Source organism: Eubacterium sp. 3_1_31 (genome assembly GCF_964249515.1).
Classification (GTDB): domain Bacteria; phylum Bacillota_I; class Bacilli_A; order Erysipelotrichales; family Erysipelotrichaceae; genus Longicatena; species Longicatena caecimuris.
The window spans coordinates 47,798-105,468 of record NZ_CAXUBY010000005.1; the positions used below are offsets into that span (position 1 = coordinate 47,798).

51 protein-coding genes, 2 tRNA genes and 2 other annotated features (1 of these 55 cut by a window edge) are annotated in these 57,671 nt (G+C 37.1%); of the genes, 48 read left to right on the plus strand and 5 right to left on the minus strand.

Annotation, left to right across the window (positions count from 1 at the left end):
• On the plus strand, positions 1–798 hold a 798-nt coding region (locus tag ACESSZ_RS03500; protein ID WP_499842688.1), incomplete at its 5' end, for an InlB B-repeat-containing protein.
• A gap of 73 nt (positions 799–871) precedes the next feature.
• On the opposite strand, the gene ACESSZ_RS03505 is transcribed toward ACESSZ_RS03500, so the two are convergent.
• Positions 872–1,714 (minus strand): alpha/beta hydrolase, encoded by an 843-nt coding sequence (locus ACESSZ_RS03505; RefSeq protein ID WP_008687887.1) that lies wholly within the window; start codon positions 1,712–1,714, stop codon positions 872–874.
• Positions 1,715–1,808: 94 nt separating this feature from the next.
• On the opposite strand from ACESSZ_RS03505, the gene ACESSZ_RS03510 reads away from it, so the two are divergent.
• From ACESSZ_RS03510 to ACESSZ_RS03575, 14 genes are all read left to right on the plus strand, one after another.
• Positions 1,809–2,537 carry an amidohydrolase family protein gene (locus tag ACESSZ_RS03510; protein WP_008687890.1) on the plus strand — a complete coding sequence of 243 codons (729 nt, stop codon included), beginning with the start codon at positions 1,809–1,811 and terminating at the stop codon, positions 2,535–2,537.
• 60 nt (positions 2,538–2,597) lie between these two features.
• Positions 2,598–3,062, plus strand: coding sequence for a hypothetical protein (locus ACESSZ_RS03515; protein WP_008687893.1), 465 nt, complete (start codon positions 2,598–2,600; stop codon positions 3,060–3,062).
• Between the two features lie 383 nt (positions 3,063–3,445).
• A complete protein-coding gene (locus ACESSZ_RS03520; RefSeq protein WP_008687895.1) occupies positions 3,446–3,787 on the plus strand; it encodes a DUF6442 family protein in 342 nt (113 codons plus the stop codon).
• A 242-nt stretch (positions 3,788–4,029) separates the two neighbouring features.
• Positions 4,030–4,284: a binding site (T-box leader), on the plus strand.
• A gap of 36 nt (positions 4,285–4,320) precedes the next feature.
• Positions 4,321–5,355, plus strand: coding sequence for a methionine ABC transporter ATP-binding protein (locus ACESSZ_RS03525; protein ID WP_008687897.1), 1,035 nt, complete (start codon positions 4,321–4,323; stop codon positions 5,353–5,355).
• Complete coding sequence (locus tag ACESSZ_RS03530) at positions 5,349–6,029, plus strand: methionine ABC transporter permease (RefSeq protein ID WP_008687898.1); 681 nt, start codon at positions 5,349–5,351, stop codon at positions 6,027–6,029. The genes ACESSZ_RS03525 and ACESSZ_RS03530 overlap by 7 nt, the downstream gene beginning before the upstream one ends.
• A gap of 115 nt (positions 6,030–6,144) precedes the next feature.
• Positions 6,145–6,966, plus strand: a complete 822-nt coding sequence (locus ACESSZ_RS03535) for a MetQ/NlpA family ABC transporter substrate-binding protein (protein ID WP_008687899.1) — start codon at positions 6,145–6,147, stop codon at positions 6,964–6,966.
• Positions 6,967–7,122: 156 nt separating this feature from the next.
• A complete protein-coding gene (locus ACESSZ_RS03540) occupies positions 7,123–7,893 on the plus strand; it encodes a hypothetical protein (protein WP_008687900.1) in 771 nt (256 codons plus the stop codon).
• Between the two features lie 256 nt (positions 7,894–8,149).
• Positions 8,150–9,262 (plus strand): metallophosphoesterase family protein, encoded by a 1,113-nt coding sequence (locus ACESSZ_RS03545; protein ID WP_132224881.1) that lies wholly within the window; start codon positions 8,150–8,152, stop codon positions 9,260–9,262.
• A gap of 3 nt (positions 9,263–9,265) precedes the next feature.
• Positions 9,266–12,295 (plus strand): AAA family ATPase, encoded by a 3,030-nt coding sequence (locus ACESSZ_RS03550; protein WP_132224879.1) that lies wholly within the window; start codon positions 9,266–9,268, stop codon positions 12,293–12,295.
• Positions 12,296–12,297: 2 nt separating this feature from the next.
• Positions 12,298–13,041, plus strand: coding sequence for an NAD-dependent protein deacylase (locus tag ACESSZ_RS03555; RefSeq protein WP_008687904.1), 744 nt, complete (start codon positions 12,298–12,300; stop codon positions 13,039–13,041).
• 313 nt (positions 13,042–13,354) lie between these two features.
• Positions 13,355–15,190, plus strand: a complete 1,836-nt coding sequence (gene asnB / locus ACESSZ_RS03560) for an asparagine synthase (glutamine-hydrolyzing) (RefSeq protein ID WP_008687905.1) — start codon at positions 13,355–13,357, stop codon at positions 15,188–15,190.
• Between the two features lie 221 nt (positions 15,191–15,411).
• A tRNA-His gene (locus ACESSZ_RS03565) sits at positions 15,412–15,487 on the plus strand.
• A gap of 191 nt (positions 15,488–15,678) precedes the next feature.
• The gene (locus ACESSZ_RS03570; protein ID WP_008687907.1) at positions 15,679–16,518 is read left to right on the plus strand and encodes a DegV family protein; all 840 of its coding nucleotides are present in this window, start codon (positions 15,679–15,681) and stop codon (positions 16,516–16,518) included.
• Positions 16,519–16,521: 3 nt separating this feature from the next.
• Entirely contained in the window at positions 16,522–17,274 is a 753-nt protein-coding gene (locus tag ACESSZ_RS03575) for a PHP domain-containing protein (RefSeq protein WP_008687909.1), read from the plus strand.
• 53 nt (positions 17,275–17,327) lie between these two features.
• On the opposite strand, the gene ACESSZ_RS03580 is transcribed toward ACESSZ_RS03575, so the two are convergent.
• Positions 17,328–17,933: a hypothetical protein gene (locus ACESSZ_RS03580; protein WP_008687911.1), complete on the minus strand. Its 606-nt coding sequence runs from the start codon at positions 17,931–17,933 to the stop codon at positions 17,328–17,330.
• Between the two features lie 52 nt (positions 17,934–17,985).
• The gene (locus ACESSZ_RS03585; protein WP_008978551.1) at positions 17,986–18,195 is read right to left on the minus strand and encodes a hypothetical protein; all 210 of its coding nucleotides are present in this window, start codon (positions 18,193–18,195) and stop codon (positions 17,986–17,988) included.
• Positions 18,196–18,386: 191 nt separating this feature from the next.
• Here ACESSZ_RS03585 and ACESSZ_RS03590 point away from each other — a divergent pair, with 191 nt between their 5' ends.
• Together ACESSZ_RS03590 and ACESSZ_RS03595 are read left to right on the plus strand one after the other, a co-directional pair.
• Positions 18,387–18,686 carry a phasin family protein gene (locus ACESSZ_RS03590; RefSeq protein WP_008687914.1) on the plus strand — a complete coding sequence of 100 codons (300 nt, stop codon included), beginning with the start codon at positions 18,387–18,389 and terminating at the stop codon, positions 18,684–18,686.
• Positions 18,670–20,274 carry an ABC1 kinase family protein gene (locus ACESSZ_RS03595; protein WP_008687916.1) on the plus strand — a complete coding sequence of 535 codons (1,605 nt, stop codon included), beginning with the start codon at positions 18,670–18,672 and terminating at the stop codon, positions 20,272–20,274. Before ACESSZ_RS03590 ends, ACESSZ_RS03595 begins: the two co-directional genes overlap by 17 nt.
• Before the next feature lie 50 nt (positions 20,275–20,324).
• Here ACESSZ_RS03595 and ACESSZ_RS03600 read toward each other — a convergent pair.
• Positions 20,325–20,412, minus strand: a tRNA-Ser gene (locus tag ACESSZ_RS03600).
• A gap of 243 nt (positions 20,413–20,655) precedes the next feature.
• Between ACESSZ_RS03600 and ACESSZ_RS03605 the strand changes: the two genes are divergently transcribed.
• The 21 genes from ACESSZ_RS03605 (at position 20,656) to ACESSZ_RS03705 (ending at position 45,967) form a co-directional block, all read left to right on the plus strand.
• Entirely contained in the window at positions 20,656–21,063 is a 408-nt protein-coding gene (locus ACESSZ_RS03605; RefSeq protein ID WP_008687918.1) for an SPOR domain-containing protein, read from the plus strand.
• Complete coding sequence (gene radC, locus ACESSZ_RS03610; protein ID WP_008687920.1) at positions 21,053–21,730, plus strand: RadC family protein; 678 nt, start codon at positions 21,053–21,055, stop codon at positions 21,728–21,730. Before ACESSZ_RS03605 ends, radC begins: the two co-directional genes overlap by 11 nt.
• 50 nt (positions 21,731–21,780) lie before the next feature.
• On the plus strand, positions 21,781–22,620 hold the full coding sequence (gene mreC / locus ACESSZ_RS03615; RefSeq protein ID WP_008687921.1) for a rod shape-determining protein MreC: 840 nt from the start codon (positions 21,781–21,783) through the stop codon (positions 22,618–22,620).
• A 1-nt stretch (position 22,621) separates the two neighbouring features.
• Complete coding sequence (locus ACESSZ_RS03620; protein ID WP_008687923.1) at positions 22,622–23,176, plus strand: hypothetical protein; 555 nt, start codon at positions 22,622–22,624, stop codon at positions 23,174–23,176.
• Positions 23,149–23,721, plus strand: coding sequence for a hypothetical protein (locus ACESSZ_RS03625; protein WP_008687924.1), 573 nt, complete (start codon positions 23,149–23,151; stop codon positions 23,719–23,721). Before ACESSZ_RS03620 ends, ACESSZ_RS03625 begins: the two co-directional genes overlap by 28 nt.
• On the plus strand, positions 23,700–24,476 hold the full coding sequence (gene minD / locus ACESSZ_RS03630) for a septum site-determining protein MinD (protein WP_008687926.1): 777 nt from the start codon (positions 23,700–23,702) through the stop codon (positions 24,474–24,476). Before ACESSZ_RS03625 ends, minD begins: the two co-directional genes overlap by 22 nt.
• Before the next feature lie 66 nt (positions 24,477–24,542).
• On the plus strand, positions 24,543–25,670 hold the full coding sequence (locus ACESSZ_RS03635) for an AI-2E family transporter (RefSeq protein ID WP_008687928.1): 1,128 nt from the start codon (positions 24,543–24,545) through the stop codon (positions 25,668–25,670).
• A 95-nt stretch (positions 25,671–25,765) separates the two neighbouring features.
• The gene (locus ACESSZ_RS03640; protein WP_008687931.1) at positions 25,766–26,344 is read left to right on the plus strand and encodes a M23 family metallopeptidase; all 579 of its coding nucleotides are present in this window, start codon (positions 25,766–25,768) and stop codon (positions 26,342–26,344) included.
• The gene (locus ACESSZ_RS03645; RefSeq protein ID WP_008687933.1) at positions 26,313–27,089 is read left to right on the plus strand and encodes a site-2 protease family protein; all 777 of its coding nucleotides are present in this window, start codon (positions 26,313–26,315) and stop codon (positions 27,087–27,089) included. The genes ACESSZ_RS03640 and ACESSZ_RS03645 overlap by 32 nt, the downstream gene beginning before the upstream one ends.
• Positions 27,090–27,132: 43 nt before the next feature.
• Positions 27,133–28,086 (plus strand): metal ABC transporter substrate-binding protein, encoded by a 954-nt coding sequence (locus tag ACESSZ_RS03650; protein ID WP_008687935.1) that lies wholly within the window; start codon positions 27,133–27,135, stop codon positions 28,084–28,086.
• A gap of 342 nt (positions 28,087–28,428) precedes the next feature.
• Positions 28,429–31,014: a DNA polymerase I gene (gene polA, locus ACESSZ_RS03655; RefSeq protein WP_008687937.1), complete on the plus strand. Its 2,586-nt coding sequence runs from the start codon at positions 28,429–28,431 to the stop codon at positions 31,012–31,014.
• 8 nt (positions 31,015–31,022) lie between these two features.
• Positions 31,023–31,853 (plus strand): DNA-formamidopyrimidine glycosylase, encoded by an 831-nt coding sequence (gene mutM, locus ACESSZ_RS03660; RefSeq protein WP_008687938.1) that lies wholly within the window; start codon positions 31,023–31,025, stop codon positions 31,851–31,853.
• Positions 31,850–32,437: a dephospho-CoA kinase gene (coaE, locus tag ACESSZ_RS03665; RefSeq protein ID WP_008687939.1), complete on the plus strand. Its 588-nt coding sequence runs from the start codon at positions 31,850–31,852 to the stop codon at positions 32,435–32,437. Before mutM ends, coaE begins: the two co-directional genes overlap by 4 nt.
• Before the next feature lie 13 nt (positions 32,438–32,450).
• Positions 32,451–33,632, plus strand: coding sequence for a DnaD domain protein (locus ACESSZ_RS03670; RefSeq protein ID WP_008978542.1), 1,182 nt, complete (start codon positions 32,451–32,453; stop codon positions 33,630–33,632).
• The gene (locus tag ACESSZ_RS03675) at positions 33,632–34,549 is read left to right on the plus strand and encodes an ATP-binding protein (protein WP_008687941.1); all 918 of its coding nucleotides are present in this window, start codon (positions 33,632–33,634) and stop codon (positions 34,547–34,549) included. The genes ACESSZ_RS03670 and ACESSZ_RS03675 overlap by 1 nt, the downstream gene beginning before the upstream one ends.
• Before the next feature lie 58 nt (positions 34,550–34,607).
• Positions 34,608–35,570 (plus strand): 6-phosphofructokinase, encoded by a 963-nt coding sequence (pfkA, locus tag ACESSZ_RS03680; RefSeq protein ID WP_008687942.1) that lies wholly within the window; start codon positions 34,608–34,610, stop codon positions 35,568–35,570.
• A 41-nt stretch (positions 35,571–35,611) separates the two neighbouring features.
• Positions 35,612–37,033: a pyruvate kinase gene (gene pyk, locus ACESSZ_RS03685; protein ID WP_008687943.1), complete on the plus strand. Its 1,422-nt coding sequence runs from the start codon at positions 35,612–35,614 to the stop codon at positions 37,031–37,033.
• Positions 37,034–37,247: 214 nt separating this feature from the next.
• Complete coding sequence (locus tag ACESSZ_RS03690) at positions 37,248–38,237, plus strand: hypothetical protein (RefSeq protein WP_008687947.1); 990 nt, start codon at positions 37,248–37,250, stop codon at positions 38,235–38,237.
• A gap of 186 nt (positions 38,238–38,423) precedes the next feature.
• Positions 38,424–43,757, plus strand: coding sequence for a SpaA isopeptide-forming pilin-related protein (locus ACESSZ_RS03695; RefSeq protein ID WP_008687948.1), 5,334 nt, complete (start codon positions 38,424–38,426; stop codon positions 43,755–43,757).
• 61 nt (positions 43,758–43,818) lie between these two features.
• Positions 43,819–44,724: an ROK family protein gene (locus tag ACESSZ_RS03700; protein WP_008687949.1), complete on the plus strand. Its 906-nt coding sequence runs from the start codon at positions 43,819–43,821 to the stop codon at positions 44,722–44,724.
• A 4-nt stretch (positions 44,725–44,728) separates the two neighbouring features.
• Positions 44,729–45,967: an aminopeptidase gene (locus ACESSZ_RS03705; protein WP_008687950.1), complete on the plus strand. Its 1,239-nt coding sequence runs from the start codon at positions 44,729–44,731 to the stop codon at positions 45,965–45,967.
• A 35-nt stretch (positions 45,968–46,002) separates the two neighbouring features.
• Here ACESSZ_RS03705 and ACESSZ_RS03710 read toward each other — a convergent pair whose 3' ends face one another.
• Entirely contained in the window at positions 46,003–46,629 is a 627-nt protein-coding gene (locus ACESSZ_RS03710) for a recombinase family protein (protein WP_008687951.1), read from the minus strand.
• A gap of 646 nt (positions 46,630–47,275) precedes the next feature.
• Between ACESSZ_RS03710 and ACESSZ_RS03715 the strand changes: the two genes are divergently transcribed.
• The 10 genes from ACESSZ_RS03715 to ileS all read left to right on the plus strand — a co-directional run.
• Positions 47,276–47,782, plus strand: coding sequence for a GNAT family N-acetyltransferase (locus tag ACESSZ_RS03715; protein WP_008687952.1), 507 nt, complete (start codon positions 47,276–47,278; stop codon positions 47,780–47,782).
• A 4-nt stretch (positions 47,783–47,786) separates the two neighbouring features.
• A complete protein-coding gene (gene thrS / locus ACESSZ_RS03720) occupies positions 47,787–49,520 on the plus strand; it encodes a threonine--tRNA ligase (RefSeq protein ID WP_008687954.1) in 1,734 nt (577 codons plus the stop codon).
• Positions 49,517–50,455: a hypothetical protein gene (locus ACESSZ_RS03725; RefSeq protein WP_008687955.1), complete on the plus strand. Its 939-nt coding sequence runs from the start codon at positions 49,517–49,519 to the stop codon at positions 50,453–50,455. Before thrS ends, ACESSZ_RS03725 begins: the two co-directional genes overlap by 4 nt.
• 15 nt (positions 50,456–50,470) lie before the next feature.
• On the plus strand, positions 50,471–50,860 hold the full coding sequence (locus tag ACESSZ_RS03730; RefSeq protein WP_008687957.1) for a NifB/NifX family molybdenum-iron cluster-binding protein: 390 nt from the start codon (positions 50,471–50,473) through the stop codon (positions 50,858–50,860).
• Positions 50,861–51,147: 287 nt separating this feature from the next.
• Positions 51,148–51,414: a molecular chaperone GroES gene (locus ACESSZ_RS03735; protein WP_008687959.1), complete on the plus strand. Its 267-nt coding sequence runs from the start codon at positions 51,148–51,150 to the stop codon at positions 51,412–51,414.
• A 27-nt stretch (positions 51,415–51,441) separates the two neighbouring features.
• The gene (gene groL, locus ACESSZ_RS03740; protein WP_008687962.1) at positions 51,442–53,061 is read left to right on the plus strand and encodes a chaperonin GroEL; all 1,620 of its coding nucleotides are present in this window, start codon (positions 51,442–51,444) and stop codon (positions 53,059–53,061) included.
• A gap of 215 nt (positions 53,062–53,276) precedes the next feature.
• Positions 53,277–53,681 carry a cell division protein SepF gene (locus ACESSZ_RS03745; protein ID WP_008687963.1) on the plus strand — a complete coding sequence of 135 codons (405 nt, stop codon included), beginning with the start codon at positions 53,277–53,279 and terminating at the stop codon, positions 53,679–53,681.
• Between the two features lie 2 nt (positions 53,682–53,683).
• Complete coding sequence (locus ACESSZ_RS03750; RefSeq protein ID WP_008687965.1) at positions 53,684–54,439, plus strand: YlmH family RNA-binding protein; 756 nt, start codon at positions 53,684–53,686, stop codon at positions 54,437–54,439.
• 13 nt (positions 54,440–54,452) lie between these two features.
• Positions 54,453–54,917 carry a DivIVA domain-containing protein gene (locus ACESSZ_RS03755; protein ID WP_008687968.1) on the plus strand — a complete coding sequence of 155 codons (465 nt, stop codon included), beginning with the start codon at positions 54,453–54,455 and terminating at the stop codon, positions 54,915–54,917.
• Positions 54,914–55,122 (plus strand) — a binding site (T-box leader). Its footprint overlaps the gene before it by 4 nt.
• A 43-nt stretch (positions 55,123–55,165) precedes the next feature.
• A protein-coding gene (gene ileS / locus ACESSZ_RS03760; RefSeq protein WP_119983309.1) for an isoleucine--tRNA ligase crosses the window boundary here: on the plus strand, positions 55,166–57,671 show its 5' portion. 221 nt of this gene lie beyond the right edge of the window; the window shows 2,506 of its 2,727 coding nt (coding positions 1–2,506); it begins with the start codon at positions 55,166–55,168; its stop codon lies off the right edge, out of view.

Here is a 57,671-nt window from a genome sequence, read left to right on the forward strand (position 1 = left end):
AAATACAAGGTAACATCCATTAAGAAAGGCAGTACCGGAAATAAGACACTGTATGCGAAATGGAGCAAAAACACCTATAAGCTTAGCTATCAGCTGAATGGTGGGAAAAATGGTAAGAATCCTTCCTCTTATACGGCAACTAGCAATACGATTACCTTAAAAAGTCCAACACGAAAAGGCTATACGTTTAAGGGATGGTACAGTGATAGTAAATATAAATACAAGGTAACATCCATTAAGAAAGGCAGTACCGGAAATAAGACACTGTATGCGAAATGGAGCAAAAACACCTATAAACTTAGCTATCAGCTGAATGGTGGGAAAAATGGCAAGAATCCATCCTCTTATACGGTAACCAGCAATACGATTACCTTAAAAAGTCCAACACGGAAAGGCTATACGTTTAAGGGATGGTACAGTGACAGTAAATATAAGTATAAAGTGACATCCATTAAGAAAGGTAGTACGGGCAATAAGAAACTGTATGCAAGATGGAGTAAGCTTAGTGTAGGTAAGGGAAAAACACCAACATTAAAAAATAGTGCAAAAGGGAAACTAAGTGTGAAATATGGTAAGGTAACCTACGCAAAGGGATATCAGATTACGTATTCCACGAGTTCAAAGTTTACGAAAAGTACAACCAAAAGCTTGTATACCAGTGCCACTTCAAAAACGCTGAGCAATATGAAAATAAAGAAAACGTATTATGTTAAGGTACGGGCCTATCAAACAGATTCTTTAGGCAGCAAAGTTTTTGGTTCCTATAGTACCGTTAGAAAAGTATATATTAAATATTAGTTAAGGAAGGACATCCTTCCTTTTCTTTATAATATTATTTACATGATCACTTCTTTAAGGAAAAAGGAATCGATTACGATGTAACCGATTCCTCATGTATCGTCACTTGTTTTAAGTTTTCTTTTTCAGCATCCAAGCGATGTTTCTTTTCAATTAGCTTATCCATGATATCTTCTGCCATCTCTATTTTTTGTTCATTTAATAGATGATCATCAAAAAATAATTTCATAATTTGATAAGCTTCCCAGTTTACTTTTTCATCCATCAAAAGACGATGATGTCCTTCGTGAAGAATAATGAGCTTTTTACGTTCATGTGGGACTTTATCGTATGCATTTATGGAGCTTTTGATTGAGATAACTTCATCTTCATCACCATGTAGAAATAAGATTGGGCAATCAACCTTTGTAATATACTTTTTAAGGTTTTTAATGAGTTCACTAAAAGCACTATAAAAGGAACGGGGAAGTTGTATTTCTTCTTTTTTATCATTGGTCCATAAAGAAATTGCCGATTTGGTGATCGCATCCGTAATCATATCCATATTTATATAGCTAAATGCCGGCGCAAGTAAAACTAATTTTTTTACAGGTACCATAGCGGCTAAATAAGAAGCTATAACACCGCCCATAGAAAAGCCCACTAGGTAAATATCGCGATTTGTTTTTTTATATTGATCTAGCTGATCTTTTGCACGTTGTACCCAGCACATCCAATCATGATCTTCTTCATCAAATAAATCATACATATCAAACTGGACGATATCATATCCATCTTTTTTACCCCATAAGGCAAGATTATCAAATTCATGTTTACGTCTTCTTCCATAGCCATGAATTGTTAGGATTACAGGCTTTGTTTTTGGGGTTGTTGCTGGATTCTCTTTCTCGAAGTGTTTTTTTAGCCAATCAAACATAACATCCCTCCTTTACTTGTTTAATTATATCATAATTTACTTTTCTTTCTGTGTGAAATTGTCATATAATAAGAGAAGTCTATAAGGAGAATTCATGAAGAAAAAAGCAACGTTACTCATTACAAATCTTGAGAAAATTTATACTATGCAAACAATTAAACAAAAAGATGTTATTTATTCACACGCCTATTTGGCAATGCATCATGATGTCATATTGGAAATCGGTGAGGGAAGCTATACACATCTTTTGGATAAAGATACGCGAATCTTAGAAGGACGCAGTCATTTTGCGATTCCAGCATTTATTGAAACTGATGCAGTTTACCCTGCATGTGATGAATGGAATAAAACCAGAAAGTTGCAAGAATATCGCATGCAGTATATGCAGCATGGGGTCTTAACGATGGCGATGGATAGCCATGCACAATCCTTTCTTGAAATGGATATTGTCCCCAAACAAGCATTGACCTATCCTATTCTATATGGGAATGCTATTATCAAAGCATCAACAAAATATACCAAAAAACGGTTTTGTATTAGTACCAGAGATAACCATTTCATCATGCAGGATCCATTATTGCTGGCACAGTTGCTACATATCAAGCAGGGCATGGATGCCTTATTGCTTTTAAAGGCATTGACATGCTATCCTGCTAAAGCGCTACAATTACCCCATGTTGGTGTATTAAAAAAAGGAAAACAGGCGGATATCTTGATTTGTCATGGTAATTCTTTATCACATCTGTTTCAAGGTTTATATGAGAATCATATAACGCAAATCGTGAAGAAAGGTGTCCGCATCTATCCAAATCTGCTCATATAACACAAAGTTCGACAGTTTTTCAGCTCTTCGTCATATAGTATGTTAGAGAGGTGAAAACAAGTGGAAATCATACAACATGAAAAGGAAAAACAGAATGTGCTTCTGACAGGTGATTATTGTCCTAATCAGGCTCTCATTAATGAATTTCAAACAATCTTTTTTACTTGCAAGGTGACAAAAATTGAATTACCGGGTAAGGAATTAAAAGATTTTGTAGTTGAGGAGCAAGCGCAGTTTCTAATGCTGCATGTCCGCATCAAAAATATAACAAATGAAATATTAAATATGTATAAGGATGACTTTATGATAACTTTTGATGAGGAAGGCCCATTCGAAGCAGAAGATTATTTTGGTGTAAAAAATCAGCTTCCTGATGAATATGCGTTAAAACCAATGGAAGAAATATATGGCTCTTTGATCTTTATCATTTCATCTACAGCAAAAAAAATCATCTTTAGCTATACGGAATATTTTGATGATGAAAGTGAGGGGAAAACGTACAAGCTTAAATATAAAATAGGGTAAGATCCGTCTTAGGGGCGGATTTTATATTACAGAGTTCTTTAAAGCTATTTGCATTGCATTTACAGCTATAGCAAATCGCTTTTCTTTATTATCTGTGAAAATAAGGTAAATGTTGCTTTGGCTAAGATTTTTCCATAAGCTTTGCTTTCTCTCTGTGCTAGATGATGCTTCTTTTGCTGTTGGATATAAGAAAACTTTCGACAACTAGATAGCTGCTTTTATTATCTTTTTATGTGTCTTTTGTAAACAATGCATAAGGGTGTAAGGATGGCGTTATGCAAAGTACACTTGCTATAAGCTTTTAAAATGTGCTAAACTTTATTTGACGTTTGATAAAGGATACGATGATACTACATCATAGGAGAATGACAGGGGAATAAGACATGGAGAAAGAAGAGCTATTGCAGAAAGCGCGCAAAGAGAATCAGCATGGTGATGAGCGAATAACCTATTTGGATGAGCGTTCCAGTTCATGGAGCTTTCGTGTTATTATGAGTGTGTTGATTGTATATGATGTTGTGGTTTGGCTTATAGGGCCGCCATATACAGATCGCTATTATTATCTTCATAGCTTTGCCCAAATAGGCATGTTTTTATATAATTTGGCGCAATTTTATTACACTCGAAAGAAAAGCAATTTTTTCTTTGTCATTATTTTTGGAGTCAATGCTGTTTACTTCTTATACTGGTTAGTGACAGGAACTTTCCTCTGTGTTGTACGATGAAATAAGAGTGAATCAACATCATTATTGTGTCGTATATGCTTTTGTTGGTATGAGCAAAGTGTCTCGCTATATGGTTTTTCCAATTGAAATAGGTTCGTTTTATCCGAAAGCTATATTGGTGGCAATCTTATGTGTGACAGTAAACAAAACGTTTGAAGAAGCGTTTATTTGGAATAATTCAGAATTTTGTTTTATTTCACTTGACGAATCTAGGAAAATAAAGTAACATTATTCACGTAAACAAAATGACGTAGAAAAGAAGAGTAGACAGTGTATACTTTCTCAGAGAGTTCTCATTTGGTGCAAGAGGATAAAGCGAAGCTGTTGAAAATGGTCTTGGAGTCGCATGGTCGAAGAACGTTTAGGCTATGACGTGTTCGCTCGTTACAGCGATAGAGTATAACTTTCTGTTTGAAGGCGTACTTGATGAGATCTATCTTGCAAAAGATGGGTGAATTTAGGTGGTAACACGATAAGCACAAGCTTTCGTCCTAATGGATGAGAGCTTTTTTTTATAAGAAGGAGGTAGTTGGATGATTCGTTTAGAGCATGTCAGTAAAACATTTGATACCGTTTCTGGTGATGTGCATGCAGTAAAAGAGGTCAATCTGGAAATCCAGGATGGTGAAATCTTTGGCATCATTGGTTTCAGCGGTGCCGGTAAATCGACCTTGGTACGTTGTATCAATCTGTTGGAACGCCCTAGCAACGGCAAAGTTTGGATTGACGACGAGGAATTGACGAAAATGAGTGAAAAGGCATTACGTGAGGTGCGTAAGAAAATCGGTATGATCTTTCAGCATTTTAACTTGATGCGTTCACGTACCGTATATCAAAATATCGCCTTTCCATTAAAGGGGAGTGGCTTATCAAAAGAGGAAATGGATAAGAAAATCACTTCATTATTAGAATTAGTCGATTTAGGCGATAAAAAAGATGCGTATCCATCACAGTTAAGCGGTGGACAGAAACAACGCGTGGCAATTGCCAGGGCCTTGGCAAATGATCCAAAGGTCTTATTATGCGATGAGGCAACCAGTGCCTTAGATCCGCAAACGACGAAGAGCATTTTGAAATTATTAAAACAGGTAAATGAAAAACTGGGGATTACCATCGTTTTGATTACTCATGAAATGGCTGTTATAAAAGAAATTTGCGACCGTGTTGCGGTAATGGAAAAAGGTAAAGTCATAGAAGAAGGAAATATCTTAGAAGTTTTCTGTAAACCACAGGCGAAGGTAACCAAAGATTTCATTGCGACTACAAGCAATATATCCCGTATTTACGAAATGGTAGATGAGGGTAGTGCATTAACAGAATTAAAACCAGGACAGCATCTAGTGAAATTAAATTATGATGCGGTAAATACTTCGAAGGCGTTAATATCCGAAATCTCCCGTGATTTCCATGTGGATACGAATATCATCTTTGGCAATGTAGAAATCATCAAAGACAGCCCATTAGGAGATTTGGTTGTAATCTTTGGTGGCCAAAAAGAAGATATTCAAAATGCAATTGCTTATATGGAAAAACATGATGTGAAAGTTGAGGTGCTGAAAGAATGTTAGAAGTACTAAATGATTTAATTCCAAACATTATGAATAAACTTCCGGAATTCTGGCAAGCCATTCTTGACTTCTTTATCATGTTGGGAATTACCGGTGCTGTATCCTTTATTTTTGGTACATTATTTGGTGTTATTTTAACTGTTACAAGACGTGGTGATATTTTAGAGAATAAAGTGATTTATTTCATTTTGGGAAAAATTATTGATTTGTTTCGTGCGATTCCCTTTGTTATCTTGATTTTCTTCTTAGGGCCAATGACACGCATTATTGCGGGAACGACGATTGGTTTGCGCGGAGCTTTGTTTCCTTTAATGGTAGGAACGATTCCTTTTTTTGCCCGTCAGGTAGAGAGTGCATTGGCTGAAATCGATCGCGGATTAATTGAAGCCAGTCAGGCAATGGGAAGCTCGCCAATGGAAATTATCTTTCGGGTATATTTGAAAGAAAGTATTCCTGGCATTATACGTGCAACAACGATCACCTTGATTTCACTGATTGGTTTGATCACCATGGTCGGTGCTGTCGGCGGTGGTGGCATCGGTGATTTTGCTATTCGCTATGGTTATAATAGTATGCAAAATGATGTGACTTATGTTTGTGTGATTATCTTATTGTTGATTACGACAACGATTCAGGGTGTAGGAAATATCTTAATCCGGAAAACCACCCATTAGAGGTGAAATATGAAACATATATTAAAACAAGGAAGCCGAATCTGTCGAATGTGTTGTACCTGTCAGGCAGGTTTGGATGAAATATAAAAAAATAGAAAGAAAGAGGGAAAAAACAATGAAAAAATTAGTAGCAGGATTCTTAGCTGTTGTCTTACTTGCAGGCTGCGGCGCAAAAAGTGATGATACAGGTAAGGAAGATAAGACATTGCGTATTGGTGCTAGTACAACACCTCATGCAGAAATTATTAAGCATATTCAGCCGGCTTTGGAAAAAGAAGGCTATACGGTGAAAATTACGGAATTCACAGACTATGTAAAACCAAATCAGGCATTAGTAGATGGTGATCTGGATGCAAACTTCTTCCAGCACAAACCATATATGGATGATTGGGCGAAAAAAGCGGGTGCTCAAGATAAGATCACAAGTGTGTTCTCTGTTCACTTTGAACCAATCGGTATTTATTCGGTAAATCATAAATCATTGGATGAAGTGAAAGATGGTATGAAAATTTCAGTACCTAACGATCCTACCAATGGTGGACGTGCTTTAAAATTATTAGCGGATAATAACATCATCACTTTGAAGGATGGAAAAGGTGTAGATGCAACAAAGAGCGATATCGCCAAATATAATGTTAAAGTCGAAATTATCGAGATGCAGGCAGAAACATGTGCAGCCAGCATTCAAGATGTTGACTATGCCGTTGTTAATGGGAATAATGCTTTAAATGCCAAAATCAGTGAAAATGTTCTTACAACCGAATCAAAAGACAGTGAGGCTGCAAAAACATATGGCAATATCATCGCTGTACAAACAGCACATAAAGATGATGAGAAAATTAAAGCATTGATCAATGCCTTAAATACAGAAGATGTGAAAAACTATATTGACGAAACATATCATGGGATTGTCGTGCCTTTAGTTCCGACAAAATAGGCTGAAAAAGTGTCCATTACGGATGCTTTTTTTTCTTAAGAGCCGTCTGCCATTATTAGGAAAAGCTAAGGGAATTGTTGTAAAGGCATGAGAAAGAGTGGTTTTTTTCACCAAAAAACAGTATAATAAATAAAAACATGAACAGGAGGAGATCGTATGGATAAAGAAAAAGGGTTTATTCGCAGAAACAAATTTTTTGTATTACTGCTGAGTGTCTTATTGCTAATCATCCTATCTTTAACGATCTATATCCTAACCCAGAAATTAGTAGAGAAAAACAATACACCGATTGATGTACCGACACAAGAAGAACCTACGCAAGAAGATGCTATGATTACCGAATTTTTAGGAACCTATAATCGCATGGATGATCAAATTCATTTCCATTGGAGCTATTCTGCAGGAAAAACTGAAATCGAAAGTGTTCATTTGTATCATTCAAAGGATAATCCCATTGATGTATCTTCCTATAGCTCTTGGACTTTACCAAGAGATAGCTATGGCTTAACGACAGGGGATAATGATTTTACCTTGATCATTACACAGGCAAATGGTAAGGAAATCAAAAAGACAATAAATGTATTTGTGAAATATGTCGTTCGTTTTGATCAACAGGTGAAGCAGGAAGAGGGACGTACTAGAGTAACACTAACATATCAATATCAAAAGGAACATCCGGTTAAGGTGCCCAAATTGATCATGTTGGATGATACGATTAATTATAATCGTATGGATTATATTGATACGAAATATAAAGAAGAAAATGGAATGATTATCGCGAAAACAACATATGAATTCCAATGGTATGAATATCCAGTCGAGTATCAGCAATTTTCCATCCGCTGGGCTTTTGAGGATATTAATGACAGTGTTGATTTTACATTAGAAAAGGGAAACGCAACGCAGGCAAATCCTAATGAAAATTAAATGGTTCGTGATAAAATGACCGCGTTTCCTCAGCTTTTTACAATGCGTAGTTCACAAAGATGTGTGAGAGGATCTTTCGCCATCTTTTTTCAATTTTTTATAGAAGGGTCAAACGATGTAAGCTGGTAGCAAATAGAAAGAGGAATACCTATTTGCATATAATATCAAAATGCTATCAAATAGAATATGAGAATAGGGCATCTTGATTTACTAGACGAAAATAATGCGAAGAAATAAAAGGAAACGGGGTATCACAATGAAAATATTACATACGGCGGATTGGCATCTGGGCATTGATTTGCATAAGGTATCTTTACTGGAAGATCAAAAATATGCTTTATGGCAAATAAAGAAAATCGTTATGAAAGAAGATGTGGATGTAATCGTAATTGCTGGAGATGTGTACGATACGACCTTGGCAAGCAAAGAAGCAATTGAACTTTATAATCGTTGTATGAGCATGTTATGCTTAGAATTACTAAAGCAGGTCATAGTAATTGCCGGTAACCATGATTCGGCTGTTCGCCTGGCTACCTGTGCAGAATTGTTGGCACCTATGGGACTGCATATTTATGGCAAGTTGGAAGAGAAGGTCAAAGGATTACGGATCAAAGATACAATGTTTTATCCAATTCCTTATTTACATCCTGCACAGGTAGCTCAAGTGTATGAACAACCATGTGCAACACAAGAAGAGGCTTTTCGTATTATTTGTGAAGATATTCATCTGCATAAGGAGAAAAATTTATGCCATGTTGCAATAGCGCATGCTTTTATTGCGGGCTCCAGTGTATGTGAAAGTGATCGATTTGCTCGTGTGGGAGGCAGTGATCTGGTGCCTGCCACACTATTTGAAGAATTTGATTATGTAGCTTTGGGGCATCTTCATCGTCCTCAAAAGGTTGGGGAACATGTATATTACAGTGGATCATTATTGCCGTATTCTTTTTCAGAAGCTGAACAGCAGAAACAGGTGCTGCTATATGATACATGCAATCAAAAGGTATATGCACGTACCATAGAACCTTTACATCCCCTTTATGTTCTAAAAGGCAGCTTATCATATCTGCAACAGCTAAGACAAGTTGATGACGGATATCCACAGGGCTATGTAAAATTGCAATTGTTAGATGTGTGTGTATCGTATGAAATGCTGACTTATTTTCAGGAACATTATCCAGGACTTTTACAGTTGAGTGGGAAAAATGAGCAGATAAAGAGTAAAATTTCATTGGATGTTGAGCAACTAGATGGATTAAATGATGTCAATATCGTGAAACGCTACTTTCAAGACATGTTTCAGGAAACTCTTTGTGATGAAGATATTCAGCTCTTGCAAGAGGGTCTGTCTATGCTTGAGGAGGTGTAGGGAATGCTGCCAAAACGATTGGAAGTACAGGCATTTGGTCCATATGTAAAGAAACAGCAAATTGATTTTACACAATTTATGAAGGATCGCCTATTTCTTTTGGAAGGAGAAACCGGAAGTGGCAAGACGATGTTGTTAGATGCCATGACATATGCCTTATATGGAAAGAGCAGCGGTGGACAGCGGGAAGATCTGGAAAGTATGCGTTCTCGCTTTGCTTCTGAGCAAATGCCTACGATTGTTGATTTTACGTTTACGATCAAGGAGAAGGAATATCGATTTTTTCGAAGTGTTGAAGTTCGCACCAAACGAAATAAAGAAAAGGCATATAAAGTGAATGTCGATGCTGGTGAAATGATCGATGGTTGCTTTCATCCTTTCTTTGAGAATCCTAAATTGCGTAGTGTCGAAGAAAAGGCACAAGAACTGATTGGTTTATCCTATTTACAATTTGTGCAGGTGATGCTTTTGCCACAAGGAAAATTTGAACAATTTTTAACAAGTCGTAGTGAAGAGAAGCAAGATATCCTGAAAACATTATTTCAGATGGAACGCTGGAGCTCTATAAATGGATGGCTTACAGATAAACTGAATCAGAAACGGAATGCCTTAGATCTTTTAAAACAGCAAATGGCAGCGGATTTACGTTCTTTAAATGAAGAAAGCATGCAAGCAGCACAGCAAACCTATGCTTCGCTCACGGAACAGATTGTACAGGACAATGAACAAAAAAACGCACTTTTACAGCAACAGGAAAACGTTCAAGCAGATCTTCTACAGCAGAAAGAATATCATCGTTGGAAAGAAGACTATAAGCTGAAACAACAACAATATGAAAAAGAGAAGCAACAAGAAGGGCAAATGAAGCAACAAAAAGAGCAGGTACTGCGTTGGAAGCAGATGCAGCAACTGCGACATATGTATCAGGAAATGCAGCGCTTGCAAAAAGCGAAGGAATTACGTAAAGCACAATATATACAGGCAAAGGACAGAAAACAGAAAGCTAGCCAGCAATATGCTTGTTTGGATGAGCAAAATAAAAGCATTCAGGGCTATGAAGAGCAAATACAGACTGCAAGAGAACAATTGCTACAGTGCGAAGAGCAGCTGCGGTTGTTAAAAACCTTTGATAAGCAAAAACAACAAAGTGAACAGCTGGCAACAGCATACCAGGCAATACATAAACAGAATATCGAATGGAAGCAAAAGAATATGGCATTACAAAAGACACAGCAGTTGTTGCAGCAAGAAATACAAGCGTTTGAGCAAGAAGCAAAGCAACATGAACAACTCAAAGCAGATTGGCAGTATTACGTGCTAGCAGAAAAACGTTATCAAAAACAAACAGCGTTACAAGAACAGATGAACAAGCAGAAACAGGCATGGATGAATGCGCAATCTGCGTATCAGCAACAACAGGAAACTTTAAAAAAACGGCAGCAGCAACATGATGCATTGTATCAGCAGTTTTTAGAACACAGTGCTTTACAGTTGGCAGAAAGCTTGCAGGAAGGAAAGCCATGTCCTGTCTGTGGTTCTTTTCATCATCCAAAACCATATGTAGCACAAAAAGCCGCCGTTGATTTGCTTACGCTTCGCTCTTTGAAACAACAGTTGGAAGAAGGAAAGCAAAAGGAAGAACAACTGTATCGTTTAGAAGAAAAGCAACAAGCTGCCTATGCCTTGTTAAAGAAACAGCTTAAGGATATCCAAACGCAGATACAGGAATTATTACAAAAACCGTTCCTTTTGGAAGAATATCACCAGATCAAAAAGCAGTATAAAGAGCTAATTAAAGCAGAAGAAAGGCAGAGCCAAAGGCGGCAAAAGTTACAAGTATTACAATCCAGTGCTTTGCAAAGACAAGAACAATTGGAAGCTTCCCTTCTACAAGAGCAGACAAAGCAACAAAACTATCTAATGGCCAAAGCAGAAGTGGCTGCCTTACAAAAGCGACTACCACAACAAGATTTAAAGCAGTTGCAGACACAATATGAACAACAGCAAAAGAGTCTGAAATACTTACAAGAGCAAAAGAATCTACAGCTTCAGCAAAGGGAAGCAAGCATCATTGAATACAATAAGGCTATTGAACATTATCAGACCAGCGAACAGGAATATAGACAGGCGCAGCAACAGTTACAGCAACAACAAGAACAACTGGAAGAAGAAGTTATCAAACAACAGGTCAAGATAGTGGAACTGGAAACAATGCCATCTGATACGGATATTGAAAACAATGCAAGTGAGGTTGAACGTTATTTCTTGAACCTTACTCATTTAGAAAAAGAAATACGAAAACAAGAAGAATACTTGGCTAAGATCATATGGCTTGATCTAGATAAACTTGTTGCACAAGATGCTAAACTTAAGGAAGAACTGTTGCAAATACAGGAACGCTTAGCGCAAAGACAAAGTGAACAAAAGATCTATGCGCGCACTTTGTCTGCATTACAAAATCAAATGAAAGAATTAGCAATTATTGAACCAGATTATCTTCGCATGCAGCACTTTGTAAAAGCTATGCGCGGAGATCAAGGCATTGGCATAGAACGCTATGTCTTAGGGGTATTATTAGATAACATCACCACCCAAGCCAATAAGCTGTTAGCCCATATCCATGAAGGTCGCTATCAGATTTTTCGCAATGATGATACAACTGGAAGAAGTCGCAAATATGGCTTAGAGCTATCTATTTTTGACACCTATTCCATGGAACCACGAAATGTGGTATCCTTAAGTGGAGGAGAAAAATTCTTAGTATCCTTAGCCATGTCCTTAGCACTATCCATGGTCGTACAAGCAAGGAATGGCGGAATCCGTTTTGATTGTATGTTTATTGATGAAGGTTTCGGTACTCTGGATGAGCATAGCATAGCGGACGCATTGGCTATCTTGCAGACAATGACACAAGGCAAAGGCATGATTGGTATCATTTCCCATGTGGAAATTTTAAAGGAAAATATTCAGGCAGGTATCGCTGTTGTTAAAACCAGAGAAGGCAGTTATATCCAAATACGAAAGGGAGCATAAATATGTATGATAAATTAAAAAGGGTTATAGAAGAAAATAAACATATCGTCTTTTTTGGTGGAGCTGGTGTATCCACAGAAAGTAATATCCCCGATTTCCGTTCACAAAGTGGTATATATAGCAAAAAAACATATCCTTATCCTGCGGAAACAATGATATCTCATGATTTCTTTTATGAGCATACAGAAGCTTTTTATGATTTTTACTTTCATGAGATGGTCTATCCGAATGCGCAGCCAAATCCAGCACATCTCGCTTTAGCAAAATTAGAAGCATTGGGGAAATTAGATGCTGTGATTACCCAAAATATTGATGGACTTCATCAAAAAGCAGGCAGTAAAAAAGTGTTAGAACTTCATGGCAGCATACATCGTAATCGCTGTCAGAGTTGTCATAGTTTTTTTACATTGGAGGATATGCTGAAGCAAAAAGATGGCATTCCTAAATGCCCGAACTGTCATCATACCATCAAACCAGAAGTAGTGTTGTATGGTGAATCACTAGATATGCAAGTAATGGAGGAAGCTGTGACAGCGATTGCCAATGCAGATGTGATGATTATCGGTGGTACCTCTTTAGTTGTCTATCCGGCTGCGGGGTTATTGCGTTATTTTCGAGGTAAGACCTTGGTGCTGTTAAATAAAGCGGTAACAGCAATGGATGATCAAGCAGATATCGTAATTCATGATCCAATTGGCGAGGTGTTGCAGGAAGTAGTGCTCCATAATACGAAGCTTGTTGATTGATGCAAATGGATCGAAGAGAAAAGAAAAACCTCTTTATGGTAGAATCAAATAGGAAGCATTTCACAATAGGACATGACATTGCGCTTGTCCTTTTTTCTTAAACGCATCGATTTCCTTGTACAAATTGTAAAAGTATACAACAGTATCCGCAATTTTCAGAATTATTAATAGCTTTCTTGCAATCAGCTATTGAGAAACGTTTGTACATCCTTTATAATAAATAAGATTCCTGTCTTATTCAAAAGAATTATCTATATGAGACAAACAGGATACTGGAAGATAACGCATGAAATAGCGTAAAGAGGTGTTAACAATGTGTGGATTTACGGGTTATTACGGTTTTGGTAATTACGATCGAAAACAGATATTAGATGCGATGGGTGAATGTATTGCTCATCGTGGCCCTGATAGTGATGGAACATTTTTAGATGATCATGTAGCATTGGGATTTCGTCGTTTAAGTATTATCGATTTAGAAGGAGGCTCTCAGCCTATTCACAGTGAGGATGGCAGACATGTCATCGTATTCAATGGAGAAATTTACAATTATCAGGATATTCGCAAAGAACTGATTGAAAAACATGGCTGTACATTCGCGACACATAGCGATACAGAGGTTATCTTACAGGCATATAAAACCTATGGTGAAGATGCCGTAAAGATGTTAAGAGGTATGTTCGCCTTTGTGATTTATGATAAGGAAACACATACGATGTTTGGCGCACGCGATCAATTTGGCATTAAACCATTTTACTATGCTAAGATGAACGACACCTTATTATTTGGTTCAGAAATTAAATCTTTCTTACCTCATCCAGCTTTTCACAAAGCGGTGAATAAAGATGCTTTAAAAATGTATTTGATTTTTCAATACAATCCATTAGAAGAAACAATGTTCAAAGATGTCTATAAATTAGAACCAGGTACATGTTTTACCTATGATGGCAGTGACTTTAAGGTGAAACGCTATTTTACCTTTGCCTTTGAGGAAACGTCAAGATCATTAGAAGAAACGGTAGAGTGCATTCATCAAAGTGTCAAGGATTCTGTTGCTTATCATAAGATAGCTGATGTTGAGGTAGGTTCTTTCTTATCCGGCGGTGTAGATTCTAGCTATATTGCATCTGTTTTACGTCCGGATAAAACATATTCTGTTGGTTTTGAAGTACAAGGGTTTGATGAAACGACCCATGCTAGAGATTTATGTGAGACACTACATCTGAAAAACAAGAAAAAAACATTAACTTCAAAAGATTTCTTCGATGCTTTACCAAAGGTGCAATATTATTCAGATGAACCTCATGCCAATTTATCGGCTGTACCTTTATTCTATTTATCTGAAATGGCTGTGGAGGATCTGAAAGTTGTACAAAGTGGTGAAGGTGCCGATGAGTTGTTTGGCGGATATGATGCTTATAAAGAAAACAAAAATGATGAACTTTATAAAAAAATCGTACCTGCTGCATTACGCAAAAAGTTAGGGCATTGGGCAAAAGGCAGAGCTGAAAAACGAGGTATGGGCTTTTTACAACGCAATGCTACTTCTTTGGAGGATTCTTATATCGGGCAGGCATTTATTATGGATAATGAAGATGCGGATGAGGTCATGGCAGATGGTTATAAAACAGCTTTATGCTATCAGGATGTTACACGACCTTACTTTGAACGTGTAAAAGAACAAGATGACCTACATAAGAAAATGTATTTAGATATGCACTTATGGTTGCCTCATGACATCTTATTAAAAGCCGATAAGATGACGATGGCACATTCCTTGGAACTGCGTGTTCCTTTCTTAGATAAAGAAGTTTGGAACTTAGCAAAATCGCTGGAAAGTGAATATTGTATAAAAGGCGAAGAAAGCAAACGTGCGTTCCGTATGGCGGCTATGAAAAATATACCAAGTGATTGGGGCAAACGTAAAAAGATGGGCTTTCCTGTTCCATTGCGTGTATGGCTGCGAGAAGAAGCGTATTATGCAAAAGTGAAAACGATGTTTGAAAAACCATATGCGGCAGAGTTCTTCAACCAGAAGTTAATCTTACAATGGCTTGAAGATCATAAAAATAATTTAGGAAATTATCAGCGTAAGATTTATACAGTCTATTCTTTCTTATTATGGTATGAGCAGTATTTTGTTTTACATTAAGGCGCAGTGAAGACCGGTTTAACCGGTCTTTTGTGATGCAACTCAAGGTTGATAACTTGGATGAAAAAGTAAGGTGTAAGCGAAGATCCCAACCGTTTTAAAGAAAACACCAGGAATGGACTTTACGATTCCATTCCTGTCTTTATAAAAAAATTAAAAAAACTATTTACAAATAAAAAGGGATAAGATATAATATAACTCGCCTGATGAAAGAAATCATGGCGGATGTGGTGAAGTGGTTAACACAGCGGGTTGTGGTCCCGTCATGCGTGGGTTCGATCCCCATCGTCCGCCCCATATAAGAACAGGTAACCGGCATCGCCGGTTTTTTTATGCGCGGACGATGGGGATAAACGGTACGTGTCGTAAAAATAAGAAAGAAGAAATGACGTAGCTCAAAGAGGCTGCCCTTGAAAACATTGTAATTCTTAATTCTGTATTGTGATTTTAAAGTAAAATTGCTATAATTGCACGTAAGGAGTGATTCCATGAAAAAGATAGCATTAATGTGTGATTCCAGCGCAGATATCACCAAAGAACAAGCAAAAGAGCTGGATATTCATGTCATCCGCATGCCGATCAGCATGAACGGAAAAGAATTTATTGAAGAAGAGACAATATTTGACAAAGATATCATTCAGGCATTAAAGAATGGTGATCAGGTAAAAACAGCACAGCCCATCATCGGAGATCTTACGCGGATGTGGGATGACTTATTGCAAACATACGATGAAGTATTTTATTTACCTTTATCAAAAGCACTAAGCGGAACTTGCCATGTTGCTATCGGACTGGCTGATGCATATGAAGGAAGAGTCATAGTAGTAGATAGTGAATATGTTTGTTATCCTGTTGTCAAAATGTTGCAAACGGCCCGTAAGATGTTTGAAAAGGGATATACAAGCTTACAAGTAAAAGAAAAACTGGAGAAGGAAGGCAGCCTATTTGCCGTTTTGATCCCAGAAAATTTGACGACATTAAAGAATGGCGGCCGAATTTCGCCAGCTGCTGCAGCGTTAGCAGGTTTATTAAAAATTCAACCATTGCTAAAGGTTGAACATGGGGCAATTGATTTAGTAGATAAAGTACGTACCTTGAAAAAAGCATACAAAGAGGGAATTGCTTATGTTATAAAGGACATTGATCCGGCAGAATATGATTGGATGATCATTGATGCTGATAATCGTGAGGTAAGCAATGAATTAAAGCTTCAATTGGAAGAGGTAATTCATCAACCGGTAGAACAGCAAGTGTTTAAAGCGGTTATTATGTCTCATGCCGGACCTGGCACGATTGGTTTTGGACGCATTAAAAAGATACGGTATTAGCATATGATAGATGCACATGTATCTTTACAGGGATCCTACAGCAAAGCGTTGTTGATGGAATATAGCAAGGTAGCACAAAAGAAACACATTGATGAGCTTTATGTGTTAGAGCCAACCTATAAGTTTCAAGAATGTGAATTGTTGTATCAGGAAATACGGGCAACTTATCCATGTCAGAATCAATGGTATAATAATATAACCAAATGCTCTATTTGTGAATATCAAAATTTTATTGATGAAATGAAGCAAGAGGAGTTCCCAATAGCAATAAAATTCGGTCTATGTGTCAGTTATCTGCCGCAACACGAACGTTTTCTTGAGCAGTTGAAGCAAGCGTATCCATATGATGTTTTTGTCGGCAATATTGAATTTATTGATAATGTTGCTTTTTCATGGAATGAATCTTATGAGATGATGTGGAATAAGTATAATGCTAATTTCTTATATCGTCGCTATTATGAAACTATGAACGCCTTGTTAACAAGTCAATTATTTGATGGGGTTGCAGGGTTTGATGCGATTAAGATTTGTCAGATAAAACCAAGTTTTTCTATGGATCATACATTTCATAAATTAGCGAAAATATTAAAAGAGAAAGCTATTTATGTTGAACATGATACAATCATGGCTTATCGGTATCAACATGGGGATGATGGCTTGCAAGCGGACTTTTTACAAGTGTGCAAGGCGCTGGGAGTTAGAGTTTTACGGGCAAGTAATGCCAGCGTTCCTGAAGAGGTAGGAATGGGATTTTAAGATAATATGAAGGCTGTGATAACGGATGTTCTCCGCTGTCACAGCCTTTTGTTTTATTGAATCAATTGAATCAGTTCTTCACCGTTAGCTAATAATGCTTTTTCCAACTCTTGATTTTCCTTTTTCACGATCCATACACCATCATTTTGTTGTAAGGAAATAGTAACAGTTTGCTCTTTTTCTTCTTTACTATCACGAATATAAGTATATAACGTGGTAAGTATTTCTTGTTGGGCTTTTTGATCAGAAAAGTTCTTATCTTTACTGAGCTTTTCCACTTTCTTCTCTGCTTCTTTCATCCCTTTTTTTACAGCATTACGAATATCTTTTGTTTTTAAGATTATAGCGACTTGTGCATTTTTATCCTTTATGGTTTCCTTTTTTATCGTGAATTGAAATCCATACATCGTATCATGTGCAGCTTTTTGCAATTCGTGATCAATGCCATCTATATAATCCTCATCTTGCATCTGTAAAGATTTCATGCTTGCCAGATTCCATTGAGAAGATGTTTTTAAAGCTGTTTCATCCTGCTTTTGGATTGCTGTCAGAAATTGTTTGGTTACATCAGTTGGTGTCGGTTGTTTTTCTTTTTCACTGCAGCCTGCGCATACCATAAGCATAGCTACGATGATTGCCATCCATCGAAATCGTTTCAAATTATCGCCTCCAATGCAGCTTATTTTAACATTGAATGAAAGAAAAGACAAATTATGTTAATTTGCTTGTCACATTTTTGAGATCTTCTTCCAATTTTTCATACTCACCCGCATAATTATGCCCAATCAAAAATAATTTATAATATGCTTTATATTGCTCGAAATAACGTTTTAGATAAGATGGCTGTTTCACGATGCGTACCTCGTTATAAGCAATATGTGCATGATCAAGAAATTTTATGAAAGAAACATATTTCCTCATGTTCATCACCAGTTTCATTTTAACGAAAAGATAGGGAAAAGTCTACTATTTCTAAGGCTTTGTTGAAAAGATGGAACATATCATACGGAAAGCAGATCATTCAGAAGGAAAAAAGTATTTCCTTTGTGCCGAAGCATAGAAAACGTGGTAAAATAAAAGTAATAAAAAATATCCAAAGGAGATGTATTACTATGTTGAATTTTAGTGATGATGTAAAGAAAGTATTTCTTGCCGGAATCGGTGCAGCTGCTACAACAGCAGAAAAAGCAAAAGAATTAGTAGATCAGCTAGTTAAAAAAGGTGAATTGACTGTAGAGCAGGGAAAAGTGTTAAATGAAGAACTAAAACATGCGGTCAAAGAAAAGCTAAGTACTCCTGTAGATGCAGAAGGTATTAAGAAAGATCTGGAAAAGGTGAGCAAGGAAGAACTTGCGGCAATTAAAGAAAAGATTGAAGAATTGCAAGCAAAGAGTGATGAAGAAGACAAATAATAAGAGTCTAAGCAGTAAACGCCGACTTGCTCAAATCATTAGTATCCTAAAAAAGCATCAGATTACGAAAGGTGTCGATCCAATAAAATTTCGTGAAATTTTAGAAGATCTAGGCCCTACCTTTGTCAAAATCGGACAGATCATGTCAGCAAGGCAGGATATGTTTTCAGAGCGATATTGCGTAGAACTTATCAAACTACGAGATAATGTTGCTCCCATGGATATGGAAACGGTACGTAATGTCATCGAAGAAGAATATGGGATGGATCTAGAAGATGTTTTTATAGACTTTGATGTACAGCCTTTAGGTAGTGCTTCAATCGCTCAGGTTCATAAAGCCAAACTGAAGGATGGACGAGACATTGTTGCTAAGATACAGCGCCCCAACATCTATGCGACCATGGAACGTGATATTTCATTAGTGCGAAGAGCTAGTAAACTTTTACATCTCAATGAAATATTAGGCAGTGTAGTAGACATTAATATCGTTTTAGATGAATTTTGGCATACTGCCAAAGAGGAGATGGATTTTCTTAACGAAGCTAAATTTGCCAAACGTTTTACTGCCCTTAATGAGGACATTCAATATATTGGTGCTCCTAAGATAGAAGAGGAATACAGCACGAGCCGTGTTTTAGTCATGGAATATATTAATGGCTTACAAATCGATGAATTTGAGGTTTTGGAAAAAGAAGGCTATGACCGTAAAGAAATCGCGATTAAGTTAGCAGAAAACTATATCAAACAGATTGTAGATGATGGATTTTTTCATGCTGATCCACATCCGGGCAATTTGCGTATTCGGGATGGTAAGATTGTCTGGATTGATTTTGGCATGATGGGCATGCTTAGCAAGCAAGATAAAGATTTAATGAAAAACGCCGTCATGGCGATTGGCAATAATGATACCCAGAAACTAGTGGATGTCGTTTTGGCTTTAGGTATCCATGATGCTAAAATTGATCATGCCTTGTTTTATGATGATATGGAAAGCTTTATGCGCCGTTATCTACAAATGGAATTGGCAGAAATCAATCTTGGTGTAGCGATACAGGAAATCTTTACGATTGCACATAAGCATAAAATATCGATGCCAAAAGGTATTAGCATGCTCGCAAGAGGGCTAGTCACGATAGAAAGCACTATGGTAATCGTAGATCCAAGTATTAACATTATTTCTATAGCGGCAAATCATGTGGCAGGAAAGATGGTAAAAAAGTGGGACCTAAAAAAAGAACTGACCAAAAATGGCAAACAATTGTATGATGCAACTACTTATGGCATGCGATTGCCGATTCAGTTATATGAAGTCATGCAAATGGTTATGAAAGGACGTTTAAAAATTAATCTAGATGTCATGGGCAGTGATGTACCAATGACTGCTATTAATCATATGGTGAATAAGCTGACTGTTGGTATTGTCAGTGCTGGGTTGTTAATGGCTAGTTCATTACTGTGTACTACACAGATGACCCCAAAAGTATTTGGCATTCCGGCATTAGGTTTCATCGGATATATTACAGCTATTGGTTTAGGCTGTTGGCTGTTATTTGCGGTGATGAAAGAGCATCGTAAACGAAAACGCTGAAGTAAAAAAAGCCCCTATTACCTTACGGTAGTAGGGGCTGATAATTTCCATGGCGGAGCGCATGAGATTCGAACTCACGGTAGCTTTCACTACGCCACCTTTCCAAGATGGTGCCTTAAACCACTCGGCCAACGCTCCAAGGTTACTTTTATTATTTTACTTATTTTCAAATAAATGTCAATAAGAATTTACTACTTTCTACGATATGTCTTGTAAGGAATAACCTTTATAAAAAATTGTTGGTGAAATATGTGCGCAATTTTTACGTTTTTTGCATGATTGCGTCGTATATGTATACGGAAGGGATTCTTTGTCTGTTTCTGTCGTATCGGCATTTTCTCATGCACAAAACACATATACAAGGGTAGGAGGGTAAGGCATATGGAGAATAAACGATTAATTGTGTTTTTTGCAGTATTGTTTTCAATAGTATTTTCCATCGTATACTATGCACTGTTTACAACACTGTCCGATGCAGAAGCACAAAAACGGACATTATATATGGTGCAGGTGGGGTTATACAAACAGCAAGACAGTATTGACGATATGCAACAAAAGCTGAAAAAGGAAGGCATATCATCTTATGTTTGGAAACAAGGAAAGACAACGGCGGTTGTTTGTGGTGTTGATGTTGATGAGAAACAAACAAAGAAGGTAGAGTCTGTGTTGAAAAAGAAGAAGTACAACTATATTCAAAAAAGTGTAACCATTACGGATGCGAAGTTGGCTACCCTAATTGATAAAAAAGAATATGGTGAAGTACTGGAAAGGATCAAAGATGAAAGTTAAAGAATTAAAAGAAGAAGAGCGGCCACGTGAAAAGGCGATTCAGTATGGAGTAAACGCTTTGAGTAACCGAGAATTAATAGCATTATTGCTCAGAAGCGGTACGCAATCGCTAAGTGCTTTAGAATTGGCAGATAAGGTGTTAGCATTAAAAGCAACACTTGGAGAACTGGGAAATGCCAGTATACAAGAGCTTATGTGTATCAAAGGCATTAAAAAAGCAAAAGCCATTGAATTGAATGCCGCTTTTGAATTGTGCCGACGCATTGCTTTTGATAAAGTGATGCATAAGGAACAAATTGAAGAACCACAGGATATTTTGGAATGGTTGAATCAGGAAATCGGCTATGCTAAACAAGAACATTTTTTAGTGTTGTTTCTTGATCAGAGAAATCATGTCTTATGTTATCGTACTATGTTTATGGGCACATTAACTTCTGCAAGTGTCCATCCACGAGAAATCTTTAAAGAGGCGATGCAACAAGGCTGTGCAAAGATTATTTGCGTTCACAATCATCCATCTGGCGATGCAACACCAAGTGATGCTGATATCACATTAACAAAGGCTATTCAAGAGGCTGGGAAAATGGTAGCGATTCCATTGATTGATCATATTATCGTTGCACGGAATACGTACATAAGTTTTCGACAAAAACGACTTATGGATTGAACTATTTCATTTTACCCTTTATAATGGAGAGGTACGAAATAGGTGATAAGATGTCAAAATTTAATCGACTTCAGAAAATAGTAATCGGAATCATCCTGGCCTTTGTGGCATTGGGTGTTCTTTTGAAAAGCATGAGTGGTACGCTAACAAGCAATTTAGGCTATGATGGCATCAGTATGCTGAAATATGCGCTGATCGATCATCCGGTAATGACCGCAAAAGATTGGCTGCAAGATTTGGCAAATTTGTGGAGCGTGAAGGAAGAAAATGATTTACTACGCTATGAACTTAGCCAAAATCCTTCTTACAAGGCAAAATATGATGACGAACGCCGTAAGAACACAGAACTAGAAGCGGCTTTGAAACTGCAAAAGAGCGAAGATAAATATACCATGACATGGGCACATGTGATTTCCCGTGATCAGGCAAGTTGGAATAATCTTATTACCATCGATATTGGAAAAAGAGATGGTGTTAAGGAAGGCATGGCAGTCGAATCGGTAAATGGTATGATCGGCAAGGTTGCCAGTGTGTCAAATCATACCAGTGTCGTGAAGTTGTTAACGAGTGAAGACAAGACGACGACAGCTTCCATTAAGATCAATATTGATAAGAAGACAAGTGTTGATGGCGTATTGCAAAGTTATGATATCAAGCGTGGCATGTATGTCATATATTTATATGATGATACGGATAAAGTGAAGGAAGGCATGCAGGTCATTACAAGTGGCATGGGTGGAGGATATCCTAGCGGCTTGTTGATTGGTAATGTCGATTCTATTCAAGCTTTAAGTAATCAAAGTGGACAGACTATTTATGTACGTCCGGTTGATGATTTTCAAGAATTCACGTTGGTGCGTGTAATTACAGGCGCAAAGGGGGAGAAGTGATATGACACATCTTCTCTTTGTTGTTTTCTGTTTTCTAATCGATGAAGTTTTGATGATTTTATTTCCCAACTCTTATTTGGTAGATACATTGATGTTTATTCCAAACTTGGGTTTTTGTGCAATGATTCTCACTGTTCGCAAGTTTAATCTGATAGACACCTGTTTGTTTGCCTTTGGCTGTGGAATGATCTATGATTTCTGTTTTGCGAATACATTTCTGATTTATGCAATTGTTTATACTCTGGTTGCCTGCCTGCTACATCTTTGGAGCAAGCATATGACCGATACCTTAATAGAATCGTTAATTCTAGCAATTGTGACAATTTTCGTCAAAGACCTTTTGATATACTTCTACATGAGCTTTCAGCGAATGACAGAAATGTCTTTGACACTTTGGGCAGAACGCTATGAATTATTGACCCTACTTGCGAATGCTATCTTAGCGATGGTCATTGTTTATTTGATCAAAATCAAAGACGATTATCTGGAAATGAAAGCCCGTCGGATACGAAAAGGGGAAAAGGTCGAATGGTTCAGATTAAAATCAAAGGAATAAATAAGGATTATCATGTGTTTGTCGAATTTGACGATTTTGATGCATGCTTACAAGAATTACATCATAGACTGCTGCAATGTAGTATTTTCCATACATCTGCGCTTGCAGTCTTTTTTCATTTGCCAAAGATCAATGATGCGCAATTTCTTGCTATTTTGCAAGTTTGTGAACAATGTCATATCATCATGAAAGGCTGCAATGTAGAAACAGAAAAACCGCGAATCAAGATTTTGCAGAAAACGTTAGGGAATGGAGAGCATTATCACTTTCATGAGCCAATCCTTTTATTAGGCACCATTGAACAGCAGGCTTATGTTGTGAGCGAAGCTTCTTTGTATGTGTTAGGAAATATGTATGGGAGTGTGGACCTTTTGCATGCCCATTGTCAATTATACGTTTCAGCTATGCAAGGGAATGTGCGCATCTGTGACAGTCGCTTTCAAAATCTGACATCTTTTTCACCAGCAGAGGTTTATTATGAGCATTGCACAGTGAAACTGAAACAACTAAAGGAGGAGAGAATGTGGGAGAGGCAATTGCAATAACTTCCGGAAAAGGCGGTGTAGGGAAAAGTAGTACCGTCATAAACATCGCAACATTATTAGCTCAAAGAGGCTTTACGGTTTGTATGATTGATATGGATCTGGGATTGAAAAATCTAGATATCATGCTTGGTTTAGAACATCGGGTCATTTTTGATTTAAAGGATGTGTTAGATGGGCGCTGTACGTTGGCAAAAGCCATCATCAAGGATAAACGGGAAGAGAATTTATATTTGTTGCCTGCCTGTAAGACTATCCATATTGATCAATTTCCAAAACATGAGTTGCCTCATATCGTTGAGGCGTTGAAGCAGAAATTTGATTTTGTGCTCTTAGATGCTCCGGCTGGAATTGAAAGTGGCTTTTTACAGGCCATTGCCTGTGTCAAAAAGACAATTGTTGTCACAACATTAGATGTCACAGCATTGCAGGATGCTGATCGTGTCATTGGTATTCTAATGAAAGAAGGAATGGAAGAAATTTCTTTTATCGTGAATCGCATGCAGCCAAGACTTATTGAAAAAGGCATCTGTATAACATTAGAAGAAGCAAAGTCATGGCTAGCAGTGGATTTTTTAGGATATGTGTTTGAAGATGAGGAAATGATACGTGCAAACAATCATGGAACACCTTTAACAAGACGAAAGGATAGCCAATTATACAGTTGTTTTCACTGTATCGTAAAGCGTTTGTTAGGCGAAACCAGCGCTTTGCCAAAATATCGTTCCAAAACAATATTGGCAAAACTGTTTGGATAATGGCGAACTTCCTAGTTTTTTTACGATGTTCATGATAAAATAACAAATAGAAAGCTAGGTGTTCAAATGCTGAAAAAAATATTAAGGAAAATAGATGAGCGGTTCTCTTTATATGCGATGGCGAAGATCATCGGAGTCTTGATCATTTTGTTTCTGCTCATGCAGACACAGCGCATTTGGGGAAATTGGATGAGTATTGCTTATAGTGTTTTACAGCCATTCTTATATGGCTTTGCTTTGGCGTACATCATGAATCCGCTTGTTTTATATATGAAGGCAAAAGGGTTAAATAAAAATTTCAGTATCTTACTGCTATGGATCATCATTTTGGTGATTTTGGTGATATTGATTGTCTTATTGCTGCCTATGCTATATGCGAAAATCAATGAATTCATTTCTTCCTTGATTCAAGGTGTGCAATGGATCAGCTTTAAGATTAAAGAAATTGGTAATCTAAAAGATTTCTCACTTGTGAATAGTCTAACCGACAATATCATTAAATTGCTGGAAGCTTATGATGATTGGATGCCGGGACTTGTATCAAGCCTGCCATCTTGGATGAGTACGATTTTGGATTATGTGACAAATATTTTATTTACGATCATCATTGCCATTTATATGCTGTTTGATTTTGACCGTATGAAAGGTTATGTGAAAAAAGCTTTTCATTTGTTTATTCCAAACAGTGATATTTATTTACATGAGATTGATGAAAATGTTACGGTTTATTTAAAAAGCATGGCCTTATTGATTTTGATTCGTTTTGTTGAATATTGTGCCTTTTATTACTGTGTCGGTCATCATGACTGGCTGATTATTGGAATCATTTCAGCACTTGGCGCGGTAATCCCTTATATTGGCGGTACTGTGGCAAATGCTATCGGTATTTTGACCGGGCTGACACTTCCATCAAGCAATTTGGCAGCCTTGATCATTGGTATTATCGTATTAAGCAACGTGGATAACTATGTCATTTCGCCAATTGTTCATGAGAAACGAAGTGCATTAGGACCGTTAATTACGTTATTTGCGGTATTTGCCGGAGGAGTTATTGGCAATGTCGTCGGCATCATGGTATCTGTACCACTTGTGATTGCTATTAAAACAACGAGTGAATTGTATCAACAACGTCATGAACATAGCACCTTTAATCAGGCGATGAAAACAGAAATAGACGATACACCATCTACATAACACCAAGAAGAGGATGCATTTCCTCTTTTTTTTATCCTGTTACCCTGTTCTAGTTGGTTATGTTTTTGCATATGCTGTATTGTAGGAGGGATGATATGAGCGATCTGAATGATGTAAGAAAACGTATACGTAAACGAAGAGGAACACAAGCAACAGAAAAGGAACACTCATTCTCCCTATTTCGCCTGTTTTATCATACGGTGATGCTGGCAATGGGGATTTGTGTGGTCGTGTTGGCGTTAATGTTAAATGCCAAGCTGAAGCTGATCGAGATGCCGGCATATATTCAAAATTTCAAATTGGATTCACTGACACAATGGATACCTTTTGATAATTGGTTTTCTTTAAAAGAAGAAGCTGTCAGTGCTGCACCTGCCTATACGCCAATCAAGGATAATCAATATCAAAATGGCACAAATAGTGCATATGCGGTTTTTAATGGTGTAGTACTGCATGTACAACGGAGTGATTCTGGAGAATGCAGTGTATCTTTAAAACAGGATAATGGTGTTGTGACAACCTATGGACATTTAAAAGAAGTCAATGTAAAGGCTGATGAACGTATTCTGAAAGGGAAGATGCTAGGCACGTATGAAAATCATATAACGATTGATTTTCTAAAAGATAATAAGGAGATTTCCTATGAAAAAGGTCTTGCGGAAAATTCCGTTTAGTATATCCATTTTATGGTTGCCATATCTGTTCCTATTACGGATCGTACCTATGCAAAAAATCGTTCTGTATATTTTTATGATGTTGACCATTCATGAGCTGGCGCATATTTTGATTGCCCGGCTTTTTCATTATCCAATTCGAAAAATTATCATATATCCTTTTGGTTTGGCCGCTCAAATATCTTATATTGGCTATGGCAGCTTAATCAAGGAAACACTTATATTAGCAGCCGGTCCATTCACTCATATGTTACAGCCATTGCTTCTTTCCTTTCTGTATCAACAAGGTGTTTTATCACTGGCATTTTATACGTATCTGTTACAGATCAATGCCGCATTGCTTGTATTTAATTTATTGCCGATTTATCCTTTGGACGGAGCACGTCTGTTACAAAATTTTTTGCATTGCTTTTTTCCGTTTCAAACTGCGAATCGCATTTGTTATTTCGGCAGCTTTTTGCTGTTGCTTTTCTTTATGTGTTCTTCTTTTTGTAAGGGTATTTCGATGTGGTTATTGTGCATCTGTTTACTATGTGAACAATATGTCGCTTGGAAAAATTTGCCTTGTGATACACTGCGTTTCTATCATTATCGTTTGCTGCACCCAATCCCTTATCCGCCTCTTTTCCATGAGCATCATGACTTATATCGGGGACGCTATAATATCTTAAAATGTTCGCGCGGATGGATGAAAGAGGAAGAGTGGCTGAAGTCGTATTTCTTTGAAAACAGGAGTAGGCGATAGTTGCGAATTATGTTATAATTTGAGGCAAGGAGGCATAGACCTTATGAAAAAGAAATTACTATTTGTTTCCTTGCTGAGCATTCTTTTAGTAAGCGGTTGTGAAGAAAAAACGCCAAGTGTTGCAACCACTGTATATCCAGTACAGTATTTAGTAGAACGCATTGGCGCTGATAATGTAAAAAGTCAGGATATAAGCGAAAATACAATGATCCAACGAGCACAGATCAAAGCGAATTATAAGGATATTCTAGCATCTGCAGATGCATTGTTTTACATTGGCTCCTTAGAGCCTTATATGCAGATGTATGCGGATGATATTCGTAAAGAGACGGATATGGTAGATTTGGCTACTAAAAGTGCTATCTATAAATTTCAACGATATACAACGACCTATGTAAATGATGTCAGTGCTATCGTAGAGTCGCCTTATTATGAAGGAGAAAGTTTTGACAGTGTAGAAACTTATGATAATGACCCTATGTTGTGGATGGATCCGGTTGCCATGACCAGCATGGCGAGTGATATACGCGATTATCTGGTTGATAAATATCCGGTATATCAGAAGATCTTTGATGAAAATTATGATCAATTGGAAATGGATCTTGCTCGTTTAGATGCCGATTTTCAAAGTATTCACGATCAGCATAAAAATATTGCTTTTGTATCCATGACGCCAAGTTTTGGAAATTGGCAGAAGTCTTATGGTATAGAAGTATATCCGGTCATTTTATCAAAATATGGTGCCTTGCCAACCAAGGATCAGTTAGAAATCATAAAAAAGCGTATTCGAAATGATCATGTGCGTTATATGGCAATGGAATCTAATTTGCCAGAAGATATGGTAAGGCTCAGAGAAAAATTAATCCAGGAGCTTGGTTTAATTCCCGTTGAGTTAAATAATGTATCCAGTTTAAAAGAAAGTGATCAAAAGGCTGGAAAAGACTATATGTCGATCATGTATAAAAATTTGGAAACCTTAGAATCCATTGCATCGTAAAAGGTCAACACGACCTTTTTCTTGCGTTTGCTGTAATACTATGCAAATTAAGCATGTTCCATTCGCTCTCATGGATAAGGATATAAAGAAGAAGATGTAAAGGCATTGCAACATGTTTTGTTTAGAAATGCATCATGAAATCATAAAAGAAAGATTCATTAAGAAGCAAAGATGTAGTGGATTGTCATATAAAAAAGAGCAATCAGCAGTGTTATAGCAGGATAAAGTTTTCTTACTTTCCAAGTAGAAAGCGTGCTAGAAGTGCTATGACGTGGTAAAATAATCAAGAAAAGATAAAAATGCATGCTATCGAAAGCAATGTAAATAAATATGGAGGAGCTTATGAAAAAACTATTATTAATTGATGGAAATTCCATGCTGTTTCGTGCCTATTATGCAACCGTATATGGACGCATGATGAAAACCAGCAATGGAATACCGACAAATGCAGTATATGGCTTTATCACAATGATTAATAAAGCCTTTGATATGATACATCCGGATATGGTGTTAGTGGCTTGGGATAGTGGAAAACCAACCTTTCGCCATGAAACTTATACGGAGTATAAAGGGACACGTAAAGAATTAGATCAAGAATTGATCGTGCAGTTTCCAATTGCTCGTGAATATTTGGATGCGTATGGTTTACAGCGTTATGAATGCGATGGTATTGAGGCAGATGATATCATAGGCTGCATGGCACGACAGCATCCTGAATTAGAGATTCATATTTTATCAAGTGATCGAGATTTATTACAATTGATTGATCCTACGACCGATGTCTATCTAATGAAAAAAGGTATCAGTGAAATTGAGGTCATGAATGAAGAAAAATTGATGGAGACAATGGGGATTAAGCCTTCACAGATTATCGATTTGAAAGCATTGATGGGAGATAGTGCAGACAATATCCCAGGGGTAAAAGGTATTGGCGAAAAGACAGCATTAAAACTGTTAAAGGAATATGATACCGTTGATAATGTTTATGCTCACATTGAGGAAATCAAAGGAAAACTGAAAGAAAAATTGGAAACAGATAGGGAAAAAGCCTTTTTATCAAAATATCTGGCAACAATTAAAACCGATGAAACCTTGCCTATTGATATTACAGCGTTGATGCTGCAGCCTCCCAAAGAAGAACTGCATGATTTTTATATAAAATATGAAATGAATAGTTTTGCAAAAAATACACGTAAAAAAGAAGAGGTAACGCGTGATGGAACCTATGCAGTAGTGCAAAAGATATCAGAAGCATTTTATGATGGACATAGTGTTGTTTATGCAGATATCGATAATGAAAATTATTATGATGCTACATTATATGGTTTTGCATTAAGCAAAGAAAATAAAAATGAATACATCACTTTAGAAGATGCAAGAAAAGATCCGGCGTTTTTACAGTATCTAGCTACAAAAAATGACAAGGCGGTTTATGATGCGAAAAACTTCTATCATGCTTGTCATAAAAATAACCTAATCGCAGCAGATGTGAACTTTGATATTATGCTGGCAGCCTTTTTAGTTGATCAAACCATTTCTGATTATGAGAAGTTGGCAGAAAAATATCACTTTGATCAAAGTATTCATAAAGAGGATATCTATGGCAAAAAAGGGAAGCCAAAACTCATCGATTTTGCGCAACAAAGCAAATATGCTATGTTGCAGGCAGAAAATTTATATAGTATTGTAGCTTTATTAGATGAAACCTTGCAAGAAATGGAAATGAAGGATTTGTTTGATACAATTGAGATGCCATTAACGCGCGTATTGTATGCCATGGAAAAAGAAGGCGTATATTGTGATAAGGCAGTTTTACAAAAAATTGCCGATGAAACAGAAGCTAAGATCAACGCGTTAAGTTTGCAGATTTATGAAATAGCAGGGATGGAGTTCAATATCAATTCACCTAAGCAGTTGGCATCTGTATTGTATGATGAATTAGGTTTAAAGGCAGGCAAGAAACGTAGTACAGCAGCCGATGTCTTAGAAAAACTTGTGCATGTACATCCAATCATTCCTCTGTTGTTGGAGCATCGCAAATATCAGAAGATTTATAGTACATATGCAATCGGTTTGGCAAAACATATTTTGGCAGATGGGAAAATACATACGCTTTTCAATCAGATTCAGACACAGACGGGACGATTATCGTCTTCAGAACCTAATTTACAAAATATATCCGTACGTAATGAAGAAGGAAAAGGTATCCGCAAAGCCTTTGTGGCAAGTGAGGGACATGTTCTGTTATCTGCTGATTATTCACAGATTGAATTGCGGATGTTGGCACATATGGCAGATGAGGAACAGATGATCGATGCGTTTAACCATGATATCGATATTCATACCAAAACAGCCATGCAAATATTTGATGTTTCACATGATGAAGTAGATGCCAATATGCGTCGCAGTGCGAAAACCGTGAATTTTGGTATTGTCTATGGACAAAGTGATTTCGGTCTAAGTGAGCAATTGGGCATTTCACGGAAAGAAGCTCATACCTTTATTGAAAAATACTTTGCTTCCTATCCGAAGATCAAAACCTTTATGGATGCGACTATTGCTTACTGTGAAGAACATGGCTATGTGAAAACATTATATAATCGACGTCGTTACATAAAAGAGATAGCAGATAAAAATTATATGATGCGTGAATTTGGAAAACGGGCGGCTATGAATGCACCAATACAAGGAAGCGCTGCAGATCTGATTAAAATGGCGATGATACACATCTATCAAAAAATGCAGGAAGAAAAGGTGAAATCGCGTATGATTTTACAGATTCATGATGAGCTTATCTTTGATGTATGTGAAGATGAAATTGATAAGATGACACAAATTGTAGAAGAAGGCATGCAAAATGTTATGAAATTAAAAGTACCGCTCATTGCACAAGCAAATATCGGCAAGAGTTGGTATGATGCAAAGTAGGTGAAGATATGCCAGAATTACCTGAGGTAGAAACTGTAGTCAGGACCTTAGAACATCAACTGGGCAATGTGACGATCAAGGATTGTCATGTATTATGGGATAACATTATTGCTTATCCTACACCCCAAACGTTCTGTGCACAGATCAAAGGCAAAACGATTCAGCATTATGAACGTTATGGTAAGTATTTATTATTTGATTTAGGTTCCATGATGTGGATTGCCCATATGCGCATGGAAGGGAAGTTTTATATTCAAAAAAGTGATGAGCCTTATGATAAGCATGTGCATGTGCTGTTTGATTTACAGGATGGCAGACAATTGCGCTATCATGATACTCGCAAATTCGGCAAAATGTATTTATATGAGAAACGTAAGGATATCCATCAGTATCCATGCTTTCAAAATATTGGCTTAGATGCCTTTGATGAACGTTTAACACCCACTTATTTATATCATGCATTACATAAACGAAAGATCGTATTAAAAGCTGCTCTACTGGATCAAAGCGTAATTGCAGGAATTGGTAATATTTATGCTGATGAAATTTGCTTTGCACTAGGTATGCATCCAGAAACTAAGATTTATCATTTACGAAAAAAAGATTTTGAACGGCTGTTGCAGGAAACGAGAAGAATCTTACAGGGGGCTATTCGTTATGGAGGTACGACAATACGTTCTTACACCTCAAGTCTTGGCGTGGATGGAAGGTTTCAATTGAAATTAAAAGTACATGCGAAAAAAGGAGAGAAATGCCCGGTATGTCAAGGAGAAATCAAAAAAATAACAGTAGCGACCAGAGGTACCTGTTATTGTCCGACATGCCAGCGAAAACGATGAAAAAAATAGGTTTGACCGGAGTGATGGGAGCTGGTAAATCCAGTGTGATCGCAATATTAAAAGAAAAAGGTATTACCGTTTTAGATTGTGATGCTATCAATGCGAAGCTCCTTGAAAAAGGAGAAGAAGGTTATCTTAAGCTAATAGCGACTTTTGGTAATCAATTGCTAGATGAGCATGAAGAGCTTGATAAACAGCTCATGAGTGATTTAATTTTTAAAGATCCTTTACATAAACAACAGGCTGAAGCCATCTTGCATCCCTTGATCAAAGCCAAAATTGAGCAGGAACTCTTATTACATGCGGATGAGAAAATCGTTGTTGTTGAAGTACCATTGCTATTTGAAGTAGGTTGGGAAGCCTTTTTTGATGCTGTATGGGTCGTGGCTTGTGAAAACTCGCTTTTATTAGAACGTTTGATGAAGTATCGTCATATATCACAAGCAGAGGCGAAGCGACGCTTAGCACATCAAATGTCGCAAGAAGCTAAGATAGCGAAAGCGGATGTTGTTTTGTATAATAATTCGAATAAAGAAAATCTGGAAAGGCAGATTTGTGATATACTGAAAGTAATTAGGAGGTGATGCTGTGGGGGCTATGACGAAATGCCGCATTGAAGTCATCGGCGAAATGACACAGGAACGCCATGCTGCGTTTGTCATGCTGTATTATCCTTTGATTGGTCAAGATGCAGCGATACTTTATAGCACCATGGTTGCCATTGGCACAAGAAACCAAAAAATACGCAATCATCTCTTGATAGAAAAAATCAGTGGTCTCAGCAAAGAGGTCATTGAGAAAAATCGCCATATTTTGGAACAATATCTGTTAGTAAAAACGTATTATCGTGCTGTTGATGATCAATATGTTTATCAGGTATTCATGCCAAAAGAAGGTAATACATTCTTACGACATGAGGTGTTTGGCCGTTTATATCTTAAACAAATGGGAAAACAGGTATATGAATTCAATAAACTGTGCTTTGCTCATGATTTGGAAGATAAGGAAGAATATCAGGAAATCACCATGCCTTTTGAAAATATCATTAAAGATCAGTGGAAAGACAGTGAAGAAGAGAATTTTCAGAAATTAAAGCCAGATGAGGATGATATGCAGCGGATGAGCGATATTCCATTAAGTTTCAATTATGATCGCTTTTTAACAGGATATTCAAAAACACTGTTTCCGCTTACCTGTCGCAATCAAAAAAATCTTCGCTTAATTGGAGAATTGGCCACTATTCATGGTATTTCAGAAATGGATATGCGAAAATATGTATCGCAAAGTATGAATTTAAAAGATAATACATTAAATGCCGAACTATTGAAACGTAAGGTGCGCAATGCCAAACGCAGTGTTATGGTTGATCTTGATGTGAAAAATCCATATGCTTTACCACCGGTGCGCTTTTTACAAAGTAAGCAGCATGGGATTGAAGTTAGCCGCAGTGATGCCTATTTGATAGAAACGCTAATCACTGATTTTAAGATGAAACCAGAAGTTGTAAATGTATTGATTGAATATGTATTGGAAAAAACAAATCAGCGTTTCAGTAAGTCATATGTTGAAAAAATCGCTAGTGTTTGGGTACGTTTAAACATTGATACGAGTGAAAAAGCATTAGCACATATTAAGGAAGAAGAACAAAAACCAATTAAAACAAAGAAGAAGGAACTGCCGGAATGGTTTCAACAAGAGGATGAAGGCAGTGAAAAGGCTAACAAGACGGTAGATGATAAAGAATTAGAAGAGATGATGGAGCGACTGCGAGGTGAATAATGATGGAACCTGTGGAGTTTTCCTTCACATTAAGTGAAGAACAAAAAAAAGCAAAACAAAAGCGTGTGGCTGCTCTTATAAAGCAACCACAGATTAAACAATGGCTGAAACAGTATGATCAAACTGCTGCTTTTGTCGAAGCACATAGTGGAAGATTTCAAGATTATTGCGATGTAATGAAGAAATGTGAGCATTGCCAGGGCATAAGCTTTTGTCGTCAACCGATGACAGGAACACGTATGGAGTTACGCTATGATGGTATCTTACAAAATGTACTGGTGCCTTGTCATTATCAAATCGAACAACAAAAGTTATATGCGCATGAAAAACAATATCGCCAATGTGATATGCCACAATCCTATTTATGTGTGGATCTGGCAAAACTGGATCTAAAAGAAGAAAGCGGTGAATATAAAGGCGTTGTCATGCAGGTATTGCAGACCATCATGGATGAAGATAGCTCAAAAGGGTTATACTTATGGGGGAAACCGGGAGCAGGGAAAAGCTATTTAGCCGCCGGTATGTGTAATTATTTTGCGAAAAAAAAGCGTAGTGTATCTTTTGTCAATGTACCAAAGCTCATATCTGATTTAAAAATGATGTTTCAAGAACCGCTAGCTATGGAAGCAAAACTGGCTAGTATACGGCATGTAGATGTTTTAGTTTTGGATGATATTGGTGGAGAAAGTGTTACCTCATGGAGTCGTGATGATATCCTATTGCCTATCTTAGATGGGCGTATGGAAGGTAAGAAATTAACAATTTTTACAAGTAATTATCGGATGCAGGAATTAAAGGAAAAATGGGCACTGGGTAATGGAAAACAGATGGAGCCAATGGCTGCAGAACGGCTTTTAGAGCGAATTTCTACATTATCAACTGAAATTTTTGTAAAAGGTAATTCAAGAAGGAAATAAATGCTAGTAAAAATTGTAAGAAAATGGTATCATAATAACCGTGAATGGAGGAATTTTTATGGTAAAACGCATAGGTGTTTTAACTTCTGGTGGAGATGCACCGGGAATGAACGCAGCAATTCGCGCCGTCACAAGAGTTGCACTGAACAGTGGAATCGAAGTCTTTGGTATCTATGATGGATACAAGGGTATGGTAGAGGGATATATTGAACCTTTAACAAAAGCCAGTGTCGGTGAGATCATCGATCGCGGCGGAACGATTCTAGGCTCTGCTAGATTGCCGGAATTTAAAGATCCGGATGTACGCGAAAAAGCAGTGCAGCAGCTGAAAAAACGTGGAATAGAAGCAATCGTTGTTATCGGTGGTGATGGTTCCTATCGTGGTGCTTTAGCACTGACTGAAATGGGTATTAATTGTATCGGTTTACCTGGCACAATTGATAATGACATCACTTGTACGGACTTTACGATTGGTTTTGATACAGCCTTAACGACAATAGTTGAAGCAGTCGATAAATTGCGAGACACATCAAGCTCTCATCATCGATGCTCCATTGTTGAAGTCATGGGAAACCGCTGTGGTGATTTGGCCATTTGGTCAGGCATTGCGTGCGGTGCTGAAATCGTTATTACATCTTCAACCGGCTTTGAGGAAGGCGAAGTGCTGGAGAGATTGCGTGATTTAGATTTGATCAAAAAGAAACGTCATGCAATTGTTGTGATTTCAGAAAAAATTACCGATGTTCACCAATTTGCCAAGAAGGTAAGTTTAAATACCGGGTTTTCCGGCAGAGCCACCGTGTTAGGCCACGTACAGCGTGGAGGATCACCAACACCGACGGATCGTGTGTTAGCGAGCCGTATGGGTGAAAAAGCAGTTGATTTGCTGATGCAGGGTATTGGAGGACAATGTGTCAGCATTAAAGACAATCAGATTATTGCAGTTCCTATTGAAGAGGCATTGAATACGCCAAGAGAATCACGTAAGAAGTTGCAGAATCTGTTTGAGCGTCTGGTATAGCATATAAAAGGTAAATAGGTTATTAGGAAAGGAAACAGTTTATGATTGAAAACAGAAAAACTAAAATTATTTGTACGATCGGGCCAGCATCCGAAAGCAAAGAAATGATGACGAAGCTGGTTGAAAACGGTATGAATATCATCCGTTTGAACTTCTCTCACGGGGATTATGAAGAACATGGTAACCGTATCAAAAACATTCGCGAAGTTGTTAAAGAAACAGGAAAGAATGTTGCAATCTTATTAGATACAAAAGGACCAGAGGTTCGTTTAGGTGACTTTGAAAATGGATCTGAAACGTATGAAACAGGAGAAATTATTACCATCGTACGTGAAAAAATGTTGGGAACACATGAAAAATTCCACATTCAATGTCCAGAAGTATTTAACGATGTAGAAGTGAATGGAACGATTTTAATTGATGATGGTAAATGCCGTCTGACAATTCTTGAAAAAAGAGAAGGCGAATTAAAATGCCGTATCGAGAATCCACATACATTGAAAAGCAGAAAAGGCTGTAACTTGCCAGGAGTGCGTTTAAGCATGCCGTTTATTTCTGCAAAAGATGATGCTGATATCCGTTTCGGATGTAAAATGGGTGTTGACTATATCGCTGCATCTTTTACTAGACGTAAAGAAGATGTGTTGGCAATCCGTAAAATTCTTCGTGAAGAAGGAAAACCAGATATTCAGATTATTCCAAAAATCGAGAATCAAGAAGGTTTCGATAATTTAAGAGAAATCTTAGATGTTGCGGATGGTGTTATGGTTGCCAGAGGTGACTTAGGTGTTGATGTTTCATTGGAATTAGTACCAATTTATCAGAAACAGATTATTAAAACGGCAAATGAAATGGGAAAACCAGTTGTTACAGCAACACATATGTTAGAAAGTATGCAAGGAAATCCACGCCCTACACGTGCAGAAGCAAGTGATGTTGCCAATGCTGTGTTAGATGGAACAGATGCAATTATGCTGAGTGGTGAATCAGCTGCCGGCGCTTATCCAATTGAAGCTGTACAGACGATGGATCGCATTGCTAAGGTGATGGAACCAACGTTACCATATCGTGAACGTTTAAAAGCAAGTATTAAAACTTCACAGCGTACAAAAAATGATGCAATCGCTATTTCTGTAGCAGATACAGCTATGGCATTGGATGTTGCTGCGGTAATTGCTTTTACACAGAGTGGTACAACGGCACGCCGTATTTCTAAATTCCGTCCGGAGGCACCAGTAATTGCTGTTACTTTCGATGAAAAGACACAACGTTCATTAGCTATGAACTGGGGTGTTACAACTGTTCTTTCTGAAATTGCAAATAATCAGAACAATGAATGTGAACTGGCACGTGCAATTGCTAAAGAACATGGAATCAAAGTTGGCGAAACAATTATTATAGTTGCGGGATATCCTGTTGGAAATGGTGCAACAAATACCATGAAGATTATTGAAGTAAAATAAATTGACTTCTAGACATGCATAATTCGTGTGTGTCTTTTTTTTGCGAGTTTTTTGCCAGTGAATTGCAAGTTTTCTGCACATCTTTCCATGTTACAATGATAATGTCAAAAAGTGTTCAGGCTGAGTCATGAAGATTTTATAAGAATTTTATTATGGAAATTATATTATAGAAAAGTAAGGAAATATGATATAGTGATGGTATAGGAGGGAGAATATGAAAAAGTTGAGATATCTTTTCATTTTATGTGTGTTCTGTATTGGCTGTACACCAGAGCTTGATGTAACGATAAATGACAACATCGTTATTGAGTATGGTCATGCGATTCATAAGAATGTTTTGATTGATGCTAAGAAATCGAACAAGAATGTGAGCGTTTCTAAGATTGAGGATCTAGATATTAATAAAATAGGACGACAAGAAGTGAAAGTTACATTTACAGATGGAAGCAGAACTCTTGAAAAACAAATGGTGATAGATGTTGAGGATACCGCATATCCAATCATAAAGTTTAAGAAAAAAGTTGTTACTCTAAATGCAGGCGAGAAATACGATGTTAGAAATAATATAAAAACTGTAAAAGATCCTGTAGATGGTGATTTAGCATATAGTGATAAGAAAACTGAAAAGAATGGTTATTATATAGATAGCGGCAAACTGAACACAAAAAAAGCAGGAACCTATGAAGTGATGGTATTTGCAAAAGATGTAAATGGTAATGAAGCAAAAGAAAGCTTCAAAGTTGTGGTAAAGAAAAAGAAGGTTGTGAGACCTGTAAGTGAACCTACAAATAATGGAGTTAGCAATTCTAATACATCGAATGTTTCGGGACAGTCTAATAACAACAACACCAATATTACAAACAATACGAATAAATCTAATGAATCAAATAGCACAAATAAGGCACCTGCTAAGAATGATACGTCTTCTTCAGGAAATAAAACGGATAAACCTTCCGGTAATAAGAAAGATGATGGGAAATTATGTCCGTTAGGAAAAGATCCTTACAAACCTTGTAATGCGATTTTGAATTATAAAGGAGGTTATGGTGTTTATCCAACGATAGAAGCTGCAATGGATGATGGCGAAAGACTGGCATTAGATAGGAAAAGTCCATACTGGATGAAGGGTTTTACTGCCGGTCCTTTATTTAATAATATAAATCATGTCCAAGCTTATACAATCTTTTGGGATATGGAACATTAAACTTAGAAAAATAAATTAAAATATTATGTATATGTAAAGAGAGCAATCGCTCTCTTTTTCTATTGCTGCAAGGAGGAAAATAAATAACATGTACTATTTTAGGATGAAACCACCATAGCCCGGCATTGCTGGGCTTTTTGAATGAAAGAGGGTTACAGAGATAAGCAATAAAGGAGGAAATGTGAAATGGGCTTATTAGACAAATTAAAAAAATTGCCAAAACTAGCCTTGGCAGGAACGGTGTGTTTGACAACGATGTTAAATAATAGTGCCCCTATACATGCTGCAGGAAATACATCATTAAAGTATATGGATGGTTGGAGTATGGCTGGTGAAGCGTATGGACAAGGTGCTATGCTATATCGTGATGGTGAACATGTGTACTGTATTGAACCAGGGGTAGGATATCCAGAAGGAGTATCTTATGGGATACACGATATAGATAAAACTTTATCTCAAACATTAATTAAAAAGCTATCCCATATCTCTTATTATGGTTATGGCTATAGTGGTAGAACCGATAAGAAGTGGGCAGCCGCTACACAGAATTTGATTTGGGAAAAGGTCTTAGGTTATCGCCGTGACTATATTCAGGTTAGTGGTGAGAGTATGACTTCTCTTGAAAATCAGATCATGGATGATGTTAATGATTATTACACAAAACCATCATTTGATAGTAATTCTTATACTTTAGATATTGGTGAATCAATTACCTTGACTGATACAAAAGGAATTTTATCTAAATATAACGTAAAATCAAGTGATGGATTGAGCGTGACTAAGAGTGGCAACAAATTAACCATTACTGCAACTGCATCTGCGAAAGATAATTCAGAAATTATCTTATCAAATGTACCATCATCAAAACAAGGAGATTCCATTATGTATTGGGATGGTGTTGCAGGTCATCAAAAGACGGCAGTATTTTTGGTGAATGACCCTACTTTTGCATATATTGATGTAAAGGTGAATAAATATGGCTCTCTTAAACTTGCTAAAATAGATGAAGATGGGAATAAAGTAGCAGGTACCAGTTTTAAGGTATCTAAAAATGAAGATATGAGTTCTTCTGTAGGTACTTATACAACCGGAGAAGATGGAACAGTTACTGCTAATGAATTACTTCCAGGCAAATACTACATTCAAGAAACAAAAGTTCCTAATCATCTGATTTTAGATAATACAATCCATTCAGTTACTATTGAAGCTAATAAAACAGCTACTTATACAGCTACAAACAAATGGAAACAAGGCAAATTAAAATTACGGAAATTTGATAGTAAGAATGGAAAACAAATCGAAGGTGCTACTTACGGTATCTATAATGAACAAAACCAAGAATTACAGCGTTTAGTTACCAGAGCTACAGGATATGCAGAATCTGGCTATCTACGCTTTGGTAATTATTATGTGAAAGAGATTGCTTCTCCTGAAGGATATGTCTTAAATTCAACAAAATATCCTGTGACGGTTTCAGAAAATGAAGAAGTTATCACCATTAATGCAGAAGATAAACCAATTGAAGGCTATATCGAAATTAAGAAGAAAGATAGCTTGAATGGTGCATCTATCGGTGGAGCAATCTATGGCATTTATGATGCTGACGGAAAAGAAGTGCAACAATTAACGACAAAAGCTGGTACTTATGTAAGATCTAAAGCATTAACTTATGGAAGTTATACCATAAAAGAAATCGTAGCTCCAGAAGGATATGTATTGAGTACACGTACTTATAATGCCACAATCAAAACTGAAGATCAAAATAGCCAAGTCACAGTTGAAGATAAGCCGATTGAAGGATATATTCAGGTAGTGAAGAAAGATAGTAAGTCAGGTAAGACAATCGTAAAAGCACATACCGTGTTTGAAGTATATAGGGCATCTGATGACTCTTTCATTGATACCATCACTACAAATAGCGCTGGTAAGGCTAAAACGGATCTATTGCGTTATGGTGATTATTATTTGAAAGAAAAAACAGCACCTTATGGTTATGCGTACTCAGAAACCAAAATTAAGTATCAGATACGTGAAGAAGGAAAAACTTATACAGCGGAATTTGCTAATGTACGAACACCTGGAAAGATAATGATAAGTAAGGAAGATAGTAAGACAGGGAAGCAGCCATTGGGTGATGCTACTCTTGCGAATGCGATTTATGGTATCTATGCAAAAGACAATATCTTGGATCCAGCAGATGGTGAGATTCTTTATAAGCCAGATGATAAAGTGGCTACTATGACGACGGATGCAGATGGTAATGCATCAAAAGATGGTTTATATCTAGGTGCTTATTACATTAAAGAAATTACTCCAAGTAAAGGCTATACTTTAGATACTACAACATACAATGTTATTCTTGACTATGTAAATCAAAGTGAAGCAATCATTACCAAGAAACAGACTGTTTTAGAAAGAGTGAAAGCACAAGCATTTGAACTTATTAAAATATCAGATCATGGGTCTGGGGAGACTGATCTATTAGAATGTGCGGAATTTACAATCAAATTAAAAGCAGATGTAAATAAAGCTGGTTCATGGGATAAAGCACCAATTGCGAAAAATGCAGAAGGTAAAACCGTAGCTATCATGAAAACTGATCAGAAAGGCTATGCATTAAGTGATGAATTACCTTATGGAGAATATATCGTAAGAGAAACAAAGGTACCTGATGAGCATTACAGGATTGACGACTTTACGGTTATCATAAAAGAAGATAAGCGAGAACCACAAACGTGGCGTATTTTCAATGATAAGAAATTCCATGCTGTGATATCTATCATCAAACAAGATGCGCAGACACAAAAAACCATTGCTGTTTCTGGCGCAACCTTTAAGATAAAAAACTTAGATACTAATTCATATTTTGGTTATTGGGAATGGAATCCTTTCCCTCATTATGTTGATAGTTGGACAAGTGATGAAAGTGGTACGGTAATGACTGGAGATGTTTTAGAACCAGGGAATTATCAATTAGAAGAAACTAATGCTCCAAAACCTTATTTGGTAAACACGACACCCGTAAAATTTAAAGTCAGTTCCAATGTGGCGTATGAAACATTGCCAGATGGTACAACTCCTGTTATTTGCATCATCATGAAAGATATCTCGGTTAAAGGGAAAATAAGCGTAGAAAAACAAGGAGAAGTTTTGACTGATGTAAAAAAAGATGGTAAAGGAAATGTACAATTTGTATATGAAACAAGAAAGTTGCCAAATGCTCAATTTGCAATATTTGCTAAAGAAGATATTTTTGCTCCAGATAACAGCGGGACACTTTTGTATAAGAAAAACCAATTAGTGGAAAGCATTAAAACCGATAAAAACGGTATGGCGCATTCTAACTTGTTACCACTTGGAAACTACATGGTGAAAGAACAGCAGGCGCCAGAAGGATTCATACAAACCAATGAAGTACATGATGTTTCTCTACAATATGAAACCCAAGAGGTGCCTATTGTGTTTGCTTTGGCGGGTATGTTTGAGAATAAACGGCAGAAAGTTCATCTTGATGTACAAAAACTTGATAAAGATACGAAACAACCTTTAGCAAATGCAGAATTTAAACTGTATGCCATGCAAGATATCGTATCGGTAGATGGCAAAATGTTAATTCGCAAGGATGAATGTATTGAAACTGCGACGTCATCAAAAGATGGAAAAGTACCAATAATAAGTGATTTGCCGCTTTCAATGTATAAATTGAAAGAAACAAAAGCACCAATAGGGTATGTTTCTACAAATTTTGAAGAACAGATTGATGCGCATTACCAAGGACAGGATATTCCTTCGATAACATATAAAGCATTTATAGAAAATGAAATCACGGAAGTAGAAGTTGCCAAAAAAGATATTACCAATGACGAAGAAATCGAAGGTGCACAAATGATGATTTACCCAAAAGATGAACCTGGGGCAGTTTTTGCAACATGGATTTCTGGACAAGATGGTAAGGATGATAAAGGCAAGATCAAGCCACATATCGTAAAAGGATTACAACCAAATACCACCTATATTCTCCATGAAATTTCTAGTCCACATGGGTATGCTTTAGCACAAGATGTTGAATTCGAAATAAAAGATAGTGGAGATTTGCAATTCGTAGAAATGAAAGATGAACTTGTCTTAGGACAATTGGTCTGGGAAAAAACGGGTGAAATCTTTATGTCAACTGTAACTGGCCAGTGTGAATTTGGTAAGACGGAAAGTCCGGTATGGGAAACATCAAACCTATTGCATGCAGAAATTACGATATATGCTGCAGAAGACATTAAAATTGGAAATACTTTGTATTACCATAAAGATGAAAAAGTTGAAAGCTTAGAATCAGATTGGGACGAAGTTGCTAGTAAGCATTTGGTGTGTGGAGCATATTATTACATGGAAACGAAAACACCACATGGTTATGTAAAAGATGTTAGAAAGCATTATTTCATGATTGAAGACGCACAAACAACAAAGCTTCAGATTCATACATCTTCCCTATATAACGAACGTCCGCATTTTACCTTAAATATGACGAAACTTTTGGAACAACAGGAAGTTTTTAAGAATGAAGATGCTTATCTAGATGTTCTTTATGGTATATATGCTAGAGAAGATATTTATGATTACATGGGAAAGGTTGCGATACCTAATGGGACGTTATTACATACAAGTGGCATTGATAAAACAGGAAAATTAGAAAACATGATCGATTTACCTAACGGTGTTTATTATGTAAAGGAACTTAAGACCAATGCCCAATATGTACTGGATGAAAAAGAATATGATTTTGAAATCGGCTGGCATGGTGAAGATGTGGTGAATTATGTTGTACATCTGCAAGCAGAAAGCACATTAGAAAATAAACTTGCCAGAGGCAGTCTTTTGATCCATAAAGTAGATAGTGAAAATAAAAACCAAAGGATGAAAAATGTGACGTTTAGGTTATCGGATAAAAAAGATATGTCACATATCTTGAAAGAACAGGAAACAGATGAAAACGGTTATGCACATTTTGCTAATTTAGAATTAGGTATGTATTATGTACAGGAAAAAGAGCAAGTCGCCGGTTATACTTTAAACGATCATATTTATCAGGCAAAGGTTGCGAAACATGGGGATGTTTTAGAAATCCGTATTGAAAATGTACCAGTAAAGATGCGCTTTGATAAGATTGATGAGAAAGATAAAAAGCACTTAAAAGGCGCTATTTTACAAATACTAGATAAGCAAAATGGGCAAGTGATAGCGGAATGGACAAGTGATGGAACCCCTTATACTGTCATGTATCTGGAAGAAGGCAAAAACTATGTATTTCATGAGGTATATGCGCCAAAGAATTATCAAAAAGCAGACGATATCACATTTACGGCTAAACATAATAAAACAATCGTGATGAAAGATGAAAAGATAAAAGTAAAGCATAATGTTGTTACCATGGATGCTAGTTTGCGCAGGGATTTCTTGATGCTTTGCTCTATTACATCTTTATGCGTGCTCTGTATGTTGAGAAAGCGTAAGAGAAATTTAGATTAATTAGAGAAAAACCCTTTCATTTATGCTAAAATAGAACTAGCAAATGTGAAGGAGGAGTTTTATGAAAACTTATATTGGTGTCGATTTAGGAGGCACAAATGTACGAGTTGCCAAAGTCGATGAAGAAGGTAATGTTTTACAAATCGTAAAAGATTCTACAGAAATTGGTAAAGGCACAGAACATGTAATCGCGAAAATTATTTCTTTGATTGAAAGCATTGATGGTTATGATGATTGTGTCGGTATCGGTATGGGAGTGCCTGGCCCTGTAGATACAGTGAACGGTAAAATGGTATTGGCTACAAATTTGCCTGGCTTTGAAGGCTATCCAATTGCTAAACGTATTGAAGATCATTTCCATAAGCCAACCTTTGTTGATAATGATGTTAATGTTGCCGGTATGGGTGAAGCGGTTTTAGGTGCTGGTAAGGGCAAAGGAATTGTATATTATGTTACTATTTCGACAGGTATAGGTGGAGCCTTGGTTGTCGATCAGCATGTAGTTGCTGGCAAGAATGGGCATGCTGGTGAAATTGCAAATATCATCATAGATCGCAATCGTGAAAAAGTGAATTATTTGAATGTTGGTGCTGTAGAAAACGAAGCGAGCGGTACAGCGATGACAAGAAAAGGAAAAGCTGTATTCGGAATAGATGCGATTGCACATGCTGGGGATGTTTTTGATCTGGCAAGAAAAGGCAATGCAGAGGCATTAAAGTTGTGTGATGACATGGCATATGATTTAGCTATCATGTTCTCCGTGATTGCACATGTTGTGGATCCAGAAGTATTTGTTGTTGGTGGTGGCGTAATGAAAGGGAAAGATGTTTTCTTTGAAAAAATGGAAAACTATTTCCGTAATATGATCCACAAAGGGATGCAGATTGTAGAATTTAAAGAAGCCGAGTTAGAAGAGCCAGGTATCATAGGTGCTGCGATGTTGCCAAAAGCCTATGTAAAGGATTAAATATATGAACAAAGCAATCATTAAAAAATATGCAAATCTTGCAATTCGCAAAGGAGTTAATTTACAAAAAGGACAAACATTGCTTATTCAAGCAGATGTGGATGCAGTAGAAATGACACGAGCTTGTGTTGAAGAAGCATATGCAGCTGGAGCCAAAGAAGTTGTTGTATTTTATCAGGATGATATGAATCGTCGTCAGACTTATTTGCATGCTGATGAAGAAACTTTGTGCAATGTTCGAGAATGGCAAGTACATTCAAAACTGGATTATTTAAAAGAGGGTGCTTGCATCCTTCATATCATAAGTGAACTTCCTGGAGTCTTTAAGGATGTGGACGCTGCCAAAGTTGCGAAAGCACGTTTAGCTGGTGCAAAAGCTAATAAAGAAGCGCAGGCTTATACGATGATGAATAAAACGCAATGGAGTATTATCGCAGTGCCAAATAAAGCGTGGGCTATGGAAGTATTCCCGGAATTTGAAGATGCTGAAAATGAGGCAGTTGAAGAGTTATGGGAGCGTATTCTCCATGCCGTACACGTACGAGAAGATAATGATCCAATTGCAGAATGGGATGAGATGCAAAACAATTTCGTACGACGTATACAAGCACTTAATGAACATAAGTTTAAAGCGTTACATTTCACCAATTGTTTAGGAACGGACTTGACAGTTGAACTTGTGGATCATCATATTTGGGCAGGGGGAAGTGAAAAGACAGTTGCTGGTGTGATTTTTAATCCGAATATGCCTACAGAAGAAATTTTTACAATGCCCAAAAAGACAGGAGTACAGGGTAAGGTCGTAGCTAGCAAACCATTAAACTATAATGGTAATATGATTAACGGCTTCTGGATGGAATTTAAAGATGGCAAAGTAGTTGATTTTGATGCTGAAGAAGGGAAAGATACACTATCTGAGCTGATTCATTTTGATGAAGGCAGCTGTTATTTAGGTGAAGTGGCTCTCGTTCCAGATGCGTCGCCAATCTCACAAAGCGGTATATTATTCTTTAATACCTTATTTGATGAGAATGCATCGTGCCATCTCGCTCTTGGCGATGCCTATCCTATGAATGTTGAGGGAGGCATTGATATGAATGAAGAAGAATTGAATAAAGCAGGTGCGAATCATTCTATGACACATGTAGACTTCATGTTTGGTAATGATGATATGAGCATTGATGGTATAAAAGATGATGGATCTTGTGTACCAGTATTTCGCAAAGGAAACTTTGTGTTCTAAATATTTATCAAAAAAACGACAGATATGCACGCTAGCTATCTGTCGTTTTCTTTCATCCTTCTGTTTTCCTCATATTCTCTGGCTTTTTTATAAAAGGTTGAGTATTTTAAACCGGATTCTTTAATAGCATCCTTACTCATCAATTCGCCTTTTTTCCAGCGTACCATGATTTTTTCAAAATCTTTCGGTAAATCAATCTCCGGACGACCAAAACGTACCCCTCTCATTTTGGCGGCACGAATACCCTCAGCTTGACGCTGGTGAATGTTATTACGTTCATTTTCCGCAACAAAAGATAATAACTGTAATACGATATCACCAATTAAGGTGCCAATCAAATCTTTGTTTTGATCAGTGTCTAGTAACGGCATATCGAGAATTTTGATATCGACACTTTTGGTTTTGGTTATGTACTTCCATTCATTTAGGATTTCATTGTAATTTCTTCCCAGTCGGTCAATACTTTTGATTACGAGCAAATCACCAGGTTTCAGTTTTTTATAAACAAGTCTGTGATAAGCTGGACGATTAAAGTCCTTTCCACTTAACTTATCCATATAGATATATTTTTTATCAATCCCATAATCCAGCATCTCCAGGTATTGCCTTGCCTCATTTTGATCTTGGCTTGATACCCGGACATATCCATATGTTCTTCTCATAATGCACTCCTTTCTCTATTGTGAATTATACTAAATTTTGGTATTTATTGAGAATTCCAAAATTTACCATTCACATAGATGGTATTTTACCATAGTTCTATAAGTGCCACCAGTCAATCCCATAATTGGTAGGTTAGAGAAACAGTTTTCATCAAATTATGCTAACCGTTATATGTTTAGGATGTTATATCCAAAAAGGGGATATAAAATAGGAAAAACAGTTTCTGTAATTCTTACAATCTATCCATAAAATAACTAAAGGCAGTATCCTCTAACTGCGATAATTAGCAAATGGTAGAATACATATGGCTATCGCTTCAACATCTTTTTCACTAGGGAAAATGTAAGGAAAGCTTGTGTTAACATTGACAATCAGAAACTTATGGTGTATAAAAATAAGGTAGACAAACGAAGAAGAGGACATGAAGATATGTGCTTTGAAAGCAGAGAGAAAAGCGGATGGTGAAAGCTTTTACGAAGAGCCTTGTCTTTACTACCTTGGAGTTGCCCCTGAAAGGGTGTGCCGCATACCTTGCGTTATCAGGTTTGAGAGCTTCGCTTATGCGAAGAATAAAGGTGGTACCGCGTATAAGACTGACGTCCTTTGAGATGCAGTCTTTTTTCTTTTAACTGGAGGTGATGATGCATGATACTTTGTTTGGCAAACAGCACTTATGCGACAGCATTAAAACGTTATGTGGATAAGTTCCCGAAAGACAGCGTGATTTGCGGTTTGGCTTTCTTAGATACTTGCGAAGATACAAAAGCCTATTTACAAATGATGATGGACTGGCATGAAGAACGTAATCTTCCAAATGGTATCGTTGGCAGTTCTTTATATCTAGCTATGGAAGATGAAGAAATTGTTGGAGTTATCATGTTACGTCATGAACTAAATGCTTATTTAGAACGTATTGGCGGACATATCGGCTATAGTGTAGCACCAGATAAAAGAAGAAAAGGAATCGCTAAATGGATGCTTGAAGAAGTACTTGCAATAGCGAAAGCAAACTTCCACATGAATGCTTGTCTAGTGAGTTGTGAGGAAACAAACGTGGCAAGCCGTCAAACAATCTTAGCCTGTAAGGGTCATTTCATGAGAAAAGAAGTAAACGATGGAATCACATACGAGATGTATAAAATAGGAGGTTAAACGTATGATTGATATTAGAGAAAATGAACAATTAAGCATGTTGAATCATTCCTGTGCTCATATGATGGCACAGGCTGTAAAGCGTCTGTATCCACAGGCAAAATTTTGGGTAGGACCAGTTATATCAGATGGTTTTTATTATGATATTGATCTTGGTGATGATGTAATCAAAGATGAAGACCTGCCAAAAATCGAAAAGGAAATGAAGAAGATCGCCAAAGATGGAAAGCGTATTGTCCGTAAAGAAATTAGTAAAGAAGAAGCCTTAGAAATGTTTGCGGACGATCCTTATAAGATTGATCTGATTCAAGATTTGGAAGATGGAACAATTACCTGTTATCAACAAGGAGAGTTTATCGATTTATGTCGCGGGCCGCATGTAGAAACGGTTAAGCTGTTGAAAAACTTCAAACTTTTAAAACACTCCGGAGCTTATTGGAAAGGTGATGCAGAAAATAAAATGCTGCAACGTATTTATGGTGTCTGCTATCCAACAAAAGAAGAATTAGAAGAACATTTGCATATGCTGGAAGAGGCCAAAAAACGTGACCATAAAAAATTAGGACGTGAAATGGGTCTATTCATGATGAGTGAATATGCACCAGGTATGCCATTCTTTTTGCCAAATGGAATGATTATTCGTAATCTGTTAGAAAACTTCTGGTATGAAGAACATACAAAAGAAAATTATAAATTTATCAAAACACCAATCATGATGAGCAAGGAATTATGGGAAGTAAGTGGACATTGGGCAAACTATAAAGAAAATATGTATACGACAATGGTGGATGATCGCGAATTTGCAATCAAGCCAATGAATTGTCCAGGGTCCTTATTAGTGTTTAAAAATGGTCTACATTCCTATAAAGATTTGCCACTGCGCATGGGAGAATTAGGGCAGGTACATCGCCATGAAGCCAGTGGAGCTTTAAATGGGCTATTCCGTGTTCGTACTTTTACGCAAGATGATGCTCACATTTTCATGCGCCCAGATCAAATTGAAAGTGAAGTAAAGGAATTGATCAACTTCATTGATCGCGTATACTCTATCTTTGGCTTATCCTATCGTATTGAATTATCGACACGTCCGGAAAAGAAATACATTGGAGATCTGGCAATTTGGGAAAAGAGTGAAAAAGCTCTTGCTGATGCATGTGTCAGTGCCGGTAAGGATTATAAAGTCAATCCAGGAGATGGTGCTTTCTATGGGCCAAAACTTGACTTCCATATCAAAGACTCCTTAGGAAGAGAATGGCAATGTGGAACGATTCAATTGGATATGAATCTACCTGAACGCTTTGATTTAACATATGTAGAAAAGGATGGCACGAAAGTGCGACCTGTTATGCTGCATCGTGTTATATTTGGATCAATTGAACGTTTTATTGGTATTTTGATCGAGCATTATGCAGGACATTTCCCTACATGGTTGGCACCAACTCAAGTCATGGTCGTTCCGGTACATTATGAACGTCATGCGCAAGCTGCAAATGCTATAAATGAAAAATTGTTAGCGATGGGATTTAGGAGCAAATCAGATGCACGAAATGAGAAATTGGGGTATCGTATAAGAGAAGCACAGCTTGCTAAAATTCCTTATCAGCTTGTTATTGGTGATGGAGAAGTAGAAGCTAATACAGTTACGGTACGTCGTGCACAAAGTAAGGAATCTGTGACAATGCCGGTAGAAGAATTTATCGCTAAGCTGAGTGCTGAAGTGAAGGAGAAACGTTTATGAAATTATTGAAGGGATTACTGGCAGGTGTCATGGCTTTGTCTTTAAGTGCCTGTGCAAGTAATGATGACACAAAAAAAGAGGAAGCAAAAACAGAACCGATTAAGGTACTGGCGCCTTTAGGGGCAACTAGTTTATCATTGTTAGGATTATACGGTGATAAAAATGTGAGTGTTGACACCGTTGACGGTACAAGTGTCATCAGTGCAGAAATTGCTAAGGAAGATGGAGAATATGATGCTATCATCGCACCTATTAATTTAGGAGCTGCATTATTATCAAAAGGAAAAAGTCAATATAGGTTAGACAGTGTCGTAACCTGGGGTAATTTATATGTTGTTGGAACTGATGAAAAAGCTTTAACAGAAACAGGAATGTTTGCGGCTTTTGGAGAAAAAGCGGTGCCACAGAAAGTTTTTATGGCTAGCTTGGATGTGAAAAGCATAAAACCTGAAATCACTTATTTTGCTTCTGTGAATGAAGTACAACAACAATTATTAAGTAAGAAAGCAAATGTCGGGTTGATGGCTGAACCTGCTGCTACAGCAACCATTGCTAAAGCAAAAGAAAAAGGAATAACTTTAAAGGTTTTAAAAGATTTACAAAAAGAGTACCAAAATAAAAATAATACAAAGAGTGCGGGATATCCACAAGCAGCGTTATTTGTAAAAAAAGGTTCAGAGGATAAAGTAAAGAAATATATTGAAACAGCTACAACGTTTGCTAATGAAACAAGTAAAAAGGATGAAACGGCGATTAGCAAAGCAGTAGAAACGGCAACTCCAGAGAAATTAGGTATTCCAAATGCACAGATTGCGGTTAAGACATGGCCTCGTCTGAATATTAACTATGTTAAAGCGGCAACTGTAAAAGAAGATATTGCTACATTCTTAAAGCAATTTAATATTTCTATCAATGATGATGCATATACGAAATAATTTGAGGTGATGAAGATGAAATATGCAATAACTTATGAAAATCATATGGTATTCCAACACTTTGGGAAATGCCCTGCTTTTCTACTTGTTGATATAGAAGATGGCATAATTGTAAGAAAAGAACTTCTTAGCGCTAATGGGAGCGGTCATGGTGCGCTAGTTACACTGATTCAAGAAGCTGGTGTTGATGTATTAGTATGTGGTGGTATCGGTCAAGGCGCACGTGATGCGTTAGCTAAAGCTCATATAGCTTTAATTGGTGGTGCCAGTGGAAATGTTGATGAAATTGTAGAACAGTTAAAGAAGGGAACACTACAGGATGATCCCAATGGTAAATGTAACCATCATCATGAGGAAGGTAATCACGATTGTGGTAATCATGATTGTGGATCTCATACGCACTAAGCTCGCTTATATGCGAGCTTTTTTCAATTACTAGTTATCATAGCTTTGTTTTAACTTGTCGTAAAATGAAATTGATAAAGGAAGCACTCTTATCACAGCATATAAATAAAGCTTTTTACGTATAATGTGACTGTCGTTTGCAAAGCTGCTTAATGTTTATAAATCACCAGCTAAAAAAATATGAACTTTTTTTAGCATTCCTATTGCCAAAGTGCTAAAAGTGAGTATAATATAGGGTGTTAGCAGTTATGAACTGCGAGTGCTAAAACTTAAAGGAGGAATCTTAGATGTTAAAGCCATTACACAAAAACGTGATTTTAAAGAAGGAAAAAGCCGAAAAGGAAACAAAAACGGCAAGTGGAATTATCCTGACAGATAACAGTAAAAACAAACCAAGTTATGCTACTGTAGTAGCGATTGGACCAGAAAGTGAAGCAGAAATTAAAGTTGATGATAAGGTTGTATACAAAGAATATTCTGGTACAGATGTGAAATTAGATGAAGAAGAATTCATCATCGTAGAAGATGAAGATATTTTAGCAGTCATTGCGTAAGATAAAAACAAACAGGAGGTAATGAACATGGCAAAAGAAGTACGTTTTTCAAAAGATGCAAGAAATGCAATGTTAGCAGGTGTGAATACACTGGCTGATGCAGTACGTGTAACTTTAGGTCCTAAAGGACGTAATGTCGTTTTAGAAAAAGAATTTGGATCACCATTAATCACAAATGACGGTGTTTCTATTGCAAAAGAAATTGAATTAGAAGATAAGTTTGAAAATATGGGTGCGAAATTAGTTTATGAAGTAGCCAATAAAACAAACGATACTGCTGGTGATGGTACAACAACAGCAACCATCTTAGCACAAAGCATGATTAGCAACGGTTTGCGTCAGGTAGAAAAAGGTGCAAATCCTGTATTAATGCGTGAAGGTATTGAATATGCTAGCAAGGAAGTGGCAAATCATATTCTAGATAAGAGTCGTAAAATAGAAACAAACAGTGATATTGCCAGTGTTGCGGCTATTTCCAGCGGCAGTAAAGAAGTTGGTGAAATCATTGCTAAAGCAATGGATAAAGTTGGCCGTAATGGTGTTATCTCTGTTGATGAATCTAATGGATTTGATACAGAATTAGAAATCAGTGAAGGTATGCAGTACGATAAAGGATACGTTTCTCCATATATGGTAAGTGATCATGAGAAAATGGAAGCAGTCTTAGAAAATGCTTTTGTTATGGTAACTGACCAGAAAATCAATAATGTGCAAGAAGTGCTTCCAGTATTAGAACAGGTAGTGCAGTCCAATAAACCATTGTTGATCATTGCAGATGATGTTGAAAATGAAGTAACTTCTACTTTGGTTGTCAATAAACTGCGTGGTACATTTAATGTAGTTGCTACGAAAGCTCCTGGTTTTGGTGATAATCAGAAAGAAATTTTGAAAGATATTGCAGTGTTAACAGGTGCTACATTCTATTCAAAAGATTTGAACATGGAATTAAAAGACATGAAATTGGAAGAATTAGGTAGCGTGAAGAAAGCAGTTATTACAAAAGATAATACAACAATGATTGGCGGAAATGGCAATAAAGATGAAATTACAGCTCGTATTGCTGAAGTACGCGCACAGATGGAAAACTGTAAGAGCGATTATGATAAAAAACGCTATGCAGAACGTTTAGGTAAGTTAAGCGATGGCGTTGCTATCATTAAGGTTGGTGCAACTACAGAAAGTGAACTGAAAGAAAAGAAACTGCGTATTGAAGATGCATTGAACGCAACGCGTGCTGCTGTTGCAGAAGGTATCGTAATTGGCGGTGGTGCTGCTTTGGTTGAAGCTTATGTGGCTTTAAAAGATCAGTTGAAATCAGATATCGTCGATGTACAGAAAGGTATTAAGGTAGTCATGGATGCGTTATTAGCACCTATTGCACAGATTGCCGAAAATGCTGGTTATAACGCTGAAGAAATCGTCGAACACCAGAAAGGTGCTGAGGCGAATATGGGCTTTGATGCAAAATACGGCAAGTGGGTGAATATGTTTGAAGAAGGTATTATTGACCCAACAAAAGTAACAAGAAGTGCATTGTTGAATGCTGCAAGTATTTCTGCATTATTCTTAACAACAGAGGCAGGCGTTGCTGCTATCAAAGAAAAAGAAGCGCCTATGCCACCAATGCCACAAGGCGGAATGTATTAATATTAAAGAGCAGCTGCTATCCTGCAGCTGCTTTTCTTAAATACCCTAAGTTTATAGTAAGCTTTTTTAGGTGCTTTAAGTTCTGTCTGTAGAAATTTGTCAATGAATGACGAAAATGAGATTCCAATTATGAAGAATCACTTAAATTACACAAAAAACTTTTTCTTAATGCACATTTGTGCTAAAATATAAGTAATGTATAGGAGGTATGCTACATGAGCATCGGTCAGAAATTCAAAGAGTTTATTGCACCAATGGATGAAGATGATGTTTTGGAAGTGGAACAGGAAGAAGAAAGTCCTTCTCTTTCCGAATATGAACAGCCAAAATCCAAAGCTATAAATCGTTTGCCTGGCGACACAAAAATGGTATTGTTTGAACCTCGTTCATTTGATGAGGCAGAAGAAGTCGCTAAACGTTTAAAAGAGAATAAAGCAGCGGTCGTTAACTTACATAAACTGCAAAGAGATTATGCACAAAGAACCATCGATTTCTTAACAGGTGTTATTTTCGCACTGGATGGAACCATTCAAAAGATTGGACATAATGTTATTCTGTGTGCTCCAAGAAATGTTGCTGTTCACGGAGAAATTAATCTGGATGCCAGTGAAGAGGACTAGCATTGCCAATTCATTTTGAACATTATAGGGGTAATGAAAAATTCGTAAAGCGTATTTATGATCTGATAGATCTGATGGAACGCCGCCGTCGAATTGTCGTTACTCCATTTTTTGCGCCTGATGAATGTAACATCTGCGATGCTATTTTAGGGCATCAGATACCGTATGGAAAATCCGGAGGTTATCAAGGTGCAGAACGTTGTCGCTATGCACTTTTACCTTATGAAGATGAACTGGCTGATTTAAAAATAACGATTCTCAAGGCGACTTATTCACCGCAATTTGGTAAGCTTGCACATCCAGATGTTTTAGGGGCAATTCTCAATCTTGGTATTGAACGGGAAAAAATCGGTGACTTAATTGTAAAAGATAATGAACTTATCATTTTTGTAGATGAAGAAATCGAAAATTATATCGTGTGTAATTTGACACGCATTAAACGAAGCAATGTGCATTTTAAACGTTATGAAGGTGAAGTCACTTATGAGCCAAAAATACGGTATGAGCATAAAATCGTATCGAGCCTACGTTTAGATGTACTTGTATCAAGCTTTGCAAATATTTCAAGGAAGAAAGCGCAGGAGCTGATACGTGCAGGACTTGTAAAAGTTAATCATGTAATACTTGAAGAAACTTCCTATTTATGCAATAATAATAGTGCTATTTCCATTCGTGGACATGGACGTTTTTACTTCAAGGAAATTGTGAAAACGACCAAAAAGGATCATTTGGTGATTCTGGCGGGCAAGTATCAGTAGATAGGGTGATGGTATGGACAAACGTATATTTGATACGATGAAAAACGGCTACAACCGTTATCAGGTCGATGATTACATGCAGACGCAAAAGCTCCAAATGGATGCCTTGCAGAAAAAACTGGAAAGTGTAAATCGTGAGCTTGAAATGTTGCGTCAGGAAAAAAAGGTGCTTGAGAATGAGTATCGGAAATTGAATGACAATCTGCATATCAAGGAAAGTGCTGCCAGTGAAATGGCACGTATGGCAATGAAAGAGGCGAATATGATCGTCGACACGGCGAATCAGAATGCAGATACGATTATCAAAGAAGCATTGATGATGGCACGAGGTATTCTGATGGAAATTGCCCGTTTGGGTGATGAGGCTAATGATATGAAAAGCAGTATGAAAGAAGAGCTGCACAAGATTGAGGAAGCGTTGGACGATTTTGAAACACCGGCGATTCCAAAGATGGATTTATTAAAAAAAGAATTATAAAAGCGAAGAAAAAGACATGTTTCTTATCGGTGGATGCAAAGAGAACAGGCGGTTGGTGGAAGTCCTGTGTGAAGCGAAAAGAAAAATCACTTTGGAGCTTATCATCTGAAAACAGTAAGATGATACGGTTACAGCCGTTATCTGTTTGAGTGCTATTTTGATAAGAAATAGAACTAAGGTGGTACCACGTTCACGCGTCCTTAGACAAGGAAGCGTGTTTTTTTTGTTTATGTTAGGAGGAAAATGATATGGAATACAAAGAAACATTATTGATGCCAAAAACAAAGTTTGAAATGCGTGGAAAACTTCCAAGCAAAGAACCAGGATTTCAAAAACGCTGGAAGGAACAAAACATTTATGAAAAGATGTTAAAGAAACGGGAAGGCTGTGAACCATTTGTTTTACACGATGGTCCTCCATATGCCAACGGAGACATCCATCTGGGTCATGCCTTAAATAAAATTTTAAAGGATGTTATCATCCGTTCAAAATTTATGGATGGCTATAAAGTGCCTTATATTCCAGGATGGGATACGCATGGTCTTCCTATTGAAACGGCTATCCAGAAATTAGGACACAATCGTAAAGAAATGGAATTGGCGGATTTCCGTAAACTTTGCTATAACTATGCAATGGAACAAGTAGAAAAACAAAAAGCCGGCTTTTTATCTTTGGGGGTTGTTGGTGATTATGATCATCCTTATATCACTTTAACAAAAGAATTTGAAGCCCATCAAATTGAAATTTTTGGTAAGATGGCAATGAATGGCTTGATTTATAAAGGGTTAAAACCGGTTTACTGGAGCCCATCCAGTGAAACGGCATTGGCAGAAGCTGAAATAGAATATAAAGATGTTAAATCTCCTACGATCTTTGTGAAATTTCCAGTAAAAGATGGTAAAGGAATTTTAGACACTGATACTAGTTTTGTCATCTGGACAACAACGCCTTGGACTATTCCAGCAAACCTTGCAATTTGCTTGAATAAAGATTATACTTATGCGCTTGTGAATAGTGAAAAAGGTAAGCTGATCGTATTAGAAGAATTAGTAGATGCACTATGGGAAAAGTTCGGTTTACAAGAAAAGCAATTGTTGAAGACATTTAAGGGTAGTGAATTAGAAATGATCACTTGCCAACATCCTTTATATGATCGTGAATCATTAATTATTTTAGGTGATCATGTTACTGCTGATGCAGGTACCGGTTGTGTACACACAGCTCCAGGCTTTGGTGCAGATGACTTCTTTGTTGGCCAGAAATATGGGTTACCAGCCTATTGCAATGTTGATGAGCATGGCTGCATGATGAGTGATGCCGGGGAATGGTTAGCTGGACAATACGTAGATGATGCTAATAAGACAGTAACACAAAAGCTTGATGAAATCGGGGCTTTATTGAAGTTAGAATTCATTACTCATTCATATCCACACGATTGGAGAACCAAAAAACCAATCATTTTCCGTGCTACTACGCAGTGGTTCGCTTCTATTGATAAAATTCGTGATCAGTTGCTTGAAGAAATTGACAATGTAGATTGGATTCCTAAGTGGGGTCAGCAACGTATGCATAATATGATTGCAGATCGTGGTGACTGGTGTATATCACGTCAACGTGCATGGGGTGTTCCAATTCCAATTTTCTATGCGGAAGATGATACACCTATTATGGATCAGACAGTATTTGACCATGTGGCGGGTTTATTCAAGGAATTTGGCTCTAATATCTGGTTTGAAAAAGAGGCAAAAGATTTATTGCCAGAAGGTTATACCCATCCTGGTTCTCCAAATGGTGTTTTCCGTAAAGAAACGGATACCATGGATGTTTGGTTTGATTCCGGAAGCTCGCATACCGGCGCCATGGTGGAACGCGGTTTAGGTTATCCCGCTGATCTATATTTTGAAGGCAGCGATCAGTATCGTGGTTGGTTCAACTCTTCTTTGATCATTGGTACGGCAGTTCATGGACATTCTCCATATAAACAAGTATTAAGCCATGGATTCGTCATGGATGGTAAAGGTGTGAAAATGAGCAAATCACAATGGAATGCCGTAGCACCTGGAGAAATTACAAAGAAATATGGAGCTGATATTTTACGTTTATGGGCGGCAAGTGTAGATTATCAGGGAGATTGTAGTATGTCTGATGAGATATTAAAACAAATCAGTGAAAATTATCGTAAGGTACGTAATACTTTCCGTTTCTTGTTGGCTAATATTGATGGCGAAAACGACTTTACTAAGGCTGATCTGGTAGATGTTAATACATTGCCTGCTTTGGATAAGTATATGTTAATCATGTTGGCAGATGTCTGTGAAAAGGTTAAAAAAGCATATGGAGAATATCGTTTTGCTGATGTGACAAGTATGCTGACCAATTTGATGACAAATGAATTCTCTGCTTACTATCTGGATTATACAAAAGATATCTTGTATATTGAAAAGAAAGATTCCAACAGAAGACGTCAGGTACAGACAGTTCTATATTATGCGGTAGATACGTTAGTGCGCTTATGGGCACCAATTTTGACACATACGGCAGAAGAAGTTAATGATTTCTTCCATACGGAAGAGGAAAGCATTCATTTGGGTGCGTTCCCGGTAGTACCGATTTTTGAAAATGCTGATGAAATTAAAGAAAAAGTAGCACGTTTAATGCTGATTCGTGCAGATGTCTTTAAAGCATTGGAAGAAGCACGTGCAGAAAAGATCATTGGTAAATCTTTGGAAGCACATGTAATAATCAATGTAAATG

What these genes read in the sequence shown, in the direction of transcription:
- ACESSZ_RS03505 (WP_008687887.1), bottom strand. Translation starts at nt 1,714, where the DNA reads ATGTTTGATTGGCTAAAAAAACACTTCGAGAAAGAGAATCCAGCAACA.
- ACESSZ_RS03510 (WP_008687890.1), top strand. Translation starts at nt 1,809, where the DNA reads ATGAAGAAAAAAGCAACGTTACTCATTACAAATCTTGAGAAAATTTAT.
- ACESSZ_RS03520 (WP_008687895.1), top strand. Translation starts at nt 3,446, where the DNA reads ATGGAGAAAGAAGAGCTATTGCAGAAAGCGCGCAAAGAGAATCAGCAT.
- ACESSZ_RS03525 (WP_008687897.1), top strand. Translation starts at nt 4,321, where the DNA reads ATGATTCGTTTAGAGCATGTCAGTAAAACATTTGATACCGTTTCTGGT.
- ACESSZ_RS03530 (WP_008687898.1), top strand. Translation starts at nt 5,349, where the DNA reads ATGTTAGAAGTACTAAATGATTTAATTCCAAACATTATGAATAAACTT.
- ACESSZ_RS03535 (WP_008687899.1), top strand. Translation starts at nt 6,145, where the DNA reads ATGAAAAAATTAGTAGCAGGATTCTTAGCTGTTGTCTTACTTGCAGGC.
- ACESSZ_RS03540 (WP_008687900.1), top strand. Translation starts at nt 7,123, where the DNA reads ATGGATAAAGAAAAAGGGTTTATTCGCAGAAACAAATTTTTTGTATTA.
- ACESSZ_RS03545 (WP_132224881.1), top strand. Translation starts at nt 8,150, where the DNA reads ATGAAAATATTACATACGGCGGATTGGCATCTGGGCATTGATTTGCAT.
- ACESSZ_RS03550 (WP_132224879.1), top strand. Translation starts at nt 9,266, where the DNA reads ATGCTGCCAAAACGATTGGAAGTACAGGCATTTGGTCCATATGTAAAG.
- ACESSZ_RS03555 (WP_008687904.1), top strand. Translation starts at nt 12,298, where the DNA reads ATGTATGATAAATTAAAAAGGGTTATAGAAGAAAATAAACATATCGTC.
- asnB (WP_008687905.1), top strand. Translation starts at nt 13,355, where the DNA reads ATGTGTGGATTTACGGGTTATTACGGTTTTGGTAATTACGATCGAAAA.
- ACESSZ_RS03570 (WP_008687907.1), top strand. Translation starts at nt 15,679, where the DNA reads ATGAAAAAGATAGCATTAATGTGTGATTCCAGCGCAGATATCACCAAA.
- ACESSZ_RS03575 (WP_008687909.1), top strand. Translation starts at nt 16,522, where the DNA reads ATGATAGATGCACATGTATCTTTACAGGGATCCTACAGCAAAGCGTTG.
- ACESSZ_RS03585 (WP_008978551.1), bottom strand. Translation starts at nt 18,195, where the DNA reads ATGAGGAAATATGTTTCTTTCATAAAATTTCTTGATCATGCACATATT.
- ACESSZ_RS03590 (WP_008687914.1), top strand. Translation starts at nt 18,387, where the DNA reads ATGTTGAATTTTAGTGATGATGTAAAGAAAGTATTTCTTGCCGGAATC.
- ACESSZ_RS03595 (WP_008687916.1), top strand. Translation starts at nt 18,670, where the DNA reads ATGAAGAAGACAAATAATAAGAGTCTAAGCAGTAAACGCCGACTTGCT.
- ACESSZ_RS03605 (WP_008687918.1), top strand. Translation starts at nt 20,656, where the DNA reads ATGGAGAATAAACGATTAATTGTGTTTTTTGCAGTATTGTTTTCAATA.
- radC (WP_008687920.1), top strand. Translation starts at nt 21,053, where the DNA reads ATGAAAGTTAAAGAATTAAAAGAAGAAGAGCGGCCACGTGAAAAGGCG.
- mreC (WP_008687921.1), top strand. Translation starts at nt 21,781, where the DNA reads ATGTCAAAATTTAATCGACTTCAGAAAATAGTAATCGGAATCATCCTG.
- ACESSZ_RS03620 (WP_008687923.1), top strand. Translation starts at nt 22,622, where the DNA reads ATGACACATCTTCTCTTTGTTGTTTTCTGTTTTCTAATCGATGAAGTT.
- ACESSZ_RS03625 (WP_008687924.1), top strand. Translation starts at nt 23,149, where the DNA reads ATGGTTCAGATTAAAATCAAAGGAATAAATAAGGATTATCATGTGTTT.
- ACESSZ_RS03635 (WP_008687928.1), top strand. Translation starts at nt 24,543, where the DNA reads ATGCTGAAAAAAATATTAAGGAAAATAGATGAGCGGTTCTCTTTATAT.
- ACESSZ_RS03640 (WP_008687931.1), top strand. Translation starts at nt 25,766, where the DNA reads ATGAGCGATCTGAATGATGTAAGAAAACGTATACGTAAACGAAGAGGA.
- ACESSZ_RS03645 (WP_008687933.1), top strand. Translation starts at nt 26,313, where the DNA reads ATGAAAAAGGTCTTGCGGAAAATTCCGTTTAGTATATCCATTTTATGG.
- ACESSZ_RS03650 (WP_008687935.1), top strand. Translation starts at nt 27,133, where the DNA reads ATGAAAAAGAAATTACTATTTGTTTCCTTGCTGAGCATTCTTTTAGTA.
- polA (WP_008687937.1), top strand. Translation starts at nt 28,429, where the DNA reads ATGAAAAAACTATTATTAATTGATGGAAATTCCATGCTGTTTCGTGCC.
- mutM (WP_008687938.1), top strand. Translation starts at nt 31,023, where the DNA reads ATGCCAGAATTACCTGAGGTAGAAACTGTAGTCAGGACCTTAGAACAT.
- coaE (WP_008687939.1), top strand. Translation starts at nt 31,850, where the DNA reads ATGAAAAAAATAGGTTTGACCGGAGTGATGGGAGCTGGTAAATCCAGT.
- ACESSZ_RS03670 (WP_008978542.1), top strand. Translation starts at nt 32,451, where the DNA reads ATGACGAAATGCCGCATTGAAGTCATCGGCGAAATGACACAGGAACGC.
- ACESSZ_RS03675 (WP_008687941.1), top strand. Translation starts at nt 33,632, where the DNA reads ATGATGGAACCTGTGGAGTTTTCCTTCACATTAAGTGAAGAACAAAAA.
- pfkA (WP_008687942.1), top strand. Translation starts at nt 34,608, where the DNA reads ATGGTAAAACGCATAGGTGTTTTAACTTCTGGTGGAGATGCACCGGGA.
- pyk (WP_008687943.1), top strand. Translation starts at nt 35,612, where the DNA reads ATGATTGAAAACAGAAAAACTAAAATTATTTGTACGATCGGGCCAGCA.
- ACESSZ_RS03690 (WP_008687947.1), top strand. Translation starts at nt 37,248, where the DNA reads ATGAAAAAGTTGAGATATCTTTTCATTTTATGTGTGTTCTGTATTGGC.
- ACESSZ_RS03695 (WP_008687948.1), top strand. Translation starts at nt 38,424, where the DNA reads ATGGGCTTATTAGACAAATTAAAAAAATTGCCAAAACTAGCCTTGGCA.
- ACESSZ_RS03700 (WP_008687949.1), top strand. Translation starts at nt 43,819, where the DNA reads ATGAAAACTTATATTGGTGTCGATTTAGGAGGCACAAATGTACGAGTT.
- ACESSZ_RS03705 (WP_008687950.1), top strand. Translation starts at nt 44,729, where the DNA reads ATGAACAAAGCAATCATTAAAAAATATGCAAATCTTGCAATTCGCAAA.
- ACESSZ_RS03710 (WP_008687951.1), bottom strand. Translation starts at nt 46,629, where the DNA reads ATGAGAAGAACATATGGATATGTCCGGGTATCAAGCCAAGATCAAAAT.
- ACESSZ_RS03715 (WP_008687952.1), top strand. Translation starts at nt 47,276, where the DNA reads ATGATACTTTGTTTGGCAAACAGCACTTATGCGACAGCATTAAAACGT.
- thrS (WP_008687954.1), top strand. Translation starts at nt 47,787, where the DNA reads ATGATTGATATTAGAGAAAATGAACAATTAAGCATGTTGAATCATTCC.
- ACESSZ_RS03725 (WP_008687955.1), top strand. Translation starts at nt 49,517, where the DNA reads ATGAAATTATTGAAGGGATTACTGGCAGGTGTCATGGCTTTGTCTTTA.
- ACESSZ_RS03730 (WP_008687957.1), top strand. Translation starts at nt 50,471, where the DNA reads ATGAAATATGCAATAACTTATGAAAATCATATGGTATTCCAACACTTT.
- ACESSZ_RS03735 (WP_008687959.1), top strand. Translation starts at nt 51,148, where the DNA reads ATGTTAAAGCCATTACACAAAAACGTGATTTTAAAGAAGGAAAAAGCC.
- groL (WP_008687962.1), top strand. Translation starts at nt 51,442, where the DNA reads ATGGCAAAAGAAGTACGTTTTTCAAAAGATGCAAGAAATGCAATGTTA.
- ACESSZ_RS03745 (WP_008687963.1), top strand. Translation starts at nt 53,277, where the DNA reads ATGAGCATCGGTCAGAAATTCAAAGAGTTTATTGCACCAATGGATGAA.
- ACESSZ_RS03755 (WP_008687968.1), top strand. Translation starts at nt 54,453, where the DNA reads ATGGACAAACGTATATTTGATACGATGAAAAACGGCTACAACCGTTAT.